This window comes from Dactylosporangium sp. NPDC049742, assembly GCF_040674675.1.
In the GTDB taxonomy this organism is placed as follows: domain Bacteria; phylum Actinomycetota; class Actinomycetes; order Mycobacteriales; family Micromonosporaceae; genus Dactylosporangium; species Dactylosporangium maewongense.
The window spans coordinates 1-57,671 of record NZ_JBFANF010000022.1 but is presented as its reverse complement, the minus strand read 5'-3'; the positions used below and the strand labels follow the sequence as shown (position 1 = coordinate 57,671).

General features: G+C 70.9%; 49 protein-coding genes and 3 pseudogenes (1 of these 52 running past the window's edge). 16 read left to right on the top strand and 36 right to left on the bottom strand.

From position 1 onward, the window contains the following. The 4 genes in view from AB0J72_RS25810 to AB0J72_RS25795 are tightly spaced (at most 12 nt apart) and all read right to left on the bottom strand, a layout consistent with a single transcriptional unit that may run on beyond the window. Positions 1-1,527, bottom strand: the 5' portion of a protein-coding gene (locus AB0J72_RS25810) for a (Fe-S)-binding protein (protein ID WP_363402842.1). The gene continues 555 nt to the left of window position 1, outside the view; only the first 1,527 of its 2,082 coding nucleotides appear in the window; its start codon is at positions 1,525-1,527; the stop codon falls past the left edge of the window. After that, positions 1,524-2,474 (bottom strand): electron transfer flavoprotein subunit alpha/FixB family protein, encoded by a 951-nt coding sequence (locus AB0J72_RS25805; RefSeq protein WP_363402840.1) that lies wholly within the window; start codon positions 2,472-2,474, stop codon positions 1,524-1,526. Before AB0J72_RS25805 ends, AB0J72_RS25810 begins: the two co-directional genes overlap by 4 nt. Beyond that, the gene (locus tag AB0J72_RS25800; protein WP_363402838.1) at positions 2,471-3,235 is read right to left on the bottom strand and encodes a hypothetical protein; all 765 of its coding nucleotides are present in this window, start codon (positions 3,233-3,235) and stop codon (positions 2,471-2,473) included. Before AB0J72_RS25800 ends, AB0J72_RS25805 begins: the two co-directional genes overlap by 4 nt. Positions 3,236-3,247: 12 nt before the next feature. Next, on the bottom strand, positions 3,248-3,931 hold the full coding sequence (locus AB0J72_RS25795) for a hypothetical protein (protein WP_363402836.1): 684 nt from the start codon (positions 3,929-3,931) through the stop codon (positions 3,248-3,250). A gap of 510 nt (positions 3,932-4,441) precedes the next feature. Here AB0J72_RS25795 and AB0J72_RS25790 point away from each other — a divergent pair. Then, a complete protein-coding gene (locus AB0J72_RS25790; RefSeq protein WP_363402834.1) occupies positions 4,442-4,930 on the top strand; it encodes a VOC family protein in 489 nt (162 codons plus the stop codon). 553 nt (positions 4,931-5,483) lie between these two features. Here the strand turns inward: AB0J72_RS25790 and AB0J72_RS25785 are convergent. Further along, positions 5,484-5,795, bottom strand: a pseudogene (locus tag AB0J72_RS25785) (hypothetical protein); the annotation flags it as partial. A 196-nt stretch (positions 5,796-5,991) separates the two neighbouring features. On the opposite strand from AB0J72_RS25785, the gene AB0J72_RS25780 reads away from it, so the two are divergent. The 5 genes from AB0J72_RS25780 (at position 5,992) to AB0J72_RS25760 (ending at position 9,602) form a co-directional block, all read left to right on the top strand. Next, positions 5,992-6,744, top strand: coding sequence for a mechanosensitive ion channel family protein (locus AB0J72_RS25780; protein WP_363402832.1), 753 nt, complete (start codon positions 5,992-5,994; stop codon positions 6,742-6,744). A 201-nt stretch (positions 6,745-6,945) separates the two neighbouring features. Further along, on the top strand, positions 6,946-7,344 hold the full coding sequence (locus tag AB0J72_RS25775; protein WP_363403048.1) for a DDE-type integrase/transposase/recombinase: 399 nt from the start codon (positions 6,946-6,948) through the stop codon (positions 7,342-7,344). 179 nt (positions 7,345-7,523) lie between these two features. Then, on the top strand, positions 7,524-7,739 hold the full coding sequence (locus AB0J72_RS25770) for a hypothetical protein (RefSeq protein ID WP_363402830.1): 216 nt from the start codon (positions 7,524-7,526) through the stop codon (positions 7,737-7,739). A 152-nt stretch (positions 7,740-7,891) separates the two neighbouring features. Continuing rightward, positions 7,892-8,512, top strand: coding sequence for a DUF6518 family protein (locus tag AB0J72_RS25765; RefSeq protein WP_363402828.1), 621 nt, complete (start codon positions 7,892-7,894; stop codon positions 8,510-8,512). Positions 8,513-8,981: 469 nt separating this feature from the next. After that, a complete protein-coding gene (locus tag AB0J72_RS25760; protein ID WP_363402826.1) occupies positions 8,982-9,602 on the top strand; it encodes a cupin domain-containing protein in 621 nt (206 codons plus the stop codon). Positions 9,603-9,618: 16 nt separating this feature from the next. On the opposite strand, the gene AB0J72_RS25755 is transcribed toward AB0J72_RS25760, so the two are convergent. From AB0J72_RS25755 to AB0J72_RS25640, 24 genes and pseudogenes are all read right to left on the bottom strand, one after another. Then, on the bottom strand, positions 9,619-10,677 hold the full coding sequence (locus tag AB0J72_RS25755; RefSeq protein ID WP_363402824.1) for an alpha/beta hydrolase fold domain-containing protein: 1,059 nt from the start codon (positions 10,675-10,677) through the stop codon (positions 9,619-9,621). Then, entirely contained in the window at positions 10,674-11,693 is a 1,020-nt protein-coding gene (locus AB0J72_RS25750; protein ID WP_363402822.1) for an LLM class flavin-dependent oxidoreductase, read from the bottom strand. Before AB0J72_RS25750 ends, AB0J72_RS25755 begins: the two co-directional genes overlap by 4 nt. Next, positions 11,690-12,013: a TIGR04076 family protein gene (locus tag AB0J72_RS25745; protein WP_360563178.1), complete on the bottom strand. Its 324-nt coding sequence runs from the start codon at positions 12,011-12,013 to the stop codon at positions 11,690-11,692. The genes AB0J72_RS25750 and AB0J72_RS25745 overlap by 4 nt, the downstream gene beginning before the upstream one ends. A 3-nt stretch (positions 12,014-12,016) precedes the next feature. Continuing rightward, a complete protein-coding gene (locus AB0J72_RS25740; protein WP_363402819.1) occupies positions 12,017-12,991 on the bottom strand; it encodes a zinc-binding dehydrogenase in 975 nt (324 codons plus the stop codon). Beyond that, a complete protein-coding gene (locus AB0J72_RS25735; RefSeq protein WP_363402817.1) occupies positions 12,988-13,368 on the bottom strand; it encodes a nuclear transport factor 2 family protein in 381 nt (126 codons plus the stop codon). Before AB0J72_RS25735 ends, AB0J72_RS25740 begins: the two co-directional genes overlap by 4 nt. After that, entirely contained in the window at positions 13,365-14,582 is a 1,218-nt protein-coding gene (locus tag AB0J72_RS25730; RefSeq protein ID WP_363402815.1) for an amidohydrolase family protein, read from the bottom strand. The genes AB0J72_RS25735 and AB0J72_RS25730 overlap by 4 nt, the downstream gene beginning before the upstream one ends. Then, complete coding sequence (locus AB0J72_RS25725) at positions 14,579-16,237, bottom strand: hydantoinase B/oxoprolinase family protein (protein ID WP_363402813.1); 1,659 nt, start codon at positions 16,235-16,237, stop codon at positions 14,579-14,581. Before AB0J72_RS25725 ends, AB0J72_RS25730 begins: the two co-directional genes overlap by 4 nt. After that, complete coding sequence (locus tag AB0J72_RS25720) at positions 16,230-17,894, bottom strand: hydantoinase B/oxoprolinase family protein (protein ID WP_363402812.1); 1,665 nt, start codon at positions 17,892-17,894, stop codon at positions 16,230-16,232. Before AB0J72_RS25720 ends, AB0J72_RS25725 begins: the two co-directional genes overlap by 8 nt. Next, the gene (locus AB0J72_RS25715; RefSeq protein ID WP_363402811.1) at positions 17,891-19,924 is read right to left on the bottom strand and encodes a hydantoinase/oxoprolinase family protein; all 2,034 of its coding nucleotides are present in this window, start codon (positions 19,922-19,924) and stop codon (positions 17,891-17,893) included. The genes AB0J72_RS25720 and AB0J72_RS25715 overlap by 4 nt, the downstream gene beginning before the upstream one ends. Then, positions 19,921-21,813: an ABC transporter ATP-binding protein gene (locus AB0J72_RS25710; RefSeq protein WP_363402810.1), complete on the bottom strand. Its 1,893-nt coding sequence runs from the start codon at positions 21,811-21,813 to the stop codon at positions 19,921-19,923. Before AB0J72_RS25710 ends, AB0J72_RS25715 begins: the two co-directional genes overlap by 4 nt. A 10-nt stretch (positions 21,814-21,823) precedes the next feature. Then, positions 21,824-22,681: an ABC transporter permease gene (locus AB0J72_RS25705; protein ID WP_363402808.1), complete on the bottom strand. Its 858-nt coding sequence runs from the start codon at positions 22,679-22,681 to the stop codon at positions 21,824-21,826. Next, entirely contained in the window at positions 22,681-23,691 is a 1,011-nt protein-coding gene (locus AB0J72_RS25700) for an ABC transporter permease (RefSeq protein WP_363402806.1), read from the bottom strand. Before AB0J72_RS25700 ends, AB0J72_RS25705 begins: the two co-directional genes overlap by 1 nt. Then, complete coding sequence (locus AB0J72_RS25695) at positions 23,692-25,326, bottom strand: ABC transporter substrate-binding protein (RefSeq protein WP_363402804.1); 1,635 nt, start codon at positions 25,324-25,326, stop codon at positions 23,692-23,694. 260 nt (positions 25,327-25,586) lie between these two features. Further along, positions 25,587-26,576: pseudogene (locus AB0J72_RS25690) on the bottom strand (amidohydrolase family protein); the annotation flags it as partial. Beyond that, positions 26,573-27,091 carry a 3-hydroxyanthranilate 3,4-dioxygenase gene (locus AB0J72_RS25685; RefSeq protein ID WP_363402802.1) on the bottom strand — a complete coding sequence of 173 codons (519 nt, stop codon included), beginning with the start codon at positions 27,089-27,091 and terminating at the stop codon, positions 26,573-26,575. The gene AB0J72_RS25685 and the pseudogene AB0J72_RS25690, both read right to left, overlap by 4 nt. Beyond that, positions 27,084-27,512 carry a RidA family protein gene (locus tag AB0J72_RS25680; protein ID WP_363403046.1) on the bottom strand — a complete coding sequence of 143 codons (429 nt, stop codon included), beginning with the start codon at positions 27,510-27,512 and terminating at the stop codon, positions 27,084-27,086. The genes AB0J72_RS25685 and AB0J72_RS25680 overlap by 8 nt, the downstream gene beginning before the upstream one ends. Next, entirely contained in the window at positions 27,512-28,234 is a 723-nt protein-coding gene (locus tag AB0J72_RS25675; protein ID WP_363402800.1) for a 4-oxalocrotonate decarboxylase, read from the bottom strand. Before AB0J72_RS25675 ends, AB0J72_RS25680 begins: the two co-directional genes overlap by 1 nt. Beyond that, positions 28,231-29,244: a 4-hydroxy-2-oxovalerate aldolase gene (dmpG, locus tag AB0J72_RS25670; protein ID WP_363402798.1), complete on the bottom strand. Its 1,014-nt coding sequence runs from the start codon at positions 29,242-29,244 to the stop codon at positions 28,231-28,233. Before dmpG ends, AB0J72_RS25675 begins: the two co-directional genes overlap by 4 nt. Continuing rightward, positions 29,241-30,122, bottom strand: a complete 882-nt coding sequence (locus tag AB0J72_RS25665) for an acetaldehyde dehydrogenase (acetylating) (RefSeq protein ID WP_363402797.1) — start codon at positions 30,120-30,122, stop codon at positions 29,241-29,243. Before AB0J72_RS25665 ends, dmpG begins: the two co-directional genes overlap by 4 nt. Beyond that, on the bottom strand, positions 30,119-30,919 hold the full coding sequence (locus tag AB0J72_RS25660) for a fumarylacetoacetate hydrolase family protein (protein WP_363402795.1): 801 nt from the start codon (positions 30,917-30,919) through the stop codon (positions 30,119-30,121). The genes AB0J72_RS25665 and AB0J72_RS25660 overlap by 4 nt, the downstream gene beginning before the upstream one ends. Then, positions 30,916-32,370 (bottom strand): 2-hydroxymuconic semialdehyde dehydrogenase, encoded by a 1,455-nt coding sequence (locus AB0J72_RS25655; RefSeq protein WP_363402793.1) that lies wholly within the window; start codon positions 32,368-32,370, stop codon positions 30,916-30,918. Before AB0J72_RS25655 ends, AB0J72_RS25660 begins: the two co-directional genes overlap by 4 nt. Beyond that, positions 32,367-33,680 carry an NAD(P)/FAD-dependent oxidoreductase gene (locus AB0J72_RS25650; protein WP_363402791.1) on the bottom strand — a complete coding sequence of 438 codons (1,314 nt, stop codon included), beginning with the start codon at positions 33,678-33,680 and terminating at the stop codon, positions 32,367-32,369. Before AB0J72_RS25650 ends, AB0J72_RS25655 begins: the two co-directional genes overlap by 4 nt. Beyond that, entirely contained in the window at positions 33,677-34,894 is a 1,218-nt protein-coding gene (gene kynU / locus AB0J72_RS25645) for a kynureninase (RefSeq protein ID WP_363402789.1), read from the bottom strand. Before kynU ends, AB0J72_RS25650 begins: the two co-directional genes overlap by 4 nt. After that, positions 34,894-35,706 (bottom strand): tryptophan 2,3-dioxygenase family protein, encoded by an 813-nt coding sequence (locus AB0J72_RS25640; RefSeq protein ID WP_363402787.1) that lies wholly within the window; start codon positions 35,704-35,706, stop codon positions 34,894-34,896. The genes kynU and AB0J72_RS25640 overlap by 1 nt, the downstream gene beginning before the upstream one ends. A 119-nt stretch (positions 35,707-35,825) precedes the next feature. Here AB0J72_RS25640 and AB0J72_RS25635 point away from each other — a divergent pair, with 119 nt between their 5' ends. Further along, on the top strand, positions 35,826-36,257 hold the full coding sequence (locus tag AB0J72_RS25635) for an Lrp/AsnC family transcriptional regulator (protein WP_363403044.1): 432 nt from the start codon (positions 35,826-35,828) through the stop codon (positions 36,255-36,257). Positions 36,258-36,276: 19 nt separating this feature from the next. Then, positions 36,277-36,699 carry a hypothetical protein gene (locus tag AB0J72_RS25630; RefSeq protein ID WP_363402785.1) on the top strand — a complete coding sequence of 141 codons (423 nt, stop codon included), beginning with the start codon at positions 36,277-36,279 and terminating at the stop codon, positions 36,697-36,699. Between the two features lie 139 nt (positions 36,700-36,838). On the opposite strand, the gene AB0J72_RS25625 is transcribed toward AB0J72_RS25630, so the two are convergent. Further along, positions 36,839-42,172, bottom strand: coding sequence for a GH92 family glycosyl hydrolase (locus AB0J72_RS25625; RefSeq protein WP_363402783.1), 5,334 nt, complete (start codon positions 42,170-42,172; stop codon positions 36,839-36,841). A gap of 555 nt (positions 42,173-42,727) precedes the next feature. Here AB0J72_RS25625 and AB0J72_RS25620 point away from each other — a divergent pair. After that, positions 42,728-42,946, top strand: a complete 219-nt coding sequence (locus AB0J72_RS25620) for a hypothetical protein (RefSeq protein ID WP_363402781.1) — start codon at positions 42,728-42,730, stop codon at positions 42,944-42,946. Between the two features lie 11 nt (positions 42,947-42,957). Here AB0J72_RS25620 and AB0J72_RS25615 read toward each other — a convergent pair whose 3' ends face one another. Continuing rightward, complete coding sequence (locus AB0J72_RS25615; RefSeq protein WP_363402779.1) at positions 42,958-44,511, bottom strand: protein kinase; 1,554 nt, start codon at positions 44,509-44,511, stop codon at positions 42,958-42,960. A gap of 179 nt (positions 44,512-44,690) precedes the next feature. Next, positions 44,691-45,215, bottom strand: coding sequence for a DUF6221 family protein (locus AB0J72_RS25610; RefSeq protein WP_363402777.1), 525 nt, complete (start codon positions 45,213-45,215; stop codon positions 44,691-44,693). A 576-nt stretch (positions 45,216-45,791) separates the two neighbouring features. Between AB0J72_RS25610 and AB0J72_RS25605 the strand changes: the two genes are divergently transcribed. The 3 genes from AB0J72_RS25605 to AB0J72_RS25595 all read left to right on the top strand — a co-directional run bounded on the left by AB0J72_RS25605 (position 45,792) and on the right by AB0J72_RS25595 (position 47,987). After that, positions 45,792-46,157 carry a hypothetical protein gene (locus AB0J72_RS25605; protein WP_363402775.1) on the top strand — a complete coding sequence of 122 codons (366 nt, stop codon included), beginning with the start codon at positions 45,792-45,794 and terminating at the stop codon, positions 46,155-46,157. Positions 46,158-46,458: 301 nt separating this feature from the next. Next, the gene (locus tag AB0J72_RS25600; protein ID WP_363402773.1) at positions 46,459-46,965 is read left to right on the top strand and encodes a SigE family RNA polymerase sigma factor; all 507 of its coding nucleotides are present in this window, start codon (positions 46,459-46,461) and stop codon (positions 46,963-46,965) included. Then, on the top strand, positions 46,962-47,987 hold the full coding sequence (locus tag AB0J72_RS25595) for a hypothetical protein (protein ID WP_363402771.1): 1,026 nt from the start codon (positions 46,962-46,964) through the stop codon (positions 47,985-47,987). The genes AB0J72_RS25600 and AB0J72_RS25595 overlap by 4 nt, the downstream gene beginning before the upstream one ends. A 106-nt stretch (positions 47,988-48,093) precedes the next feature. Here AB0J72_RS25595 and AB0J72_RS25590 read toward each other — a convergent pair. The 3 genes and pseudogenes from AB0J72_RS25590 to AB0J72_RS25580 all read right to left on the bottom strand — a co-directional run. After that, a pseudogene (locus AB0J72_RS25590) lies at positions 48,094-48,246 on the bottom strand (DDE-type integrase/transposase/recombinase); the annotation flags it as partial. Between the two features lie 223 nt (positions 48,247-48,469). Next, positions 48,470-48,859 (bottom strand): hypothetical protein, encoded by a 390-nt coding sequence (locus AB0J72_RS25585; protein WP_363402769.1) that lies wholly within the window; start codon positions 48,857-48,859, stop codon positions 48,470-48,472. Between the two features lie 348 nt (positions 48,860-49,207). After that, positions 49,208-52,000: a BTAD domain-containing putative transcriptional regulator gene (locus tag AB0J72_RS25580; protein ID WP_363402767.1), complete on the bottom strand. Its 2,793-nt coding sequence runs from the start codon at positions 51,998-52,000 to the stop codon at positions 49,208-49,210. Positions 52,001-52,503: 503 nt separating this feature from the next. On the opposite strand from AB0J72_RS25580, the gene AB0J72_RS25575 reads away from it, so the two are divergent. After that, on the top strand, positions 52,504-52,809 hold the full coding sequence (locus AB0J72_RS25575; RefSeq protein ID WP_363402765.1) for an LPXTG cell wall anchor domain-containing protein: 306 nt from the start codon (positions 52,504-52,506) through the stop codon (positions 52,807-52,809). A gap of 544 nt (positions 52,810-53,353) precedes the next feature. Here AB0J72_RS25575 and AB0J72_RS25570 read toward each other — a convergent pair. Further along, positions 53,354-54,247 (bottom strand): hypothetical protein, encoded by an 894-nt coding sequence (locus AB0J72_RS25570; RefSeq protein WP_363402763.1) that lies wholly within the window; start codon positions 54,245-54,247, stop codon positions 53,354-53,356. A gap of 299 nt (positions 54,248-54,546) precedes the next feature. On the opposite strand from AB0J72_RS25570, the gene AB0J72_RS25565 reads away from it, so the two are divergent. The 3 genes from AB0J72_RS25565 to AB0J72_RS25555 all read left to right on the top strand — a co-directional run bounded on the left by AB0J72_RS25565 (position 54,547) and on the right by AB0J72_RS25555 (position 57,303). After that, positions 54,547-55,245 (top strand): response regulator transcription factor, encoded by a 699-nt coding sequence (locus AB0J72_RS25565; protein ID WP_363403042.1) that lies wholly within the window; start codon positions 54,547-54,549, stop codon positions 55,243-55,245. An 85-nt stretch (positions 55,246-55,330) separates the two neighbouring features. Beyond that, the gene (locus AB0J72_RS25560; protein WP_363402762.1) at positions 55,331-55,672 is read left to right on the top strand and encodes an FtsX-like permease family protein; all 342 of its coding nucleotides are present in this window, start codon (positions 55,331-55,333) and stop codon (positions 55,670-55,672) included. Between the two features lie 56 nt (positions 55,673-55,728). Further along, positions 55,729-57,303, top strand: a complete 1,575-nt coding sequence (locus AB0J72_RS25555; protein WP_363402760.1) for a tannase/feruloyl esterase family alpha/beta hydrolase — start codon at positions 55,729-55,731, stop codon at positions 57,301-57,303. The last annotated feature ends 368 nt before the right edge of the window (positions 57,304-57,671 follow it).

Sequence of the window (57,671 nt, the reverse complement as noted above, 5' to 3'; positions counted from 1 at the left end):
GCGGTTGAAGGTGCAGGACGACAGGGTACGGATGTTGATGCTCGCCAGGCTCTGGAACAGATTTTCCTCGCCCGCGCGCCGCACATCATTGCCCGCGGTGCGCTCCTCCTCGTACAGGATCCCGACGTCGACGCCCGCCTCCAACAGAAGCCGGGCCAGCGCCTGGGTGTTGCGCTGGTTACGGGCGTCCAGGCTGGCGTAGTCACCGACGTACCACAGCACGTCGACCGGCTGCTTGCGCGCGTCGGGCAGTTCGAAGTCGAGCGTCTTCGTCCACCGCGCACGCTTGCGCTTGGACTCGCCGAAGCTGTTGCCGTTCTTCTGGATCGAGGTGAGCGCGCCGGCGAGGGAGGCGTCGACCTCCCCGGCCTCGACCAGGCCGCGGCGCATCTGATTGATGATCGGTACGTGCTCGATGCCGACCGGGCACACGTCGACGCAGGCGTTGCACTGCATGCAGGACCACAGCGTCTGCGGTGCGATCACCTCGGGAACCAGAACGTTCAGGTTCCCGAGGCTCTGCGCCTCGCGGAGGTCGAGGATGAGGTCACGGGGCGACAGCGGCATCGCCGAAGCCCGTGCGGGGCACACCTCGTGGCACTTGCCGCACTTGGTGCACGCGTCGAGATCCAGTCGGTGGGTGGTGGTGAAGTCCTTCAGCGTCGCGTACCCGGTCTCGGGCGCGGCGGGCAGCTCACGGCTGACCGTCTCGCTGCGTGTGGCGACCCCGGCGGCCCCAGTGAACATGTGCATCGCCTTGGTGAACGGAACCGCGGCCACGAACGCGAGTGCGACGAGGCCGTGTGCCCACCAGGTGCCGAGCCGCAACCCGTCGGCGGCGCCGGGACTGAGCCCCGCGTCGTGCAGGCCCACGCCGAGCGCGTAACCGATCGGCGACCAAACCTCGAACGGAGGCGGGTCGATCGCGATGCGGAAGGCCTCGAGCAGGAACCCGGTGCCGCCGAGGAAGATCAGCGACCACAGGAAGACCCAGTCGTCGAGCCGGTAACGAGCCCGCTTGGCCGACACCGGCCGGCCGTCCGCACGGGAATAGTCCAGTCGGACTCCGCGGGCAGCGACGCGCCGGACAGCGAAGCCGACGAGGCCGACGAGCATCGCCGCGCCGAAGACATCGAGGAACAGCGAGTAGCCCTTGTAGAAGGGGCCCACCCAGAAGTCCCAGCCGAGCGGGGCGGTGATGTGGTCGTTGATGGCGAGGATCGTGGTTCCGGCGAACAGGACGATGAAGCCGTAGAAGACCCCCGCGTGGGCCAGGCCGACCAGGCCCGCTCGTCGCCCGATCCACGCGTGGGTCAGGACGACCTTGAGCATGCGGCCGGGGCGCAGCCGGGTGCCACGACCCCGGTTGACCAGGTAGCGGCGGAGGAGCCGGAGGCAGCCCCAGACGAACACCACGATCGAGGCGGTTGACAGCACGTAGAACAGCACCACCTGCCATGTGGCGAACCCCTGGAACGTGTCCCGGGTCGCCTCCCCCGCCGGCGGCGCGGAGAGGATGGCAGTCACCACAGGGCCTCGAGCTCTTCGGCGACCTCGAAGATGTCCGCGACGGATCCCAGGTCGGCCACCTCGAAGATCGGCGCCTGCGGGTCCTTGTTCACCGCCACGATCTTCTCGCTGCCCTTGATCCCGGCGATGTGCTGGACGGCTCCGGAGATGCCGAACGCCAGGTACAGGCGCGGCTTGACGGAGACCCCGGACTGGCCCACCTGGCGGAACTTCGGCATCCACCCGGCGTCGATGAGCGGCCGCGAGGCCGCGAGCGTCACGCCCATCTTGTCGGCCAGGGCTTCGAATCGGGCGACGTTCTCATGCTCCCCGACGCCACGCCCGATGGCCAGCACGATCTCGGCCTTGGTGATGTCGAAGTCCCCGGCGGGTGGGTTGACGAGCTCGACGTTCTCGATCCTGCTCGCGATGCCGGGTGCACTCACTCTGGCCACTGGCGGCGGCGTGTCGGCGGGACCCGACGGCTGCCACACGGTCGGCCGCAACAGCAGGAATGCCGAGCCTGCCGGGAACTCGAGCTCGGCCTCGACCTTGCCGCCGTAGAAGGGCCGCCGGGCCACCAGCTGGTCACCGTCGAACTCGCAGGCGACCACGTCGCTGGCCAGGCCCAGGCCCGCGGTGAGCGCAAGCCGGGGCGCGACGGACATGGCGTTGGCGGTGTGGCCGGCCAGCACCGCCGCCGGTCGGCGCTCGTCGATGACGTATCGCAGCGCCGCCGCGACCTCGTCCGCGTTGAACTCGGCCGAGCCGGCCTGCACCGCCAGCACCTCGTCGACTCCTTCGAGAGCGACGGCGTCCGTGAGGGTGTCGGGCGAGGCGGCGATCACGACGACCACCAGCCGCTGGTCATTCTGCTTCAGCTCACGGCCGGCGGTCACCGCCTGCCGCGTCACGTCGGACACGACGCCGCGGGCGTGCTCCGCCAGCACCAGGATGTCGTTCACTTGGCTGCCCCCCGGACAAGCTCGGTGATCTTCGCGGCGATGGCCGCCGCGCCGCCGTTGACGATCTCTGCCCGCGCGGCCGGCGGGAGGACCATGCGCCGGATCCGGTATCCCGGCTCCCCCAGGTCGTCGGGGTCGGCGTCGACGACTTCGATGTCCTGCTGCTGGGCCTGCTGCAACGCCCGCAGCGTGACGTACCGCGGCTCGGCGATGCCGGTCTGGATGCTCAGCACCGCCGGGCCGCTGATCCGGATCACATCGACGACGCCGCCTTCGAGCTCTCGCCGCACGAGCGTCGTGCCGGCCGGTTCGCGGTCGATGCCCGTGACGACCGTGGCGCACGGCAGGTCCAGGGCTCCGGCCAGGGCCGCCGCGGTCGTGCCCTGCGCGGCGTCCGCTGACTGGGCGCCGCACAGAACGAGGTCGACCCCGAGCGGACGGATCGCCGCAGCGAGGACCCGGCCGACGGTGACCGGGTCCACGAGTCGCTCGGGATCGGCCTCGACCCGAACGGCGTGGTCGGCGCCCATGGCCAACCCTTGCACCAGGACCTCTTCGGACTCGTCGTCACCCGCGGTGACGACGACGACGCGTCCGCCGCCGGCCTGATCGCGCAGTCGCAGCGCTTCGGCGATCGCGGCGGCGTCCCATTCGTTGAGCCCGTAATCCAGGTAGTCAGGGTCGACGCTACGCCCGTCATCGGTGAACTCGATGTCGTCATCCGTGGTGCCGACGCGCTTGATGCAGACTGCGATGTGCATGGCTTTTCTTCTCTAGTAGGCCCTGGGCTGGGCGTCTGGCGTGGGCCGGTAGATCGGACCGCGCGCGATGACCGGGTCGAGGGCGCCGCCGGACAGGTAGTGGTCGGCCTCGTCGGGCAGAGCGGGCTTGGGCTTCGGAGCGTTGCCGGGCATGCCCAGCGCCTTGGTGACCGCGGGGTTCATCAGGTACGAGCCGGCGACGACGAAGCTGAGCGTGTCGAAGAGCTCGGGCTGCGCCTTCTTGAGCCGGTCGACGGCCAGCGCCGGGTCATCGTCGCCGTCGAGGGCCGCGACCAGCCCGTCGAACAGGTCCGGCCGCGCGGACAGGGCCCGGTCGACCCACTTCTCGTGGACCTTGGCCTGGCTGGCGCAGTACACCGCCTGCACCCACAGCATCCAGTCGGGCAGGCGGTCGCCACGGTGCTTGTTCATGAGGTCGGCGAAGTCACGGACGTGGCCGGCGACGGCCCGCAGCTCGGGACAGCTGCCGAGGACATCGGTGAGTTGTGCGTCCTCGTCGGGGGCAAGGTGCTGCGGGTCGGTCATGATCCAGCGGGTGATGTGCCGGGGTTTCGGCACCGCCGGCCGGATGGGTTGCGGCGCGGCGGGGGTGGCTGCGCGCAGGGGGTGCAGCCAGCGGCGTCTGGTCTGGACGCTGCCGGTGAACCCGAGAGCGGCCAGTTCGGTGTGCAGCACGGCGGCGTTGGTGACGCCGGCGGTGAACCGGGTGGTCAGGTGCTGGGTGTAGCCGTCGAGCAGGCTGGCCCGGTTGACGGCTTGACCAGGAGCTCGTCGATGCTGGTGGCACGGGCGAAGCGACGCACGGCGCTGCGATCGAGGTCGAGCTTTCGGCAGATCTCAGCCAGGGACGCGCCGTCTGCAAGGAGGTGCTGCACCGCTGTGAAGCGTTCGCGTGGCCTTGTGCGCGAATGAAGGGCCCGTTTAGCGGGGAGTTTGGGGCCCACGCCTCGTTAGGCGGTTCCTGTGTACGTGACTTCGGGGCCCACCGTTCGTGGGCGTTCTTGGCGCTATCGATGATGATGCTTGAGACCTTGGATCAGGCAGAGTGCGGCGAGTGCAGATGGCGAATGACCGAGAAGGAGCCGGAAGGGCCGCGAGGGCGCCTCCTGCCATATGGGACAGAAACTGGCCTAAACGGCAGCTAGTTTCATCGACACATTCCCGCTTGCAGAGGAGTCACCCGATATGTCTGTCAAGGCGATCCCCGAGGGCTACACGACTGTCACGCCGTGGATCATCTCCCGCGACACGGCCGCGGTCATCGACTACCTCCGAAAGGCGTTCAGCGCCGAGGAACTGGGCCGGGTGATCGACGCCCGTGGGCTGATCGGGCACGCGGAGGTCCGCATCGGCGACGCGATCGTGATGCTCTTCGACGGCGACCCGAGTTGGCCCTCGACGCCCGCGTTCCTGCGGCTGTACGTCGAGGACGCCCACGCTTCGCACCGCCAGGCGGTCGAGGCGGGCGGCGTGTCCATCTCGGAGGTCACCCATCTGGCCTTCGGTGACCTGGTCGGGCGGGTGCGCGACCCGCTCGGCAACGTGTGGTGGATCCAGACCCACATCGAGGACGTGGCGCCTGAGGAGATGGAGCGACGCTTCGGCGACCCGCAGTTCACCGCGGCGATGGAGTACATGCAACGCCCCGAGACTGAGATCTTCCCCCGGAGCTGAACCTCGACCGGCGGACCACCAGCGTCGCGAGAGCGCGTGCAGCAGGCTTGGCGACCGCCTCGGCAGGAACCTTCACGGAGCAAGGGTTCGGTGGTGCGGAGAGACAACCTTCAGTGGCAGCGACATTCGTACGGGGTCCTGACACGCGGTGGCCTGCGTTTTGTTCGCCAGTTCGGGTCCCACCTCAGCCCGACAGCACCGCCGTCCTCACCCACTCGGACGCCGACCCATCCTTCTAGACCTCGCCCGGCGATGCCCCGCCACCGGATATGTGGGCCCCAAGGTCAGCGACATTGATCGAGGGAAACCGGCCGTTCCCGTTCCCGAAATTCGCGCACGTCTGGGCCCCATTTACACGCACGAAGCCATTCGCGGGTGCGCACGACCAGGGAGCGTTCGCGGCCGCACACGTCGAGCGACCCGTCCGGCTCGGCCGTCGTGGCGGCGGGTTGCGGGTCTGCGACCGGCTCGGCGTCGCGGGCGGGCTCTGGCCCGGCATCGGGATCCGCGCTGGTGGCCGGGGTGACAACGGTGGCTTGGGCGGCTTGGACGGTCATCGCGGCCCGTACGCAGGCGTGATGCGCGGTGACGGCCCAGCTTCCGGGCCAGCCGGGCGCCGGGCCTGCCGGCCAGCGCGACCGCGATCGCGGTCAACGCCACCTGCACCGGCGGGCTGTATCGGGAGTGCGGACTGGTCAGGCCAGGAATCTGCTCGACGAACGTCACCCGAGCACAGGGTGACCTCGCGGCTGACCAGCCGGCGTACCAGCAGCCGGATCACGACCGGCCGCCCGCCGAGAGCCGTATCGACCAACCGCCGGTGGTAACACCCGTGCACCCGACCCGATGCAACGCCACAGCCCGGACAGGCAACCTCCTGGCTTGGGGTATCCGAATGGGGCTTGCGGCCCCGGTAGGGCGGTTCCGGACGCTGAGCCGAACCCCCGGGCTCGACCCCTGGCCGTTGCGGTCACGTCGCGCTTCTCACGTCGCCATCGGGTGAGACCGGCCGGGTGAGAAGACCGAGGTAGGGTCGCCCGGAAGGCGGAGGGAGCGGCGACATGGGCTGGCTGACAGGGCGACGCGGCAATGGCCGCGTCATCGGGCTGCACGTGCGCCCGGACTTCCGCCGCACCCTCGTGTTCGGTGCCATTGCGCTCGTCGCCCTCGTCGTCGGCCACGACATCGGCGGTGTGCACGACCCGTCGCTTCGGGTGCGCATCGCGGCGTACTGTTGCGCGGCCCTCACCGCCCTGTCCGGCCTGGTCGCCACCCGCATCGCCGCCCGGGAGGTGCAGCGGGTCGCGGTCGCGCGGGCCGGGGACGTGGCCGGGACGCCGCTGCGGCTGTTCGTGCTGCTCGGCGGGTACCTCATCACCGTCCTCGTGGTCTGCGACCTGCTCGGCGTGCAGCTGCGCCAGCTGCTCGTCGGCGGCGCGATCACCGGCATCGTCGTCGGCCTGGCCGCCCAGCCGGTGCTGGGCAACCTGTTCGCGGGGCTGGTGCTGCTCTTCGCCCGCCCGTACGTGCCCGGCCAGCAGGTCCGGGTCATGTCCGGTGCGATCAACGGGCCGCACGTCGGCGTGATCGTCTCGGCCGGCCTGCTGTACACGATGCTGGAGACGGCCGACGGGCCGCTCAACATCCCCAACTCGGCGCTGCTGGCCGCCGCGGTCGGGCCAGCCCCGCTGGCGGAGGCGGAGAAGCCCGCCGACGCGGCGACGGCCGCCCCGTCCGACCCGAACCAGGACGGCGCGGCGCTGGCCACGGTCATCGCGGGCGCGGAGTCCGGCGGGGAGCGCAAGCACCCCTAGGAGCTGTTTGGGGTTCGGATCATGTGGTTGAGGTAAGGAATTTCAGCCACATGATCGAGCCTCGGAGGTGGAGTCCGGCCTGATAGCTGTCCGGGTCCTTGTCGTAGCGGGTGGCCACGCCACGCCAGGTCTTGAGCCTCTGGAAGCAGCGTTCGCCGGGTTCCGGTGCTCGCCGGACGTGGTCGTGGTCGCTGGCCGCTTGTGTCTGCGGTACGACCTGTCGTGCCGCGGCGTCGAGGAGTTGCTGCTGTGGCAGCGTGCCGGTTCTTCCGCCGGGCGTTGACCGCGTTGAAGGTGCGCCCTACCGAGGTCGTCACTGACGCGGCGCCGGTGTACCCGGCAGTCCTCGATGAACTGATCCCGTCGGCGTGGCACCACGTTGAACGCCACGCGAACAACCGGATCGAGGCGGACCTCAGTCAACTCAAGCACCGGCTCAGACCGATGCGCGGGCTACGAACTGACCGGACAGCACAGACGATGACCACCGGGCACGCGTTCATGCAGCATCTGCGCCGCGGCCACGACGAACTCGGCATCGACGCCCGATGCGGGCTTCGCGTTGCTGCGGCGTTCACCGAGCTCGCCACCGCCATCTGAAGACCGACCGCGCTTGCCCCAACACGCACATCGGCAGGACGGGAAGCCTCGCCTTCGCCGAGCCTGCTGCCCGCAGTGACGAGGGCTGACCGGCCGCCGCGCACCAACGGCGGCAGGTCGGCGCGCCAGGCGGTTCCGGTTACGCTTCCGACGTGATCTCTCCTTGTCCGGAGTGCGGTATGCAGGGTGTGCCGTTGATGTTTGGCTTGCCGGTCCAGGCGGCTTTCGAAGCCGCCGCCGCTGGGCAACTGGCGCTCGGAGGCTGCATCGTCGATGGTGAGCCGCCGAATTGGGAGTGCCCGCGACAGCACCGCTGGCGCGACGCCGACGAGCAGGCGTGGCAGGAACAGCTCCTCGCCGTGCTGGTTACCCACGGCTACAGCGAGCCCCGGTGACCAGTCCTGAGGGCCGCAAGATGAGCGGCTTAGAGCGGTCGCCGACGCGCCCGCCGGGGCATCACGTTACGTAGCGACCGCTTCGCGGCATGTGCGAGAGTGTCGTATGTCCACGCGCGCTGCCGGGTAACGGTATGCCAGCATCCACTCCCATGGCGTTCAGAAGTAGCTTCCTGTTGGCGGCCCTCGGCGGCGTGGCCCTGGGCTCAGTGTCGCTGCTGCTGAACGGTGTCCTGCCCGGCGACTCCAGCCGCCTGGTCAACTCCGGCGCGATCTGGGTCGTCGGTGCGTTCGCCGCCGGTGCCGTGCTGCGCGACGGCGGTTGGCGGACCTGGCTCGCCGGTACGGCGGTCCTCATCGGCGCGGTCGCCGGCTTCTACGGCTCGCTGGTGGTGTTCGAGCACCGCACCGTGAGTCCGGCCGTTGTCACCGGACCGGCCGGGTGGGCGCTGGTCGGCTTGGCCGCGGGACCACTGTTCGCCACCGCGGGGGCATGGTGGCGTGACGAACGGCGCGCCCGGCGGGTGGCCGCACTGTGCCTGTTGGGCGGCGTCTTCGTCGCGGAGGGAGCGTACCTGCTGGCCAGCCACCGGCCGCTGGGCGAAGCCTTGCTGGTCTCGGTGGCCGGCGCGCTCGTCCCGCCCGTCCTGGGCCGCGGCGCCCGCGATCGGCTGTACGGTCTCATTGGTCTGGTACCGGCTGCCGTCGCCGGATTCGGTGGATATCTCGTCCTCGACGCCGTGCTGGACGTCGCGTTCACCCGCGCCGGCTGAGTGTTACCCGGCGCGCTGGATGAGGACGTTCCGTCGCTGACGATGCGGACGAGGAGCGGTCCAGCTGGGATCGTCATCGCCACGTCCCTGAACGGCCAGGACTCAGATCCCTGTGCGGCAAAGCCACGATCTCGTTCACTGTCATCGGCCTTCGAGCGAGCACTGGTCCCGCAGGGCAGCTGCCCGCGCGGCGCTCGGAGCGTGACGCTCGCCCGGCGAAAACGGAGCGCCCGATCAGCGTGCCATGTGCGGGCAGTCGTTCAGGGTCTTGGTTCTCCGTACGACACGTCCATGAGGCCGAGTAGGGGTTCATGATCCCGACGCCGAGCTTGAGGCGTTCGGTCCTGGCGGCGAGCACCCCGAGCAGCACCGGGGCGGAGCGCAGGAACAGGAGGATCTAGTGCTTCCGGGTCTTCACCGGCGGACGTTGTTCGATAGGATCAAACAAGTTTCGGCAGGAGGTTCGAAGGTGCGCACGACGGCTAGGCAGGACCGCGTCGAGAGCAGCGGCCAGGCGCTGGTCGGTGCGCGGATGCGCCAGTTCCGCAAGGAGCGCGGGCTCACGCTGCGCGGCCTGGCCACCCAGTCCGGCCTGTCCATCGGGTTCCTCTCGCAGGTCGAGCGGGGCATCTCGGCGATCGGGCTGACCGCCCTGAACGGCGTGGCCGCCGCACTGGACCGTCCGGTCTCCGAGTTCTTCCACGAGGAGGAGCAGGGGGCGCCGCGGCCGGCGCCGACCGACGACCTGCCGGAGCACTTCACCTTGACCCGGGCCCAGAACGGCGCGACCGAGTACGTCTCCGGCCAGACCACCTATCGCATGCTCTCCGACCGCGGCCCGCACCTGGTGCTCGAGCCCATGGTCGTGCACATCGCCCCCGGCGGGCGCCGCGAGGAGGCCTACGGTCACGCCGGCGAGGAGTTCGCCTACGTGGTGTCGGGCGAACTGCTCTACGAGGTCAACGGCATCGAGCATCGGCTCTACCCGGGCGACAGCCTGCACCTGCGCTCCAGCACCCCGCACCGGCTCTACAACGACACCGACGGGGTCACCACCGTGGTCTCGGTGGTGACCCCGCGCCTGTTCTGAAGATCGTTGTTCACTCTCACATCAAGATTTCGGTGACCGCTTCCATCGTGGCCGCCCAGGCCGGCGTGCGAGGGTCGATGACGTCGAAGTGGTCGGCGGGCAGTTCGAGCCGGACCACCCGGTCGCCGGCGGCCAGCGCGGCCCGGGCGTAGCGACGGGACATGTCGACAAGGTCCAGGCCGTCGGCCCGGCCCTGCACCACGACCACCGGCACGCCCACCGGTAGCCGCAGCAGCGGGTCCGCCGCCGCCAGCGCGCCCTCGTCGCCGCGCAGCGCCGCGGCGACCGCCCCGGTGCCGATCCCGCGCCGCTGCCCCTCGGTCAGGTCGAGCACGCCCGCCTGCGACACGACCACCGAGACCACGCCGGGCGCGTCGGCCGCCGCCCGCACCGCGAGCTGCCCGCCGGCGGAGTGCCCGAACAGCACCAGCCGGGACGGGTCGACCCGGGCGTCGGCGGCACCCGCGAAGGCCAGGCCCGCGGCCACGTCGGCCGTCGTGGCGTCCCAGCCGTGGCGGTCCGGGCGCCGGTACTCGACGTTCCACGCGGCGAACCCGCGCCCGGCCAGGTCGATCGCCATCGCGTCCATGAGGTCGGCGCCCCAGACCGAACGCCAGAAGCCGCCGTGCAGCAGCACCGCGACGGGCACCGGGCCGATGCCGGCGGGCAGCCGCAGCTCGGCCCACTGTTCAGCGTCCGGACCGTAGGCGATGCGCCGGGCCGGGTGCCGCAGCCGGTGCACAGCCCGCCGGACGGCCCAGGTGACGCCCCAGATCTCGCGGCCCTGGTGGTGCTCCGACCCGGCCGCGACGGGCTGCGGCCCGGTCGCCGTCAGGTCGAGCCACACCGTCCGCGGGGCGTGGGCGCCCGGCGCCGTCATCAGCCGCCGGGCTGCTGCCGTGTGCCCGGGCAGCGCAACGACGGCGCCGGTCGCGCCCGACAGCGCCGCCGCGAGGTCCGGCGCCTCGTGGACGGCGCCGTCCACGCCGAGCCCGGCGAACTCGGCCTCGGCCAGCTCGCGCACCAGGTCGAGGTCGGCGACCAGGCCCGGGCCGACGATCACGTCGACGTTCATGCCGCCTCCCGGCGCAGCAGGGGCAGCACAGCGCTGCCCAGCAGGTCCACGCCGCCGTCGTCGGTCAGCCCGTGTGGCGTGCCGAACTCCACCCGCCCGACGCCGGCGTCGATCAGCGTCTGCGCCTGGGCCGCGACCTGCTCCGGCGTGCCGGAGAACGCGAAGAGGTCGAGCACGTCGTCGGGTACGAGCCGGCCGGCGGCCTCGTGCTCGCCCCGGTCGACCAGGTCGGCGACGCGACGCACGAGATCCGCCGGTACACCCGCGGTCGGGTCGTGCTCGGCGACGACCGCGAGGTACATCGCGACCTCGGTGCGGGCCTTGGCCCGGGCGGCGGCGCCGTCGCGGTCGACCACGGTCACCGCGCCGAGCACGATTCGCACGTCGGTCACGGATCGGCCGGCCGGTTCGGCGCCCGCCCGTAGCCGCTCGCGCACGACGCCGACCATCGCCGGGTTGGCGCTGCCGCCCACCTTGATCTCAGCCGCGATCCGGCCGGCGAGCGCCGCACCCTGCGGGCCCCAGGCGCCGATCAGCAGCGGCGGGTCGGGGCGCTGCACCGGATAGCGCAGGGCGACGCCCGGCGCGAGCCGGAACACCCGGCCGTCGAAGCCGTCGGTCCGGCCGCCGAGCAGGCGGTAGACGACCTCGGCCGCCTCGCCGAGCGCGGAGATCGGCCGGGGCTGGTCGATCCCGACCGCGCCGAGCCAGGTGCCCCGGGCCAGCCCGAGGTAGGCGCGGCCGGCGGAGGCGAGGTCGAGCGCGGCGACCTGCCCGGCGATCTCGTAGGGGGCCATGGAGTACGGGTTGAGGCAGGCGGCGCCGAGCCGCACCCGCGTGGTGGCGCCGGCCATTTCCAGCAGCGGGAAGATCGGCGGCTGGAACATGAGGTCGCCGAAGACGGTCAGCACGTCGAACCCGTGCGCCTCGGCCGCCCGGGCGAGGCGGGCGTAGTCGCCGGGCCGCTTGTCGCTCTGTATGCCCAGCCCGATTTCGGCCCGCGCCGGGGCACTCACGTGAGATCCGCCGATCGCATCCCGCGCCGGCGGGTGCGCTCGACCCGCATCACCAGGCGCTCTTCCGGATCGGGGCAGCAGAACAGGGTGTCGCGCTCCAGCCAGTCGCCGGCCGGCAGCGCGCGCTGCTTGGCCGCCAGGAACGGCAGGACGGCCGCCAGGGCGTACACGCAGAAATGCTTGCCGTCGGGCAGCCGCAGGTGGGCGCTGCGCTCCAGCTCGAAGCAGTCACCGACCGCCATCCCGCAGACGGAGCGGCCCTCGATGTGGTCGACGGTGACCCTGAGGTCGTAGATCTCCATGTCGTTGTCTTCGGACATTCCTCACCCTCCGATCCGGACGACGATTTTGCCGGTGGTACGCCCGGCGGCCAGGTCCTGCAGCGCCGCGGGCGCCCCTTCGAGCGGCTCGACCCGGTTGACCGGCGGCCGGACGGCGCCCGATGCGCACAACGCGAACAGCGCCGCGTAGGCGGCGGCGACCTCGTCCGGTCGCCGCCAGGGGTAGGCCGACCCCCACGAGAGGCCGACGAGGGTGGCGTTGCGGGCGGCGAGGCGCATCGGGTCGACGGCCGGCGGCGGCCCGGCCGCGGCGCCGACGGCGACGATGCGCCCCTCGAAGGCGAGACAGTCCAGCGAGCGGGCGAACACGTCACCGCCGACGGGGTCGACCACCACGTCGACGCCCGCGCCACCGGTCGCGGCGTCGACTGCCTTGGGGAAATCCTCGGTGTGGTAGTCGATCGCGACGTCGGCGCCGTTGGCGCGGCACGCCTCGGTCTTCGCCGGGCCGCCGGCGGTGCAGATCACCCGCGCGCCGCGGGCGACGGCGAGCTGGGTGACCGCGACGCCGACCCCGCCGGCCCCGGCGTGCACGAGCACGGTGTCCCCTGTGGACACTCCGGCCCGCTCCAGGGCGAACCACGCGGTCTGGTACGTCACCGGGATCCCCGCGCCGGTCACCGGGTCGAGCCCGGCTGGTTGCGGCACGAGCAGGCCGGCGTCGACGGTGACGGTCTCGCCGAGGGCGCCGTGCGGCAGCGCCGGGCACCCGATCACCGCGCGGCCGGCGTCGGGCCCGGTCAGGACCTGCCCGCTGAACTCGACCCCGGGCGTGACCGGAGGTTCCGGCCGCACCGGGTACGTCCCGCGGCACAGCATCACGTCGAGGAAGTTGAGGCCGACCGCCTCGACGGCGACGGTCACCCGGCCCGGGCCGGGCTCCGGGTCGTCCGGCACGTCGGCGACGGCGAGCACGTCGAGCGGCTCGCCGTCGCGGTAGGCGACGAGGCGCTTCACGGCCGCACCAGCTCCGCGTGGTGGTGAACGATCCGCCAGCCGGCGCCGGTGCGGCGCAGCACGTCGGTGACGCGGGTGACCGACGCCTCGTCCTCGCCGCGGCAGTACAGCTCGTAGCGGGCCACGCCGGTGTCGCCCCACACGTCGATGCGCTTCGCGCGGGCGACCATCTCGGCCAGCACCGGACGCCGGCCGGCGGTGTCGCGGCTGTCGCGGTACTCGTCCAGCTCGGCCCGGGTGCGCAGCGGACCCGGCAGATGCGTCTCCCAGGTGGTGACCTCCGCGTCGAGATGGGCGTCGAAGCGGGCCCGGTCGCCGGCGAGGAACGCCGCGTACATGTCGTCGATCGCGGCGGCGATCTCCGCACCCGCCGTCACGGCCGCACCCCGGCCCGGTCGTCGCGCACCACGGCGCCTCCCTTCATCACCCAGCGCACGCCCCGGAATGCCGAGGTGTCCGCGGACGGGTCCTGGTCCATCGCGATGAGGTCGGCAAGCTTGCCCGGCTCGACCGTCCCCAGGTCCTGCTCCGCCCGCAGCCAGCGCACGGGCCCGAGCGTGCCGGCGTAGAGCGCTTGCCCCGGCCCGATGACGGCCGACATGTGCTCCAGCTCGCGCACGGTGGCGTTGGTGCCCTCGAACGACCAGAACGGCGGCATGTCGCTGCCCAGCAGCACCTCCACCCCGGCGGCGACGGCCATCGCGAAGCTCTCCAGGTGCCGCTCGCCCGCGCCCAGCGATCGCTGCTGCATCCACTCCGGGACGCCCAGTTCGTCGAAGAACGCCTTGCACCGGGTGACGAGCAGGGTCGGCACGAGGGCGGTGCCGCTTTCGGCCATGAGTGCGGCCAGTTCCGCGGTCAGCTCGTAGCCGTGCTCGACACAGTCGAGGCCCAGTTCGACCGCTTCCGTGATGACCGGCGCCGGGCCGGCGTGGGCGGTGACCCGCCGCCCCCAGTCGTGTGCGGTCTTCAGTACCGCCGCCAGCTCGTCGGGGTGCAGCTGGCGGGTGTCGATCGACTCGTGCCGGCCGGCGATGCCGCCGGAGATCATCACCTTGATCAGGTCCGCGCCGGCCTTGATCTGCTCGCGTACCCCGCGCCGGAACCCGTCGACGCCGTCGCACTCGAGGGTGTCGCTGCTCTCGTGGCCGTGCCCGCCAGTGCACACCAGGGCGCGACCGGCGGTGAAGATCCGCGGTCCGGGCGTGCGGCCGGCCTCGATCGAGCGGCGCAGCGCGAAGTCGGCGTGGTCCTTCTCGGCGACGCAGCGGACCGTCGTCACTCCACAGTGGAGCGTACGGCGGGCGCCGTCGGCCATGTAGAGCGCGAGCTCGTGCGGGCCCATCTGCTTGAGCCGGTCACCGGCGGCGCCCGGCAGGGTGAGCGACAGATGGGTGTGCATGTTGGCCAGGCCCGGGGTGAGCCAGGCGCCGTCGAGGTCGATGCGGGTCGCGTCGCCGCCGGCCTCCGCCAGCACCCGCTCGCGGGGGCCGACGGCGGCGATCCGCTCGCCGGCCACCAGGACGGCGGCGTCCTCGATCGGCTCGATACGCCCGTCGACGACCGTGCAGTTCTCCAGCAGCAGGCTCATGGTTCCACTCCGTAGATCGTGCGGGCGGCGTCGGCGGAGACGTAGCCGTCGGCCACGTCCTCGCGGACCGCGTCCGGATCGCGCAGGGCGGGGTCACCGTGTCCCCCGCCGCCGGCGGTCAGCACCGTCACCCGGTCGCCGGCCGCGACGGCCGTGCGCTTGGTGCTGACGGCGCGCTCCCGTGCCGTGCCGGGAAAGACCACGACGCGGTTGGCCTCGGGGGCCACACCGCCGTCGATCGCCCACGGCCGGGACTTCGTCTTCTTGATCACCGACAGGAACTCGCCCGGGGTCACGAACCGGATGTCCCGGCGCAGCCCGGGTCCGCCACGGAACCGGCCGGCCCCGCCCGAGTCGGTGCGGATCTCCATCCGCTCGAAGAACATGCCGGTCTTCGCCTCCAGCACCTCGACCGGCGTGATCCGGGCCTGGGTCTGGCACGGGTGGTTGGCCGGCCCGATGCCGTCGTGCCCGGGCGCCCCGCCCCAGCCGACCGGCTCGTTGTTGGAGACCGCGAACAGCGACCCGGTGTCCGGGTGGACGCCGACCATCATGAACCCGGGCACGTCGCCGCCCGACGAGGCCGGCAACCGGCCGCCCATGCCCTGCGCCAGCGCCTTGTAGATCAGCTCCAGCGCGACGGTGCCGGTCCACTGGGTGAACGTCGCGGCCGGGTAGACGGCGTGGAAGAGCGTGCCCGGCTCGGCCCGCACGACCAGCGGCACGAAGTGGCCGGCGTTCGTCTGCTCGGCCGGCGTTGTGATCGCCTTGAACGCCACCCGGCAGGTGGCGATCGTCGCGCCGAGGGGCAGGTTGACCGGGCCCGGCACGGCCGGCGACGAGCCTTCGAAGTCGACGGTGAACGTGCCGCCGTCGATCGTCACGGTGACCCGCATCGGGATCGGGTCGTCGGTGATCCCGTCGTCGTCGAGCCAGTCCTCGGCCGTCCACGAGCCCTGCGGCAGCGCCTCGACGGCCTCCCGGGCGGACTGACCGGCCGCGGCGATGACGGCGTCGACCACCGCGCCCACCGTCTCCCGGCCGTACGTGACGAACAGCTCGGCGATCCGCCGCTCGCCGGTGCGCAGGCACGCCACCTGGGCGTGCAGGTCGCCGAGCACCGCGTCGGGCATGCGCGAGTTGAACCGGATCAGCTCGTGGATCTCCCGGACCGGCTCGCCGCCCGCGAACACGCGGGTGCCCGGGAACAGCAGGCCCTCCTGGTGTACGTCGGTGGAGTCGAGCACGTAGCCGGGGTCCTTGGCGCCGAGGTCCATCCAGTGGGCCCGGACGCAGAGGAAGGCAACGAGCGCGTCGTCGACGAACACGGGCGCGAACAGCGTCGCGTCGTAGGCGTGCGCGGCGTTCCAGTACGGGTAGTTGAGCAGCACGATGTCGCCCGGCCGCAGCGTGTCCCGGCCGACGTACTCCACGCCCTTGCGGATCGAGTAGTCGTTGGCGCCGAGGAAGCGCGACAGGCCCGTCGACTCGGCGACCAGGCGCAGGTCGGCGTCGTAGATCGAGATACCGAAGTCGTGGACCTCGTAGATGACCGGGTTGAACGCGGTGCGCACGAGCGCGGCGCGCATCTCCTCGGCCGCGGCCACGAGGTAGCTGCGCACCACCTCGGCGGTGGCGCCGTCGACCTCAGGCATCCTCGACCCCGTAGACCTCGCGGGCCTGCTCCGGCGACACGTACCCCTCGGCCACGTCCTCGCGCACCAGGTCCGGGTCGCGCTCGCGGGGGTCGCCGTGCCCGCCGCCACCGGCGGTCAGCAGCCTGATCCGGTCCCCGACGGCGACGGCGGTGCGCTTCGTGCTGACCGCCTGCTCCCGGTCGGTACCCGGGAAGACGATCACCCGGTTCGCCTCGGGTGACAGCCCGCCGGAAAGCGCCCACGGCCGGGCCTTGGTCTTCTTGATGACCGACAGGAACTCCCCCGGCGTGACGAACCGGATGTCGCGGTGCAGGCCCGCCCCGCCGCGGAACCGGCCGGCCCCGCCGGAGTCGGTGCGGATCTCCATCCGCTCGAAGAACATCCCGGTCCGCGCCTCCAGCACCTCGATCGGCGTGATGCGCCCGGTGCTGCCGGAGACGTGGGTGGCGGCGTTCATGCCGTCGTGCTGTGGCGTGCCGCCCCAGCCGACCGGCTCGTTGTTGGAGACGGCGAACAGCGCGCCGGTGTCGGGGTGGATGCCGACCATCATGAACCCGGGCACGTCGCCGCCCGAGGAGGCCGGCAGCCGGTCGGGCATGCCCTGGGCGAGCGCCTTGAGGATGAGCTCGACCGCGACGATGCCGGTCCAGAGCGTGAACGTCGGCTGCGGGTAGACGGCGTGAAACAGCGTGCCGGGCTCCGCCTTCACCACCAGCGGCGCGACGGTGCCGGCGTTGGAGGGCTGGTCGGCCGAGGTCAGCGACTTGAGGATGACCTTGCAGATCGCCTCGGTCGCGCCGTAGGGCATGTTGACCGGCCCGGCCACGGCCGGCGACGACCCGGCGAAGTCGACCGTGAACGTGCCGTCGGCGATCGTGACGGTCACCTTCATGTTGATCGGCTCGTCGGTGATGCCGTCGTCGTCGAGCACGTCCTGCGCGGTCCAGGAGCCTTGCGGCAGCGCGGTCAGGGCCGAGCGGGTGCGGGCGGCGCCGTCGGCGATCATCCGCTCGATCGTGGCCTCGACGGTCGGCCGGCCGAACTTCTCGACGATCTCCAGCAGCCGGCGCTCGCCGGTGCGCAGCGCGGCGATCTGGGCGTGCAGGTCGCCCATCACCTCGTCGGGCATGCGCGAGTTGAACCGGATCAGCTCGTGGATCTCGCGGACCGGCTCGCCGCGCGACACCACCTTGGTGCCTGGGAAGAGGATGCCTTCCTGGTGTACATCGGTGGAGTCGAGCACGTAGCCCGGGTCCTTGGCGCCGAGGTCCATCCAGTGCGCGCGGACGCAGAGGAAGCCCAGCAGCGGCCCGCCGGGCTCGAACACCGGGGCGAACAGCGTCGCGTCGTAGGCGTGCGCGGCGTTCCAGTACGGGTAGTTGAGCAGCACGACGTCGCCCGGGTGCAGGTTCTCCCGCCCGACGTACTCCACGCCCTTGCGCAGCGAGAAGTCGTTGGCGCCGAGGAAGAACGTCAGCCCGGTCGCCTCGGCCACCAGCCGCAGGTCGGCGTCGTACAGCGAGAGCCCGAAGTCGTGGACCTCGTAGATGACCGGGTTGAACGAGGTGCGGATGAGCGTCGCGCGCATCTCCTCGGCCGCGGCGAGCAGGTAGGAGCGCACGACCTCGGCGGTAGCGCCGTCAAGCTGGGTCATGCCGCACGCACCAGCAGGTAGCCGTGCGCGTCGACCGACACCCGCTGACCCGAGGGGACCACCGTCGTGGACGTGCCCTCGTCGACCAGTGCCGGGCCGTCGAACGCGTCGCCCGGCGCGAGCAGCGCCCGGTCGTAGACGTCGAACGGCACGACCGCACGGGCGCCGAAGTCGAACGCGTCCCGGCGCCCGAGCAGGGCCCGGGCCGCATCGCCGTCGCCCGGCGGCGGCTCGACCAGCGTCGGGCTCGCCGTGCGGCCCACCGCACGCAGCCGCAAGTTCAGGATCTGCAGGCGGTTGGCCATCGCGTGGCCGTACCGGGCGGAGTGCAACTCCTGGAAGGCCGCCCGCACGCCGTCGGGGTCGAGCTCGCCCCCGATCGTGACCGTGAGGCTGTGCTCCTGCCCGAGGTAGCGCAGCTCCAGCTGGCGCTGCAGGACCGCCAGCTGCGCGGGCACGCCCTGCGCGCTCAGCGAGGCCAGCGCCTCGGCCTCGATCTCGGCGAAGGTCGCCTCGACCGCGGCCGGCTCGACCTCGTCGAGCGGGGTCATCAGGGTACGGCTGAAGTTGTCCTCGATGTCGGCGCTGAGCATGCCCCACGCCGAGAAGCCCGACGGCGCGAACGGCACGATGACCTCCGCGATGCCCATCTCCCGGGCGAGCAGCGGCGCCAGCAGCGGCCCGGCGCCGCCGAAGGCGAGCAGCGAGAACTGCCGCGGGTCGCGGCCGCGCTCGACGGTGATCTGCCGGACCGCGCCGACGGTGCGCGCGAGCAGCACGTCGAAGATGCCCGCGGCCGCCGCCTCGACCGGCAGCCCGAGCGGCGCGGCCACCTGCTCGTCGAGGGCCTTGCGGGCCGCGTCGGCATGCAGCCCCATCTCGCCGCCGAGGAACCGGTCGGGGTCCACGAAGCCGAGCGCGACGGCCGCGTCGGTGACCGTCGGGCGGGTGCCGCCGCGGCCGTAGCAGACCGGTCCCGGGTCGGCGCCCGCGCTCTGCGGGCCGACCTTGAGCAGCCCCCGGTCGAGCCAGGCGATCGAGCCGCCCCCGGCACCGATGGTGCGGATGTCGTACGTCGGGATCAGCAGCGGGAAGTGCTCCAGCTGCGCCTCGTGGGCGGCGACCGCGCTGCCCTGCTCGATGACGCACGCGTCGAGCGAGGTGCCCCCGATGTCGAAGGTGAGGAGGCTGTCGCGGCCCAGCGCGCCGGCGAGGTACGCGGCGCCGACGATGCCGCCGGCCGGTCCGCTGAGGACGGTGTGGGTCGGCGAGCGCTTGGCCGCCTCGCTGGTCATCGATCCGCCGCCGGAGCGCATGATGAGGAAGCGCCCGGCGAAGCCGCCGTCGGCCAGGCCCCGCTCCAGCTCGTCGACGTAGCGTTCGAAGATCGGGCGGATGTACGCCTCCAGCACGGTGGTGCTGGTGCGCTCGTACTCGCGGTACTCCCGCGCGATGTCGGTCGACAGCGAGAGACTGACGTCGGGGTAGCGCTCCCGGATGAGGCCCGCCGCGGCGCGCTCGTGCGACGGGTCGAGGAACGCGTGCAGGAAGCAGATGGCGATCGACCGCACACCCTGCACCTCGACCAGCTCGCGGGCGGCGGCCAGCACCGAGTCGGCGTCGAGCTCGTCGACCACGCGACCCTTGTAGTCCAGCCGCCCCTTCACGCCCGCCGTGTGCCGGCGCTTCACCAGGCTCGGCGGCCGCTCGTACTGGAAGTCGTACATGTGGTCGGAGGGAACGTTGCCGCGCCCGATCAGGAACACGTCGCGGAAGCCCTCGTTGGTGATGATGCCGGTCGCGGCGCCGCGGCGCTCCAGCACCGCGTTGAGGCCCAGCGTCGTACCGTGGATGAACAGCTCCACATCGGACAGGTCCGTGCCGAGCGCGGCCACCGCGGCGAGCACGCCGTCGGCCGGGCGGGCCGGGGTCGTCGACGCCTTGCGGAACCGCACCTGGTTGGTCCGGGTGTCCAGCTCCATCGCGTCGACGAACGTGCCGCCGATGTCGACGGCCAGCCTGAGACTCACACCAACTCCCCAATCTCCGGCACCCGCCAGCAGGCGGCCCGGCTCTGCCCGTACTGCTGCAACTGCTGGTCCTCGCCGCGGCACCGGTCGGTGACGAACGGGCACCGGGCCGCGAGCGCGCACCCGGTCGCCGCGTCGGCCTCCTCCAGGTCGCGGACCAGGGCCACCCCGCGCGACAGCAGCGCCCGCGTGTAGGGGTGCCGCGGCCGCGCGAAGACCTCCTCGACCGGCCCCTCCTCGACGATCCGGCCGAGGTAGAGCACGACGACCCGGTCGGCGAACCCGCGGACGGTGGCCAGGTCGTGCGAGATGAACACCGAGCCGTGGGAGCGGTCCGCGGCGACCTCGTCGATCACCGCGAGGATCTGCGCCTGCACGGTCACGTCCAGCGCCGACGTCGGCTCGTCGAAGACGATCAGGTCCGGCTCGGCGACGAGCGCGCGGGCGATGCCGACCCGCTGCGCCTGCCCGCCGCTGAGCTCGTGCGGCCGGCGGGCGAGGATGGAGCGGTCGAGCTCCATCCGGTCGAGCACGGCGGCCGCCCGGCCGGCTCGCTCGGCCGCGGGGACGCCGAGCGCGCGCAGCGGTTCGCCGATCGCGTCCTCGACGGTCCGGCGCGGGCTGAGCGAGCCGATCGGGTCCTGGAAGACCAGCGAGCTGCGGGCGGCGGTGACGCGGCCGCTGGTCGGCTTGGCCAGCCCCACGATGAGCCGGGCGAGGGTGGACTTGCCGCACCCGCTCTCGCCGACGACGCCGATCCGCTCGCCCTTGGCGACGGTGAGGCTGACCCCGCGCAGCGCGTGGTGCCCGCCCCGGCCGAACCGGCTCTTGTAGACCACGTGGGCGTCGTCCACGACGAGCACGGGCTCGGCGTCCGCGGCCGGGGCGGCCCGCCGGGCGGCGGTGCCGACGGTGACGTCGGTCGCCTGCCCCGCCTCGACGGCGTCGTGCAGCGGGTGGAAGCAGGCCGCCGTCCAGTGCCGGCCCTGCCGCGCCGGCTGCGGGCGGGAGGTGCGGCAGTCGTCCTCGGCGTGCGCGCAGCGCGGCGCGAAGGGGCACGCGGCCGGGGCCTCGCGCAGCAGCGGCATCGCGCCCGGCGTCACCACCACGGGCCGGCCGTCGAGGTCGGGCACCGAGCGCAGCAGCGCCCGGGTGTACGGGTGCGCCGGCGCGGTCAGCACCTGCCGGGCCGGGCCGTCCTCGGCGACGGTGCCGGCGTAGAGGACCACGATGCGGTCGCACACGGCCGCGATGGCGTTGATGTCGTGGGAGACCAGCAGCACGCCGCGGCCGTCGGTGTCGGCGGCGTGGCGGAACTGGCGCAGGATCTCGGCGGTCAGCGTGACGTCGAGGCCCGTGGTCGGCTCGTCGGCGATGAGCAGGCGCGGCGCGCAGCCGGTGGCGAGGGAGATCATCACCCGCTGGGCCATGCCGCCGGACAGCTCGTGCGGGTAGGCGCCGAGGCGGCGGCGGGCGCTGCGGATGCCGACCGCCTCGAACAGCTCCAGCGCCGACTCGCGGGCCCGCTCGCCGTTCATGTCCTGGTGGGTCCGGAGCCGGTCGACCAGCTGCCGCCCCGCGGTGCGGGTCGGGCTGAGCGCGCCGCGCGGGTTCTGGAAGCACATCGCGGCGCCGTGGCCGCGGTGGTGGGCCAGCTTCTCGGCGGACATGGTCAGCACGTCGATGCCGTCGAAGCCGACCCGGCCGGTCGCCACGGAGCCGGTGGGCAGCATGCCGACGATCGCCCGGCCGACCATGCTCTTGCCGCCGCCGCTCTCTCCGACCAACCCGACGACCTCGCCGGCGTCGACGGTGAACGAGACGTCGCTGAGCGCGGCGACGCGGCCGCCGATGACGACGGAGAGATTGTCGATCGAAAGCAGGCTCACGTGCGGCTCCTCACCGTCGGACCCGGTCGGCGCGCTCCTGCAGGCCCTCGCCGAGGAGGCTGAAGCCCAGGACACAGACGAGCAGTGCGATGCCGGGCGGCACCGAGGTCCACCACCGGCCGGCGACGACGTCGCCGGTGCCGAGGCTGATCATGGCGCCCCACTCTGCGTCGGGCACCGGGATGCCCAGCCCGAGGAACGACAGTCCGGCCAGGGTGAGCATCGCCCAGCCGCAGTTGAGCGGGGCGATGACCCGCACCGGGGTGATGCTGTTGGGCAGCACGTGCCGCCACAGCAGCCCGATCGTCGAGGCGCCGGAGGTGCGCGCGGCGTCGACGTAGGTCAGGTCGCGGATCGTGCGGACCTCGGCGCGCACCAGGCGGGCGTAGGCCGGCGCGTTCACCAGCGCGATCGCGACGGTCAGGTTCACCGGCCCGCTGCCCAGCAGGGCGGCGACGGCGAGCGCGAGGATGAATGTGGGGAACGCCTGGAAGATGTCGGTCAGGCGCATCAGGACGTCGTCGAGCCAGCCGCCGAAGTAGCCGGCGACCACGCCGAGGACGCTGCCCAGCACGACGGCGACGGCGACCGCGGCGACCGCGATGCCGAGGTCGACGCGGCCGGCGTACAGCAGCCGGCTCCACACGTCCATGCCGTTGACGTCGGTGCCGAACAGGTGCGCGCCGCCGGGCTCGGCGAGGGTGGGTGCGGCCGCGTCGATCTCGTTCGGCCCCCACGCGGTGAGCAGCGGGCCGAGCAGCACGGCCAGCGCGACGACGGCCAGGATCCCGGCGCCGGTGGCCACCAGGACGGTGCCGAAGCGGCCGTCGCGGTTCTCCCGGCGCCGGCCGGTGCGCAGCAGCGACATCAGATCCTCACCCTCGGGTCGAGCGTGGCGTGCACGACGTCGGCAATCAGGAACACCACGACGTAGAGGAACGCGATCACCAGCACCGAGGCCTGCACCACCGGGTAGTCGCGGTAGAGCAGCCCGCGCAGCGCCCACTGGCCGAAGCCCTGCCAGGAGTAGACGTACTCGATGAGCACCGTCGAGCCGATGGAGAAGCCGAAGACGAGGGCGGCCAGCGACGGCAGGCGCACCAGCGCCGCCCGCACCAGATAGCCGCGGCGCAGCAGCCGGCCGGGCAGCCCGTGGGCCTCGGCGGCCGCGTAGGGCTCCGAGCGCAGCACCTCCAGGGCCGATGCGCGCACGCTGCGCAGCAGCGGGGCCACGATCACGATGACGAGCGTGAGCACCGGCAGCGCCAGGTGCCACAGCGCCGACGTCAGTGCCGGCATGTTGCCGGTCAGCAGGGCGTCGAGCGCGTCGGCGCCGGTGACCGGGGTGAGGTCGGTGTCCGGGTCGACGCGGCCGCTGGGCGCCGGGAACCAGCCCAGGCCCGCATAGCCGACGAGGATCAGCACCAGGCCCAGCCAGAACTCCGGCATCGAGTTGCCGATCAGCGCGAGCACCCGGATGCCGTGGTCGCCGGCCCGGTTCGCGTGCCGGGCCGACCACAGGCCGACGACGGTGGCGATCACCACGGCGATCGCCACCGCCAGCACGACCAGCTCCATGGTGGGGCCGATCCGCAGCGCCATCTCGCTGCCGACCGCCTGTCCACTCTGGATGGACGTGCCGAAGTCCCCGGTGAACAGCCCGCCGAGGTAGTCGGTGAACTGCCGCCACAGCGGCTGGTCGAGGCCGAACCGGGCCCGCGCCGCCGCCTCGTCGGCGGCGGTCGCGTTGGGCCCGAGGATGGTCCGGATCGGGTCACCGGGCAGCACCCGGACCAGCAGGAATGTCAGCACGACCACCCCGAGCAGGACCGGAATGAGCTGGAGCAGCCGGCGGGCGACGAACCGGAGGACGCGCATCTACGCCGACGCACCCAGGTAGCGCAGGCGGGCCAGGCCGTCCATCGGCTGCACCCAGCCGGCCACCGACTTGCGCACCGGCAGGTTGAAGTTGGGCTGGCAGATCACGACCCACGGCACGTCCTCGGCCATGATGTCCTGCACCTGTGCCCAGAGCTGGTTGCGCGCGCCGGTGTCCACGGCGGTGTGCGACTGCTGGTAGATCTGCTCGATCTTCGGGTTGGTGTAGTTGGAGTAGTTGAGGTTGGCGCCCTGCACGAAGCTCGTCGCCAGCATGTACTCGACGTCGTTGACCCACAGCTGGCCCGAGGTGATCTGCAGCGGGATGTTCTTCTTCCCGCGCCGGTCGGCGAGCGTCGCCGGGTCGAGCGGGGTCAGCTTGAGCTCGATGCCGGCCTTGCGGGCCTCGCTCTGCACCAGCACCGCGATCTGCTGCTGCTCGTCGTTGTCGGTCTGGAAGACCAGCTCCGAGGTGACCGAGGTCTTGCCCGACGCGGCGAGCGCCGCCTTGGCCTTGTCGATGTCGTACGTGTACGGGTACCCCTTCTCGGAGTATCCCGGCATGTCCAGCGGCACGACGCTCTTCGTCGGCCGGGCGTCGCCACCGTACACGTTCTTGATGATCTGCTCGTACGGCGTGGCCCAGGCCAGCGCCTTGCGCACGTTGACGTCGTCGAACGGCGCGGTGGTCGTCGACATCTGGATGGCGACCTGCGAGTTGCTGGCCGCCGAGAGCACTGCGACGCCGGAGGCGTTCTTGAGGTCCTTGATGTCGCGCGGGCTCGCGCCCAGCGCGATGTCGATGTCGCCGGCCTGCAGCTGCAGCCGCTGGTTGGCGGCGGCCGGCACGACCGAGATGCGGATCGTCTTCGTCTTGGCCGGGTCCGGGCCCGGGTAGGCGTCGTTCGCGGTGAGCTCGATCTCCTGGCCCTGGGTGGCCTTGGTGACGTTGAAGTAGCCGCCGGTGGGCGGGTTCTTGGCGAACCACTCCTTGGCCCACGGGTCCGCGTCGGTGGCGTGCTTCTTCGCCTCGACGGAGTCGAAGACGTAGAGCGAGATGGCCTGGATCTGCTTGGTCAGCGCGCTCGGGAAGTCCTGGTGGAACTCGACCGTGTAGTCGTCGACGACGACGACCTGCTCGGCCTTGGTGAGGCCGATCGTGCGGTAGATGCCGGCGACGTTGGCCTTGGCGGCGAACGCCCGGTCCTTCGACCACTTCACGTCGGCGGCCTTGAGCTCGTTGCCGCTGGGGAACTTGACGCCCTTGCGGAGCTTGAGCGTCCACACCTTCTTCTCGGCGTCCGGCTCGAACGACTCGGCGAACGTCGGCATGACGTTCTCGGTGTCGAGGATCCGGCTGCCGCCGACGGTCTTCACGCCGTAGTCGATCATGTATGGGAAGACGTTCTTGTACAGCATCAGGGCGGTCAGGTCGAAGCCGACGAAGTCCTGGTCCCAGCTGCTGATGTAGCTGGACACCGCGATCTTCAGGGTCGACGACTTGGCGCCGCCGGAGGCCGACGACGAGGTGTTGTTCTTGCTGCCGCTCGCGCAGGCGCCGGTGGCGAGCAGGAGCGCGCCCACGCCGCCGAGCTGAAACACGGAGCGGCGGGAGAGAAGGGGAGAGTCTGCCATGTTCACTCCTCTGTGAGCCCGACCTGCTCGATGTTCTATCAGGCATGAGTTCAGTGAACAAGATGCGTCCCGCAGTGAACAGGAAAGATACTGCTCATGGCGGCACTGTCCGGCCGTACGGGGGATGCCTCGGCGCAGGGTTGTTCACAGGATTTCACAAGCATGAAACGGCGGTCCGAGCGGCGAAAAAGCGTCGGGCCGTACGACGACGTCGTCGTACGGCCCGGTGTTCCCGTGGCGGTATCGGGCGCGGCCCGTCAGCGTCCGAGGAACCGCAGTGCGTTGGCGCCCAGCAGCTTCGCGCGCTGGGCCTCGCTCAGGAAGCCGGCCCGCTCGACCACCGCCCCGACCGGGCGCTCGCCCAGGGGGTACGGGTAGTCGCTGCCGACCATGACCCGGTCCTCCCCCAGCGTCTCGACCAGCAGCCGCAGGGCGGCCGGGTCGAACACGACGGAGTCGACCGAGAAGCGGTCGACGTAGTGCGACGGCGGGTGCGCCGAGCGCCCCCGGACCACGTCGCCACGGCGGTGCCAGGCGTTCTCGGCCCGGCCGAGCCAGAAGGCGAAGCTGCCGCCGCCGTGCGCGAAACAGATCCGCAGCGACGGCGCCACCGCGTCGAAGACGCCCCCCAGGATCATCGCCACGATCGACAGGTGCGTCTCCGCGGGCATGCCGGTCAGCCAGCGGGCCATCCACCGGTCCAGCCGCGGACCGTTCGGCATGTCCCACGGGTGCACGAACACCGGCGCGCCGACCGACGCGCAGTGCTGCAGGAACGACACGATGCCCGGATCGTCGAGGTCACGCTCGCCGACGTGGTTGCCGATCTCGACGCCGACGTGCCCGTTGGCCAGGCAGCGGTCGAGTTCGGCGCAGGCCGCGTCCGGGTCCTGCAACGGCACCTGGCAGAACGGCACGAGCCGGCCCGCGCCCTCGGCGGCCAGCTTCAGCGTCAGGTCGTTGAAGATCCGGGCGACCTTGACCGCCTGGCCGGGCGGGCGGTCGTAGGAGAAGAACACCGGCGTCGGGGAGATCACCTGCAGATCGACGCCGTCGGCGTCCATGTCCCCCAGGCGCGTCGGCGCGTCCCACGCCGACGGCCCGATCGGACGGAACTCGGTGTCACCCACCATGATCATCGCCGCGCGCTCGGAGTCGACGCGCAGCCACGGCCACCCGGTGCCGCCGCACTCGGCCGCGAGGTCCGGCCAGCCGAACGGCACCAGGTGGGTGTGGACGTCGACTCTCATCCCTTGCCCGGGTGCACTGTGCCGCACTGGGTGCAGGTCCGCGCCTTCTCGTCCTCGTAGAACGCCTGGAACACCGGCGGCAGGTCGACCACGATATCGCGCACCTGCAGCTCGACCTCGTGCACCTTGTTCCCGCACGACGGGCAGTACCACTGGAACTTCTCCAGGGTCCCCTCCTCGCGCACCCGCTCCACCACGATGCCGATCGAGCCGGCCTCGCGCTGCGGCGAGTGCGGCATGTTGCCCGGCAGCAGCCACATCCCGCCCTCCTTGATGTGCACCGTGTCGGGGCCGTCGGGCGTCATGACGTTGAGGTGCATGTTGCCCTTGATCTGGTAGAAGAACTCCTCGTACGGGTCCACGTGGAAGTCGGTGCGCTGGTTGGGGCCGCCGACGACCATCACGATGAAGTCCGACCCGGTCGGGAACACCTGCTTGTTGCCGACTGGCGGCTTGAGCAGGTGCTGGTTCTCGGCGAGCCAGTCGGGGAAGCTCACCGGGGACATGTCAGTCATTTCCGACCTCCACTGGGTCACTGGAACGGGGCATCAGCGCGACGGCCTGGATCTCGATCAGCAGGTGCGGGTGCGGCAGCTGGTGGACCGCCACGGTGGTGCGGGCCGGCCCGGTCTCGTCGAAGAACTCGCCGTAGACCTCGTTGTAGCCGCCGAAGTCGTTCATGTTCACCAGATACGTGGTCACCTGCACCACGTCGGCGAGCGACGCGCCGACCGCGGCCAGGATGCCGTCGATGTTGCGCAGCACGGCCCGCGTCTGCTCGCGGATGTCGAGGCTCGTCGTGCCCATCGCGTCCACCGACGCCCCGGCGATGCTGTTGTCGGGCCGGCGCGACGACGTGCCGGAGACGAACGCGAACCCACCCGCGACCCTCACGTGCGGGAACCGGCCGCGCGGCCGGGCCGCGCCCTCGACGATCACGCCAGCGCCCGCAGGGACGCGGTGCCCAGGCCCTCGACGACCGCGCGCACGTGCGCACCGGGCGCGAGCGGGACCGCCGCCGTGGCCGCTCCGGCCAGCAGCACCCAGCCATCCTCCAGCAGTACACCCGCGGAGGAGGCCAGGGTGGCCGCGGCCGTGAGGGCCCGGCGGGGGTCGCCCAGGATGGCGGCCGTGGAGCCGATCTGGGCGACCCGCCCGTCGACCTCCAGCAGCACGCCCAGGTTGTCCAGCCCGGCCGGCAGCGGCTGCCACGGCCCGAGGACGAACCCGGCCGCCGAGGTGTTGTCGGCGATCACGTCGGGCAGCGTGAACTTGAAGTCGGCGTAGCGGGAGTCGATCAGTTCCAGGGCCGGCGCGACCGCGGTGGCCGCGCCGTTGGCGTCGAGGCGGAACGCCACCTCGGGCTCGACTCTGGGGTGGATGTACCGGCCGGCGTCGACCGTGCCGCCGTCCTCGATCCGCATCGCGTCGGTGAGCCGGCCCCAGATCACCTGGTCGACGCCGACCTGCGCCATCTTGGCCCGGCTGGTGAGACCCAGCTTGAGGCCGACGAGCCGTTCGCCGCGGCTCACCCGCCGCGCCACGAGCGCCTCCTGGATGCGGTACGCCTCGTCGGCATCGGCGCCGCTCTGCGAGACCACCTGGGGGATCGCCGTGCGGCTGCGCTCGGCCCCGTCGAGCTGCTCTACCAGGCTCATCCGCGTTCCTTCACCAGATCGAGGGCGACGTCGACGATCATGTCCTCCTGGCCGCCGACCATCCGCCGGCGGCCCAGCTCCACCAGGATGTCCCGCACGTCCACGCCGAAGCGCTCCGAGGCCCGCTCGGCGTGGCGCAGGAAGCTCGAGTAGACCCCGGCGTAGCCCAGCGAGAGCGTCTCCCGGTCGACCCGCACGGGACGGTCCTGCAGCGGCCGCACCAGGTCCTCGGCCGCGTCCATGAGCGCGAACGTGTCGCAGCCGTGCTCCCAGCCCATCAGGTCGGCCACCGCCACGAACACCTCCAGCGGCGCGTTGCCGGCGCCGGCGCCCTGCCCGGCGAGGGAGGCATCGACCCGCACGGTGCCATGCTCGACGGCGACGACGCTGTTGGCGACGCCGAACGACAGGTTGTGGTGGGCGTGGATGCCGATCTGGGTGCCCGGGTCGAGCACCTGACGGTAGGCGTCGACCCGCTCGGCGACGTCGCGCATGAGCAGCCGGCCGCCGGAGTCGGTGACGTACACGCAGTGCGCGCCGTACGACTCCATCAGCTTGGCCTGCCCGGCGAGCGCGGCCGGTGGGTTCATGTGCGACATCATCAGGAAGCCGGAGACGTCCATGCCGTTCTCCCGCGCCCAGCCGATGTGCTGGGCGGCGATGTCGGCCTCCGTGCAGTGGGTGGCGATCCGCACGCTGGTGACCCCGAGGTCCCGGGCCTGCCTGAGGTCGGCGATGGTGCCGATCCCGGGCAGCAGCAGCGTGGTCAGCCGCGCGTTGGTCATCGCCTCGGCGGCCGCCGCGATCCAGTCGGTGTCGGTGGCAGCACCGCGGCCGTAGTTGACGCTCGACCCGGCCAGGCCGTCGCCGTGCGCGACCTCGATGGCGTCGACGCCGGCCGCGTCGAGCGCGGCGGCGATCGTGCGCACCTGTTCGACAGTGTACCGGTGCGCGATGGCGTGCATGCCGTCGCGCAGCGTGACGTCCTGGATGTACAGACGCTCGTTCATGCGGCGGCCATCCTCTCGGCGACCTGGAGCGCGGCGGAGGTCATGATGTCGAGGTTGCCGGCGTAAGCGGGCAGGTAGTGCCCGGCGCCGGAGACCTCGAGGAACACGGTCACGAGCAGTCCCTCGGGATCGGCGGAGAACTGGACCTCCTGCTTGCGGCGGTAGCCGGGCACGTACCCGGCGACCGTCTTGATCATCGCCTCGACCGATGCGGCGATCGCGGTGCGGTCGGCGTCGCGGTCGGGGCAGACGCAGTACACGGTGTCGCGCATCAGCAGCGGCGGGTCGGCCGGGTTGAGCACGATGATGGCCTTGCCCCGGGCGGCGCCGCCGACGACCTCCAGCGCACGGGCGGTGGTGACGGTGAACTCGTCGATGTTGGCCCGGGTGCCGGGGCCGGCCGACTTCGAGGCGATCGAGGCGACGATCTCGGCGTAGGCGACCGGGGTCACCGCCCCGATCGCGGCGACGATCGGCACGGTCGCCTGCCCGCCGCACGTCACGAGGTTGACGTTGGGCGCGGCGAGGTGCTCGTCGAGGTTGACCGGCGGCACGACGTACGGCCCGATCGCGGCGGGCGTGAGGTCGACGACCCGGCGGCCATGCGCCTGCAGCACCGCGTTGTTGTGCCGGTGGGCGCCGGCGCTCGTCGCGTCGAAGACGATCCGCACGTCGGCGAACTCGGGCATGGCGACCAGGCCGTCGACGCCGGCCGCGGTCGTGGCGACGCTGAGCCGCCGCGCCCGGGCGAGCCCGTCGGAGTCCGGGTCGATGCCGGCCATCGCGACCATCGAGAGCGACTCCGAGAGCCGCAGTACCTTGATCATCAGGTCGGTGCCGATGTTGCCCGACCCGACGACCGCCACACCCACGGTCATCCCGCGCTCCCTTCGAAGACGGCCCGGACCGACCCGAGCCCGGAGACCCGCGCCTCGTACACCGGTCCCGCGGCCGTCACGGGCACCGGCACCATCGGGCCGAGCGCGCCGGACAGCACGAGGTCGCCGGCGCGCAGCGGGCGGCCGGCGGCGGCCAGCGTGGTGGCCAGCCAGGCGACCGCGTGCAACGGGTTGCCGAGGCAGGCCGCGCCCGCGCCGACCGACACCGGCTCGCCGGCGTGCTCCACCACGGCCCCGCACAGCCGCAGGTCGACGTCGGCCAGCCGGCGCGGCGCGGTGCCGAGCACGAACAGGCCGCTGGAGGCGTTGTCGGCCACGGTGTCCACAATGGAGATGTCCCAGCCGGCGATGCGCGAGTCGACCACCTCGATCGCCGGCAGCAGGTACTCGGTGGCCCGGATGACGTCGACGACGGTGACCTGCTCGTGCGGCAGGTCGCGGCCGAGCACGAACGCAACCTCGACCTCCACGCGCGGCTGGAGCAGCTTCCCGGCGGGGATCGGGGCGCCGTCGGGCACGGCCATGTCGGCGTACAGGACGCCGAAGTCGGGCTGGAAGACCCCGAACATGCTCTGCACGGCCGGCGAGGTCAGGCCGATCTTCGCGCCGACCGGCCGCCGCCCGGCGGCCTCCCAGCGCTCGGCCTGGGCCCGCTGCACGGCGTACGCCGTGGCGACGTCGCCCTCCGGCAGCACCGTCCCACGCAGCGGCGGGATCGGGGTGCCGGTCTCGTAGGCGGCCAGCAGCGCGTCGGCCGCCTTCTGCACATCGGTCATGACAGATCCACGCAGACGTTGGTGAGTTCGGAGTAGAAGTTGAGCGAGTGGACGCCGCCCTCGCGGCCGATGCCGGATGCCTTGACGCCGCCGAAGGGCGAGCGCAGGTCGCGCAGGAACCAGGTGTTGACCCAGACCAGCCCGGCGTCCAGCGCCAGGCCGGCCCGATGCGCGCGGCCGACGTCGCGGGTCCACACGGTCGCGGCGAGGCCGTAGTCGCTGTCGTTGGCCAGCGCGAACGCCTCCTCCTCGGTGTCGAACGACGCGATGTGGCAGACCGGCCCGAAGATCTCCTCGCGGTTGGTGCGCGCGTCCGGCGGGAGGCCGACGAGCACGGTCGGCTGGATGTAGGCGCCGCCGTCGCGGGCGTCGTCGAACGTCGGCACCCCGCCGCCGGTCACCACCGTGGCGCCCTCCTTGCGGGCGAGGTCGTAGTAGCCGAGCACCTTCTCGCGATGCTGGTTGGAGATCAGCGGCATGGTGCCGGTGCCCTCGTCCTGCGGCCATCCCCACGAGAGGTCAGACGCCGCCTTGCCCAGCCGGGTGACGAACTCGTCGAAGACCGGGCGCTGCACGTACAGCCGCTCGGTGCACAGGCACACCTGGCCGCCGTTGGTGAAGCTGGAGCGCACCGAGCCGGCGACGGCCGCGTCGAGGTCGGTGTCGGCGAACACCAGGCCGGCGTTCTTCCCGCCGAGCTCGAACGAGACCGCCTTCACCCCGTCAGCGGCGGCCCGCATGATCGCCGAACCGGTCGCGGACTCGCCGGTGAACGTGATCGCGTCGACGTCCGGGTGGCGGGTGAGGAACTCCCCCGCCGAGCCCGGCCCGAACCCGTGCACGAGGTTGAAGACGCCGTCGGGCACGCCGGCGGCGGCCATCACCTCGGCCAGTACCGTCGCCGAGGAGGGGGTCTCCTCGGAGGGTTTGACCACGACCGCGTTACCGCACGCGAGCGCCGGGGCCACCTTCCAGGTCAGCAGCAGCAGCGGCAGGTTCCACGGCACGACGATCGCGACCACGCCGACCGGTTTACGCACCGCGTAGTTGAGGGCGCGCCCGCCGGACGGGGTGACGGTGCTGAACGCCTCAGCCGGCGCCGCGGCCACGATGTCGGCGAACGCCCGGAAGTTGGCCGCGCCGCGCGGGATGTCGAGCGTCCGGGCCTGGCCGACCGGCTTGCCGGTGTCAGCGACCTCGGCGGCGACCAGGTCGTCGAAGCGCCGCTCCAGCTCGTCGGCGATCCGGCGCAGCACGGCGGCGCGCTCCAGCTCGCTGGTGCGCGCCCACGGGCCGCGCACGGCCGCCCGCGCCGCGGCCACCGCGGCGTCCACGGTGGAGCGGTCCGCCTCGCACACCTGCGTGACGAGGTCGCCGGTGACCGGGCTGAGCTTCGGGAACGTGCGACCGGTCTCGACGAACCGCCCGCCGATCAAGTGCCGCAGTGTCATCGCCGCCACCCCTTCACCAACGCGGCGCCGAGCACGCCGAGCGCGAGCGCGCCGACCGCCCCGAGCACCTGGTGCTGCCGCCGCACCCGGTCCCGCACCTGCGCGTAGGGCGTGGTGCTGAACGAGACCAGCTCGTAGCGGGAGACGTACCGGCCGGGCAGCGCGTGCTCGAGCGCGTGCTCGAGCTTCTTCCCGAGCTGGAACACCGGCGAGGCCACCTTGTCCCTCATCTCCACGAAGTTGTTGAGCGCCATCGTCGCGATCGCCTCGACGTCGTCGCGGCGCCGCGCATCGAACAGCGGCAGCGCGGCGGCGAAGTCGTCGCCGGACTCGTCGAGCACCCGGTCGAGCACGACGCAGTCCTCGAACCCGCAGTTGGCGCCCTGCCCGTAGAACGGCACGATCGCGTGCGCCGCGTCGCCGATCAGGCCGACCGGGCCGCCCGGCGTCGCCGCCTGCCACGGCCCGCAGCGGACCGTGCCGAGCAGACCGACCGGGTTGAGCCGGTAGTCCTCGACCAGGTTCGGCATCAGCGGTACCACATCCGGGTAGACCGCCCGGAAGTGCCGCTCGATCGCGGCCGGGCTGCCCAGCGACGCGAAGCTCGACGTGCCGCCGTTGGGCCAGAAGAGCGTGCAGGTGAACGTCCGGTCGGGATTGGGCAGCGCGATCATCATCGACGTGCCGCGCGGCCAGATGTGCAGCGCGCCCGGGTCCAGGGCGAAGTCGCCGTCCGGGGCCGCCGCGATCGTCAGCTCCTTGTAGCCGTAGTCGAGGAAGTCGACCGACTCGTCCAGCAGCCCCATGCCGAGCAGCTGGCCGCGCACCGCGCTGCCCGCGCCGTCGGCGCCGATGACGACGTCGGCGGTCGCCTTCACCTCGCCGGCCGGCGTGGTGAACACCAGCGGGTCGAGCCCGGTCAGCCGGTGCTCGAAGACGATCTTCACCCCGCGGGTGGCGCCGGCCGCGTCGAGCAGCGCGTTGTTCAGCGCGCCCCGGCTGATCGAGTTGATCGCCCGCCGCCCGTCGAGGCTGTACTGCTGGAAGTCCAGGTCGCCGGCGACCGGGTGGATCATCCGCCCGCGCATCGGCAGCGCGTCGACGAGCACCCGCTCGTGCAGGCCGATCCGGCGCAGGGCGTCGATGCCCCGCTCCGACAGCGCCAGGTTGATCGACCGGCCGCGCTCCGCGCTGGTGGTGCGCGGGTCGGGGCGGCGCTCGTACACGGTCACGGTGTGCCCGCGCCGGGCCAGGAAGCAGGCGAGCAGGCTGCCGGTGAGACCGGCACCGACCACGGCGACGTCCGTCATGCCCCTACCTCGTGCGCGATCGCGGCGGCGGCCCGCCAGCAGTCGTGGTATGTCGAGTACAGCGGCACCGGGGCGAGCCGCACGATGTCGGGCTCGCGGCTGTCGGCGATCACCCCGTGCCGGTGCCGCAGGGTCTTGCTCAGCCCGCCGGCGTCGGCGACGCGCAGCGACAGCTGGCAGCCGCGCCGGGCCGGGTCGCGCGGCGTCACGACCTCGACGCCGATCGAGTCCAGCAGTGACTGCAGGTATGCGGTGAGCCGCTCGCTACGCGCCCGCAGCGCCGGCATGCCCACCGCGTCGAACAGCTCCAGCGAGGTGCGCACCGGGCTCATCGCGAGGATCGGCGGGTTGGACACCTGCCACGCGTCGGCGGTGCGCGGCGGCCGGGACACCGGTGCCATCTCGAACCGGGTCGCCGGCTCGGTGCTCCACCAGCCCTCGAACCGGGGCAGGGCGCTGCCGGTGTGCCGCTCGTGCACGAATGCGCCGGCCACCGCTCCCGGCCCGCTGTTGAGGTATTTGTACGAGCACCAAGCCGCGAAGTCGACGCCCCACTCGTGCAGCCGCAGCTCAACGTTGCCGGCCGCATGCGCCAGATCCCACCCGACGACGGCGCCGGCCGCGTGCCCCGCCGCCGTGATCCCCGGGATGTCCATCAGCTCGCCGGTGAGGTAGTTGACCCCGCCCAGCAGGACCAGCGCGATGCGGTCGCCGTGCTCGCGGATCGCCGCCAGCGGGTCGTTCGTGCGCACCACCGTCCGGTCCGGGTCGAGGCCGTGGAAGGCCGCCTGGCTGCGCACCGCGTAGCTGTCCGACGGAAACGCCGTGTCCTCCACGACGATCAGCGTGCGCGCGCCCTCCGGCCGGTAGAACGAGACCATCAGCAGGTGCAGGTTGACGGTCAGCGAGTTCATCACCACCGTCTCGGCCGGCAGTGCGCCGACCAGGCGGGCGGCCGGCTCGCGCAGCAGCTCGTGGTACGGCAGCCAGGGCCGCTCGGCCTCCAGATGCCCCTCGACGCCGAGCCGGGCCCACGCGTCCAACTCCTGCAGCAGCTCACCACGCACCGCACCGGGCTGCAGGCCCAGCGAGTTGCCGGCCAGGTAGGCCGTCTCGGGGTGGTCGCCGCCCTCGGCCGGCGGCACGAGGAACAGCTCCCGGTGCCCCGGATCCGCGGCGTCGAGCCGCCGGGCCTCGTCTTCTGCGTGCTCCATCAGATCACCGTCCGTGCGGACCACAGCTCGGGGAAGACCACCTTGGCCATGCTGCGGGTCAGCCAGGCCGCGCCGGAGGAGCCGCCGCTGCCGGGCTTGTTGCCCATTGTCCGCTGTACAGCGATCAGGTGCTTGTACCGCCAGTCGCCGAACGCCTCCGCGACGTCGGTCAGCGCCTCGCCGAGCACGTAGAGCGGGTTGTCGCCGCGGTCGTCGTGGTAGATCTCCACCCAGGCCTGCTCGACGGCCGGCGACGGTTCGTACTCCTGCGCGTGGTCGCGGGTGAGCACGTCGGCCGGGATGTCGAAGCCGCGCCGGGCGAGCAAAGCGATGACGTCGTCCCACACGCTCGGCGCCGCCAGCGCGACGCTCAGGTCGTCGTACAGGTCGGCCTGCCGCTTGAACGGGCGGATCAGTGACTCGCTCTTGAGCCCCAGCAGGAACTCCAGGTGGCGGTACATCGCAGACTGGAACCCGGACGCCTCGCCGAGCTGTCCGCGGAAACGGTTGAAGTCGGACGGCGTCATCCAGCGCAGCCCGTTCCAGGCCGCGATGAGCCCGTCGAGGTGGAGTCTGATGCGCCGCAGCGTGGCGATGGCGCCCCACACGTCATCCTCGCGCAGGAGCCGCTGGGTGTCGCGCAGCTCATGCCGCGCCAGCCCGAACCACAGCTCCATCACCTGGCTGACCATGAGGAAGGACATCTCGCCGGGGTCCTTGCTCAGCGGCTGCTGGAGCGAGTGCAGCGTGCCGGCATGGACATACGCGTCGTATGGGACCTGATCGGGAAACTCCAGGATGAGACCACTCACAGCCCTATCGTCGTACCGCGACCCACCTGCGCGAAATAGTGGATCAACGGTCGTTTACGCTGCTCACGTACGGGATGCAAACCGTCCCGTATGATCGACTTTTGGAACGGAAGGTGCCCGTGGACAATATGGACTGGGCGCTGCTGCGCGAGTTGCAGGACGACGCCAGGCTGTCCTACTCGGAGCTGTCCCGCCGGGTCCATCTGTCACCGCCGGCCGTCGCCGAGCGAGTGCGCCGGCTGGAGACCGCCGGGGTGATCACCGGCTACCACGCACACGTCGACCTGACCAAGGCCGGCCGGCACGTGGTCGCCCTGATCAGGATGTCGTGCTACGGCGCGCGCTGCGTGCTGCGCGATCCCAGCGTGCTCGAGTGGCCGGAGGTACTGGAGATCCACCGCGTGACCGGCGACGCCTGCTCGATCCTGAAGGTCGTGACGGCCTCGATGGAGGATTTCGAGTCGACGATCGATCGTTTGGCCCCGTACGGCCAGCCCTCGAGCACGATGGTGCTCTCGACCCTGCTGCACTGGCGCCCGCTGTCGCCCTGACGCTCACGCTTGCCGCTACGTGGCGCGCCGCTTGATTGCGGGCGCACACCTCAACGGTCTGGTCAGGGCAACGCTCAATGCAACTTTCCTGCGCGCTCAGGCGGCTGGGCTGCTGGCGGCCGACGTCTTCCACATCGACACCATCGCGTTCGTCGTGGAGATCACGGCCCGGCGGGTGCACATCCTCGGCGTCACCGCCCACCCGACCGCTGCCTGGACCACCCAGCAGGCCCGCAACCTGGTGATAGACCTCGGCGAGCGTGTGACACGGTTCCGGTTTCTGATCCGCGACCGCGACGCGAAGTACACCGCGGCCTTCGACGCCGTGTTCGCCGCCGAAGGCATCGACGTGGTGAAGACTCCGCCGCGCACACCCCGGCGAACGCGTTGGCGGAACGCTTCGTGCGCAGCGTCCGGGCTGAGTGCACCGATCGGGTATTGATCTACAACGAACAGCATGCCCGTGGTCGTTCACCTTGCTCAGGCCGGGGTTGACCCGCTGCCCCTCACGGAAACAGCAACGCCGCTGGTGAGCGGGCCATGATGACGGCTCGCTCACCAGCGGCGTTGACTACCTCGGCTTAGTTCGGGCTGGTGACCGTGAAGGGCAGCTCAACCCGGGTCGCCGAATCAGCGCCCGCCAGCGTGATGCTGGTCGAACTCGGTACTGCCGCCCCCGGAACGCTGATGACCGCGCCGGAGATGACGCCGTCGCCGTTCGCGTGGACGGTCATGGCGAAGAGGCCGTCACCGAAGGTGACCGTGACTGCCTCGTTCCGGGCGAACCCGGAACCGTTGACCGTGATCGCCGTACCGCGCGGGCCTTCGGTGTCCGACAGGGTTACCTGGGGCTGGTACGCCGGCTGGACCGGCTGCCCGGTCACCTCGACGGTCGCCGTCGCCGGGGCCTGCGAGGATGCGCCCTCGGCGGTGACCGCGTACAGGCCGGGTTCCGCGTCACGCGGTGCTGCGATCGACGTGTGGACCGCGCCCGCCGCGGATGCCTTGACCGTCACGTTGCCCGCGCCGCCGAGCTCGATGCTCACCTGTTCGCCGGCGGCGAACCCGGTGCCGTTGACGGTGACCGTTTCCCCGGCGCCGACGGACGGCGATGCCGAGATCGCCGGCTGCGCGCCGGCGCCCGCCACCGTCACGGTGAACGTCACGGTGCTGCTCGACAACGTGTCCCACACGGTGACGTGCACCGTGTACGTGCCGTTCTGCGCGTACAGGTGCTGTGCGCTGATCGCACCGGACGCGTTGACCGTGGCGTCCTGCGGAACCGTGCCGTCACCCCACTGGACGCTGGCATGGTAGCCGGTCGAGTCGGTGACGCCACCGGTCACCGAACCGAGCGCGGCGTTGAGCGCCTGCCCGGCGGTGGCCGTCTGGTCCTTCGGGGCCGTGGTCGTCAGCGCCGCGGCTGGCGTGCCGTCGTTGGCGATGGCGAACACGTGGATCCGGCCCGCCGAGCCGGGGTCGCCCGTCTGCGCCGGCAGGGTCACCGAGACAAGCGTCTTGCCGGCCGGGATCTGGTACGGCGCGGTGGCGAACAGGAACGGCTGGGCGCCGTCCCGGCTCGTGCCGAGCAGTCGGTACGCGGTCTTGGCGACGACGATGTTGCCGTAGGACGGCGTGCCGTTGGGGTTGCCGCCCAGCGTCCAGTCGCTCATCTGGATCGGGATGCTGGCGGTGGTGCCGTCGCTGAACGTCGCCGTGCCGGTCGTGCTCTGGTTGCCCTGCGTACCGGCGCCGATGAACGAGATGCTCTTGGCGTCGGACGGCAGGTTGAGCACGATCGTGTTGGCGTTGCCGGTCGCGTTGTCCAGCTGCCCGGCAGGGACCGCGGGCAGCGTGAAGTTCAGCGCCGTGCCGGGAACCCCGTTCCGCTGGCCCTGGGTGACGCCCGCCGCCGCGAGTGCGGCCCGGTCGTACGCCCAGTTCTTGGCGTCGCAGTTGGCGGCTCGGACGCCCTCGTCGCCGATGCAGACGGTGTCGAACGCGGCGGTGAGGCTGGACTTCGGCGTGTAGGCCACGTCGACGCCGACCGTTGCCGTGCCCTGGCTGGTGCCGTCGGTCACCGTGACGGAGGCCTGGTAGTAGCCGGGCTTGGCGTAGGTGTGCGAACCGCTGACGTTGTACACGGCCCGCGAGCTCAGCGTCGTGGTGCCGGTGGTGGCCGGCGTGCCGTCACCCCAGTTGATCGTGGCCTGGTACCCGCTCCCGGTGCCCCCGGTGACGGAGGCCAGCGGCACGGACACCGCGGCTTCGGACAGCGCGTGCACGGTGCCCACGGTGGTGACCGTGATGGCGCCGCCACCGAGCTGCACGTCGCCGCCGGCCAGCAGCTCGATCTCGGCGAGGTTCGCCTGCGCGGCGCCGGTGGTCTTCGTCACGACCAGGCGGAACTGCGTGAACTGCCCCGGGTTGCTGATCCGGAACGGCCGGGTCTGGTTGCGCCACGGGAACGTCTGGCCACTGCGGGAGTCCACGGTGGTCCAGGTGATCCCGTCGGTGGAGCCCTGCAGCTGCCAGTCCGCCGGGTCGCCCGCCTTCGCACCCGAGGTGAGGGTGTAGTACGTCGGCGTCTGGCCTCCGCCGCGGTACGCCCAGTTGATCTGCGGCGTGTCCGAGGCGAACGTCATCTGCGTGGTCGACGAGTCGTCGAACAGCTTCGACGCGTCCTGCCCGCCGGTCGCGGTCGCGGTGCCGAGACCGGGGCCGGTGGTGTCCTGCAGCGGCTTGGGCGTCGCGTTGCCGTTGGTCAGCGACGGCGGTGCTTCGTTGTTGCTGGTGCCCCACGACGACGGGTTCGGCCCCATCTGGAAGTCGATGGTGCCGCCGTTGGCGAGCACGGACGAGTCGATGGAGGTGACCTTCTGCTTCTTGCCGTTGACGTTCACGCTCTGCACGTAGACGTTCTTCGTGCTGTTGTTCGCCGCGTTGACGACGATGTCGCCGCTCTTGCGGTGGACGGTCATCTGGCTGAACTGCGGCGAGCCGATGGCCCAGTTGGACGAGCCGGCCTGCAGCGGGTACAAGCCCAGCGAGCTGAGGACGTACCACGACGACATCTCGCCGTTGTCCTCGTCACCCAGGTAGCCCTGGCCGATCTCGCTGCCGACGTAGAGGCGCTGCAGGAGCTCCCGCACGATCGCCTGCGTCTTCTGCGGCGCGCCGACGAAGTCGTACATGTACGGGATGTGGTGCGACGGCTGGTTGCTCATGCCGAGCTGGCCCATGCGTACCGCACGCGCCTCCAGCATCTCGTGGATCGTGCCGCCGTACCCACCGGGGCGGTCGGCCTTCTCCGGCGTGGCGAAGAACTCGTCGAGCTTCTGCTCCAGCGCCTTCCGCCCGCCGTAAAGGTTGGCCAGCCCCTGGCCGTCCTGCTGCGCGGTGAACGCGAAGTTCCAGCCGTTGGTCTCGGTGTAGACGCCACCCCAGTCCAGCGGGTTGCCGTCGAGGAACTTGCCGGAGGCGTCGCGCCCCTGGAAGAACTTCGTGTTCGGGTCGAACAGGTTGACGTAGTTGCGGGCCCGCTGCAGGAAGTACTGCGACTCCTCCTTGAGCCGGTCGCGCTCCTGCTTCGGCGTGGCCGGGTCCTTGGCCAGGGCGGCGGCCATGTTGCCGATGCCGTAGTCGTTGATGAACCCTTCCAGCGCCCACGACACCGACTCGCCGGTGGAGGTCGGCGTGTAGCCGAGGAACAGCGAGGTCTCGATGCCCTTGCGGCCGACGCCGCTGCGCCCGGACGCGACCGTCGCGTCCTTGACCGCCGCGTTGTACGCGCCCATCGGGTCGGGCAGCGCCACGCCGTTGAGGTACGTCTGGGCGAGGGCGACGTCCGCGCTGGTGCCGGTCATCAGGTCGGCGTAGCCGGGCGACGACCAGCGGGCGATCCACCCGCCGTCGCGGTACTGCTGGACGAACCCGTCGGCGATCTTGGCCGCGATGTCCGGGTACAGCAGCGCGTACGCGGGCCAGACGGTGCGGTAGGTGTCCCAGAACCCGTTGTTGACGTAGATCTGCCCGTCGACGATCTTCGCGCCGGTCGTGGTGGCGGTCGACGTGCCGGTCGCCGCCGAGACCGGGCTCGCGTACTGCCAGTGCGGCGCGTCCGCGGTGCCGGTGTTCTCCGACTGCGAGTTCGGGTACAGGTTCAGGCGGTACAGGTTCGAGTAGAGCGAGACCAGCTGCGTCTCGGTCGCGCCGCGGACCTCGATCCGGCCGAGCCGGTCCGTCCAGGCCGCGGTCGCGGCGGCGTGGATCTCGTCGAAGCTTCGGCCGGTGACCTCCATGTCGAGGTTCTTGCGGGCCTGATCGACGGAGATGAACGACGTCGCGATGCGCAGCGTCACCTGCTGGTTCGCCGAGGTGTCGAACGTGGCGGACGTGGCCGCGCGCGCCGTCGGCGCCCGGTCGAACGTCCCGGACACGAACATCCGGCTGCGACCGACCGACAGGCCGCTGCCGTTGTCGACCCAGCCGGTGAAGGTGCCGTCCGTGCCGATGGTGAACGTGCCGTTGTAGAAGACGAGGCTTCCGGTGGTCTGCCCCGAGGGGAAGGTGAACTGCATGATGCCGCCGTGGTCGGTAGGCGACATCTGCGCGATCAGGCCGTTGGTCGTCTTGACCCGGTAGTAGTCCGGCCGCGCGGTCTCGTCGTTGTGGCTGAAGGCGAGTGCCCGGCTGCTCGGCGTCCCGGTGAGGGATCCGCCGGCCGACACCGGCATGACCGACATCTGGTTGCGGTCGCCCATCCATGGGCTGGGCTCGTGCGAGATCGCGAGTCCCTGCAGCGTGGGCAGGTTGGCCGAGTTGTTGGCCGACTGGTACTCGTACTCCCACGAGTTGGAGGTGGCGTTGGTGACCGGCGTGAAGAAGTTGAAGCCGTTCGGCACCGCCGAGATCGGCAGGTTGTTGCCGCGCGAGAACGAGCCCGACGCGTTGGTCCCCCGCCGGGTGTCGACGTAGTTGGTCAGGCTGGAGCCGTCGATCGGCGCTGGCGTGCCCGCCACGGTGACGTCGTCGATCCAGCCCTGGAACCGGGTTGCGGCGGTGGCCTGGGGATCGTCGTAGGCGAGCAGGATGCGGTCGATCGTCCTGCCGCTGGCGACCGCCCCGATGTCGGACTGCACCGCGTTCCACTGGTTGGCGTAGAGCACCTTCGAAGCGCCCTGCCCGGCGGCGGTGAGTGCGTACCCGTGCTGGTCGATCGCCGAGAGCCCGCTGAGGTAGCTGCCGTCGGTGAAGTGCAGGTCGACGGTGGCGTAGGTGGACGGGTACTGGGCGTCCTGCGCGGTGTACTCGGGAAAGATCTTGTAGGACAGCCGGGTCTTCGGTCCGACCGGGATGTTCACGTCGAAGAGCTTGTTGGTCGCGTACGAGCGGCCGTCGGCCTCGGCGCCGCCGGCGTACCGCAGCGACGCCAGCCCGGTGAACCCGGCGCTCGGCTTCATGTTGTAGCCGCTGGCCGGGCCGGTGCCCACGACGCTGACCATCGGGGTGGCCGGCGGCCGGACGTTGGAGCCGTCGCTGATGTCCCAGTCGGCGAGCTGGACCAGCGAGTCACCGGAGTTGGCGGTGATGTTCAGCCGGTAGTAGCCGTAGGGGGTCGTGTTGGTGAAGCTGTAGGTGTTGGTGGCGAACCGCCCGCTGAAGGACTGGCCCGTGCGTCGGTCGAGGTCGAACCACTGGTTGCCGTCGTTCGACCCCTGCACCGTGAAGTCCTTGGGGTCGCGGCCCGCCGCGTCGTTTGCGGAGGTCAGCGAGTACTTCACGACCGTCGCGGGCTGGGAGAGCCGGTAGGCGACCCAGCCGGTCGGGTTGAAGGCCAGCCACTTGGTCGACGGATTGCCGTCGGCGAGCTTCACCGCGGTTTCGTTTGGCGGGTTCTCGGCACTTGCGGTCACCGCGCTGACCTGGCTGAGCAGGCTGCCGGGCAGTCCGGTGGGGCTCGATCCGCTCAGATTTTCCTGGACCGGTTTGCCGCTTGCGTTGAGCTCGACGGAGCTCGCCGCGGGTCGTGGGTCGTTCGACTCGAATGAGGAGCTGAAATTGCCGGGCGGTGCAGCGGCACTTGCCGTGGTTGCGGCGACGAGCAGCCCAACCGGCAGAAGCAGTGCGGCGGCTCCAGCTAGCCGCCGGCGAGACAAGACGAAAGCGACGGGGTCGCCGTCGGGCACCTTCATGCGGGACTCCAGGGGTGATCGCGGGCGCATGGGGCACGCCCGGAATCGCCAGCCTTTCGCCGTATGACAACGTTGTCAAGATACATCCGTGTAACCATCTCGAAATGGCAATGGCTGCCGCAGCCCATCGCCATGACATCGGGGCACAACGGCCGGGCGGAAGCGGCAAATTGGACAGAATGCCCCAACTACCTTGGCAACGTTTGTCAAGGGCTACCGGTGCGCCGGTATCGTCTGTCGCGTCACGAGCGACCTGGGCCGCACGAGGCGGCCCCGATGGCGGACGTGGCCGCCCGGGCCGGAGTGAGCCTGAAGACCCGCGTCGTGGCGGAACTGCTCGACCAACCGGACCCGCCGACGGCCTTCTTCAGCCTGAACAACCGGATCACCCTCGGCGTGATCGAGGAACTCCACCGGATCGACGGAGACCAGTCCTGGCCGCGTACGGTGGCGCTCCCCACCGAGCTGGTGGCCCGCGGCATTTCGGCACGCTGATCATTCACGACTCAGCCCACCTCAGCGGCGACCGCGTCGAGTTGGCTGTTGAGCGCGGTGTAGGCGGAGTCAGTCAGCTTGCCTTCTCTGTACAGGCCGGCCAGCTTGTCCCGTAGCGCCTTGAGTTTCTTGGCCTCGTCGTCAGGTCTGGTGTTGGCTATGGACTTGGCCAGGTCATCGATCATGTGGTTCAGTGCCCCGGCGGCGTCCGCCTTGAGAAATCCGGCGTCGACCTGCTCCTGAATGATCTGGTGCATAGCGACGATCGGATCCATCGGCGGCGGTGGCGCGGATTCCGTCGGTGACGGCTGGGTCTGCGCACGGGCCGTGGTCGGCGCCGCACTCGTGAGGGCCACGCTCGGTGAGGTGTTGACCGCCGCCGGGGAGTCGGTTGCGAGCAGCCGCTGTACCCCGCGATGTGATCCTGACCGGTTCGTGAGCGGCATGGCGGCGATGAGTGCCGTCAGGGTGACCGCTGCCGCGGCCACTGCGGCGGCCACCCACAGCAGCCACCGCCTCGACCTTGGCGCCGGCGGCGGCGTTCGCTCCTCCGCAAACCTTCCGCTGCGCGGCGGTGCGGCCGCCAAGTCCGCCGCCGAAGAGACAGCGGATCGAGGGAGTGCCCCCGATGCGCCGTGCGCCGTCCGATCCGCTGCCGCGACCATGCGTTTCCGGACGGTGGTGGCATCCGGCGGGCGTTCGTCCGGTGTTTTGGCGAGCAGGTCGGCCACCAGAGCTTCCACGCTGGCCGGCACTTCAGGGCGACGAACCCGAAGCGGTTCCGGTGTCCTCGTAACGTGCTGTTGAACGACGCTCAACGCAGAGCCGGTCGAGAACGGTGGATGGCCGATGAGCATCGCGTACATGCTGCAGCCCAGACCGTACAGGTCGGTCCTGGCGTCGACCGGCTCGCCGTTGATCTGTTCGGGCGCCATGTACTTGGGACTGCCCATGGCGATGGCCGACCCGGTCAGGTCGGCGTATTCGGTGGCGTTGAGCATTCGGGCCACACCGAAGTCGCAGATCTTCACCACGCCGGTGGCGGTCACGATGAGATTGGTCGGCTTGATGTCGCGGTGAACGATCTTGGCCGCGTGTGCGGCTGTGAGCCCGTCGCAGATCTGCGAGGAGATCGCGAGGACGTCGGCGATCGACAGCGGGCCCTCGGCCAGCAGGTCCGCCACTGTCGGGCCGTCGACCAGTTCCATGACCAGGTACGGTTCGCCGTCCTGGGCGCCGAAGTCGTACACCGGGACGACGTTGGGGTGCGACAGCCGGGCCACCGCGCGCGCCTCGCGGCCGAAGCGTTCCATAGCCTTGGGTAGGCCCAGCCCCTCACCGGACAGCACCTTGACGGCGATCGGCCGGTCCAGTCGCAGGTCGTGGCCGCGCCAGACGGTGCCCATGCCTCCGCGGCCCAGCACCCATTCGATCCGGTAGCGGCCGCCGAGGAGCCGTTGCGCCACGACGACCGAGTCACCATACGGACTGTCGGCGCTGCTGCGGATCATCGCTGCCCGCGGATGACGAAGCCGCGGCGCATCGGTCGGTCGCCCGTGCGACATCCACCCTCCCGAGCTTCGGCTACTGGGGGTTCTCCAAGTCGTTACAAGGGGTCAGCGTGCCGACCCGAGCGGTTTCCTGTTGCCGCCGAACATAACTTCGAGTTACGGCCGAGCACCATCACCTGCTATGGGCGAGTGGGAGGGTGAATTTGCATTTCACCCCACGCAACGGTCCCGGCTCAAACCGCCCATTCGGGGAAGTCGGGATGGTCGGACCAGACCGATGCGTCGTTGCGGAGCTCCCGGCACGGCGCGGGCTCTTCACAGGTTCGGCACCAGTTCGGCTCGCGCGGCTCGTCGTCCTGAACCGGAACCTCGATCGTCTTGCCGTCATCGCGCCGGTACACCTCTACGTGTCTGCCGTACTCGGTTTGACCGCTGGCATAGCCCGGCTTGTGCCGCTCGAGCCGCCGCCGCTTGGCCTCCACCTCGCGGATCACCCGGGCGGGATCATGCCGGGCGATATGGATGTGCTGGTTACGAAGGCCCGGCACGACCGCGACCAGCTCACCGACCTCGTTGTACGCCTGTGAAAGGTCCGTGAAACCGGTGCGGTCGAACGCTCGGATCTCTCGCCAGCCGCCGGGCTGGTCCGGTTTGACGCGCCACTCCTGCGCTGCATAGCCGCCCGCCGAGATGATGCTGACGATCGACTCGTCCTCGGCGAGCCGTGCCTCGATAAACGCCACCAGGTCGTTGGTCATACCCTCGATTCTCCTCGGGCGGCGCCGTCTGCGATGGCGTTCTGGTCAGGCGGGTCCAGCCGAGCAGTTTTGCTGCCCACTGAACTGGTTTCACACGGCCAACTGCCGGCTCGACGGCCGAGCACGGATGGATCGCGCTGAATGGGTCCGTTGCATTGAGCGTTGCCCTGGTCAAGAAGGCTTGCGCGGTGAAGCACTCAAACCGCTGGCGTCCAGTCCGGCCACTGCGGGCTACAGACCGACCGGACCGCGCAGACGATCATCGCTGGACACGCGTTCATGCAGAACCTGCGCCGCGGACACTACGACCTGCAAGCGATCGAGAAGGCGCCTCCGAATTCCGCGACGAGCGCGACGGGCAGCCGTACGCGCAGCCGCGCGGCGTCACGTTCAGCGCGACGCAGTGGGTCAGTGACCCGCCGGACGTTCCGGTGAAGCCGCTCACGCTGGGGCTTGGCGCGGACTGGATGACCGAGAAGTGAAGCGGGGCATCGTGTTGGCCGTGCCGGCGCTACTGCTGGCCGCGGCCTGCGGCTCGGCGACGCCCTGGCTGACTGCCCTACCGAGCCGGTCGAGGTGGGCACCGCCGACCTGGTGGGCGTGTGGGCTGGCTACGAGAGCTCAGCCCGCTACGAACTGCGCGCCAACGGCACCTTCGCGGCGACCGGCGTGCCGGCCGGCCAGTTGGGCACCATCTACGAGCGCACCGGCCGGGTGGGCCCGTTCCACGGCCACGGCCACTGGAAGCTCGGCACCATGTCGCAGTCCTCGCCGCAGACCTCACGGGAGGCCGTGCTCAACTTCGACGAACTGCTCGACGCCGACAACTCGCCGGTCGAGCAGCGCGGCAACGTCCAGCTCAATGCCTCGCCGCCGACAGACGCCCCCGACCACGTCCTGATCCTGACGACCGGCGGCGACTGGTTTCAGCGGCTGCCCTGAAGGGCGCGCAGGGTCGAGGCACGCCGTCTACCACACCAGCTGGCGGACCCGCGACGAGGCCGACAACGCGATCTTCGAGTACGAACTGTGACGATCTTCAACTGGTCGCTGCGCAGCACTCGCGGCATAGAAGGACGTTCTGCGTGTCGATGCGGACTCCGCAAGATCACTCGCAACTTCAGCGCCTCGGGAACACCAAAGGCTGCGTGGATCAAGGCCGGACTGGTCGGCTTTGAATCTGTAGAGGTACTGGCAACCATTTGTGCGCACCGGCCTGTTGACGGGCTGAAGGAGGTTGCGAGTGGACGATTTTGAGGAGTTTGTCCGCGCCGCGTGGCCGGGGCTGCTGCGCTCAGCGTGGCTGCTCACTGGTGACTGGCACCGGGCCGAGGATCTGGTGCAGACCGTGCTGGCCCGCGTTTACGGCCGGTGGAAGCGGGTCCGCGACGATGCTCCGCAGGCTTACCTGCGCCGCATGATGGTCACCACCTATCTGAACTGGTGGCGCCGTAGGTGGCGGGGCGAGGTGGCCTTCGATGTTCTGCCTGAGCACCCGTCAGGCGACCTGTACAGCGGCTCGGACCTGCGCATCGCGCTGGCAGAGATGCTGGCCAGTCTGCCCCGGCAGCAGCGGGCCGTGCTGATGCTGCGTTTTCACGCCGACCTGACCGAGGCTCAGACGGCGCAGGCGATGGGCATCAGCGTGGGGACGGTGAAGTCCTACACGGCCCGTGCCCTGGACAGGCTAAGGGCGAGTCCCGAACTCGTTTCGCTCGTCACCCCGACATCCGAGGAGGCATCGCCGTGAACGAAACTCACCTGGCAGAGCTGCTGCGCGCGGGCCTGCCGGTGCCGCCGCGCGCTGCGATGGACCCGCCGATGAAAGCCATCCGCCATCGCGCACGCCGGCGGCGCGGCGTGGCGGTCTGCACCGCAGCTGTGGTGACGCTGGCGGTGACCGCCATGACCGCGCAGCTGGTGCGGTCCGCGCCGCAGTCCATACCGCCGGCCCAGCAGCTCACGCCGACCTTCCAGGAGCGCAGCCAGCAGGTGATCGCCGCCTGGCAGGCCTCGGGCGCCGACGCCGCGTGGCGCACCGGGCTGGTGGCGCTGCCGTCGCAGGAACTGACCCGGGTTCCAACGGCCAGCGCATCGATCTATGTGGACGGTGATCAGTCAGATCTGGCCCAGAAAGCGAAAGCCGCGCTCAGCGATGGGCACTACCGTCTAGCTGGGACACTGCCCAGCATCCAGCCGGGGCAATACGAGATCGACTTTCCTGACGGCGGCAAGCTCACCGTGCCTGTCGTGTCAGCGGCGCAGGCCTACGCGGCGGTAGACCGCGGCGATGGCCCCTGCGCCAACCGCGGCTGCACGCTCACCATCACCGACGCGGTCCTGGGCACGGCGGTGCTGCGCACCTCGCGTGGTCAGATCGACGTACCGGCATGGCAATTCACCGTCACTGAGCTGACCGTGCCCGTGATCCGGATCGCGGTGGCGCCGTCTGCCATCACGATGTTGCCCGCCCCCAGCCTGCCACCCGCGGAAGGCATGACCGCAGTGGACTCAGTGACCCTCACCGGCCAGGATCTGACCCTGCACTATCTCGCCGGATGCAACGTCACCGAAACCGGCGCTATCCACGAGACGGGCGCCGAGGTCGTGGTCGCGGTGATCGCCACGCCGAAGCCGCCGGGCGACAACGGTGTGTGCCTGGCCATCGGGCGCCCGGCAACAATCACCGTGCACCTGGACGCGCCGCTGGGGAACCGGGTTCTGCTCGACGCGGCACTCAGCGGGCCGGTGCCCGTCCAAACCGGACCCTGACAGCGCCCACGTGACGCTGCTACGGGTCTGCCCATGAATGACCGCGACAAGGACATCGAAATACTCGCCCTGCGCCACCAACTGCTGCCCCTGCACCGTCAGGTCGGCACGCCGACGGGATCAGTTCATCGAGGACTGCCGGGTACACCGGCGCCGCGTCAGTGACGACCTCGGTGGGGCGCACCTTCAACGCGGTCAACGCCCGGCGGAAGAACCGGCACGCTGCCACAGCGTCGCGACGGGCGGACACGAGCACGTCGTACCGCAGATACAAGCGGACAGCGACGCCTCGGACCGATGAGCGCCCGCGGGAGCCGCACGCCACGGGCGCACCCGCGGTGTGCCCTCCCGGCGGGGCCAGGGAGGCGTGGAGTGCCCTGGCCCCGCCGGTCGAGAAGGCACGCGGATTCCCTGCTCGCCAGGTGCTGTCAGGTGATCCGAACGCCGCTGCTGACTCGGACGTCGTCTGCGTTGTCCTACAGCTAGCCGAGGATGATGTAGCCGCCGGTGCCGAGCTTGTATCCGCCCTTACCCGCGCAGTAAGCGTAAGACCACGTGTAACTACTGCTCGAGATCGAAACGGTGCTGCCGTACGCCCATTGCCCGTTCTTGCACTGCGCCGAGGCTTGCATCTTGTAGCCTGCGGGGTATCCCTTACAGCCCTCACCGTACGTGTTGCTGTCGTGCCACCCCCCGTAGCACGAGCCGGCAGCCAGGTTCACGGTGGGGGTGGCCGCCTGGGCTGGGCTCACGGGTGCCGCGAGCACCGCAACGGCACCCCCAGCAATGGCCAGTGCTGCGATTGTCCTGCGCACGTGACTTCTCCTGTCGTGGTCCATCGGAAAGGAATACTTCTGGACTGCGACAGCCACGTTGTCACGCTGACTTTGTTGGGTTCTGCCATGAACCTTGAATCCCCTGGTCAGAGCTGTGCGGCGCCTTGCTGATATCAGGGCTGGAATCGTCCCCCACACCCGCCTTGCGGTCGCCGAGTCACGCTTGTCTCGCAACCCGTTCGGACCGGCCACCAGGCGGAGCTGGCCTTCCTGTCAGCGTGCAGCACGGCCGAGACCAACCCGACGTTCATCGACGAGCCGCTACACCTGGCTTCGGCGTTCCAACTGGCGGGCTTCGGAGGCGTCATTGGCACGATGTGGCGGGAATGGAAACCGCGGTCGCATCGACGATCGATAAGCGGTGAGCTCTCCGGTAGTGCCCCCTCATGCGGCCGAACGGCATGCGTCGAGGAGCTTGCTGACGACGCTCGCGGCGTGGCGAGGACGGTGTTGGGCTTCGTAGAGCGCCAGCGCCTCCCGCCAGGCGTCCACGGCCTCGGCGTTGCGGCCGAGGGCACAGTACACGTCGCCGAGGTGGGCCAGGGTGTCCGCCTCCTCGTAGGTGTCGCCCAGTTCGCGACGCAGTTTCAGGGCGTCCAGGTAGTGCTGCAGCGCGGCCACGGGCCGGCCGCTGTGGTGTGCGACGTAGCCGAGACTGTCGGAGGTGTAGGCCTCGCCCTCGCGGAAACCAAGCTCGCGGCAGAGGGCGAGGGCTCGGTGACAGTAGCGGGCGGCCTCCTCGTACTCCTGGATGAGGGCGTGATACCAGCCGACCGCGTTGTGCGCCTCGGCCTCCCGGGCGGGGTTGCCGAGGGTGGACCGGATGCGCAGGTTCGCTGCCGCGTGGGCGAGGGCCTGCCGATGGTCGCCGACGTGTTCCCATGCGAGCGCGAGGTTCAGCTGGGTCTGGGCCTGGCCGTCGGCATCGCCGACCTCCTCGTACCCGGTCATTGCCCGCCGGAGGTGGTGCAGGGCACGGTGGTGCTGGCCGAGCGGGACGTAGGCGCGGCCCAGCAGCCGATGGTTGAGGGCGAGAGCTGCCAGGTCCGGGAGCGCCCCGGTGGCGGCGATCGCGGCCTCGAGCATGGCGACGCGCTCGTGAAGGTATCCCCGCCGCCAGTGGAAGGTGTCGAGTGCCCACGCCAGCCGCCACACCTCGGCGTGCTGGCCACGCTCGACGGCCTCCCGGTGCCGGGCCAGCAGGCACTGGTGCTCGGCCTCGAACCAGGCCATCGCCGCGGCGGCATCGGTGGGCGCACCGGACGTCCGTACCCGCGCCGCGCCCGTCGCGATGGGCGTGCGCTGCGGCGACAGCAGCCGGTCGGCGGCGAGGGCGGTGCCGGTGTAGAACGCCGCCAGCCGCTGCCGCGTGAGGTCCACGACGGCGGCGGGCTGATCGTGTGCGCAGCGCTCCGCGGCGTACAGGTGCACGAGGTCATGCATCCGGTAGCGGCCCGGCGCGTGCTCCTGCAGCAGGTACGCGGCCGCCAGCCTGCGCAGCGCGACTCTGGTCCGAGCGGCGGACTGACCGGTCAGCTCGGCAGCGGCGGACAGGCCGATGTCCGGTCCGGCCGCATCCCCGAGCAGCCGGAACATCTGCGCCAGATCGGGCTCCAGCGCCTGGTACGAGGAGGAGAACACCGCCCGCAGGTTCGCGTTGAGGTCGTCGGCGTCCAGGGCGTCGAGCCGCCCCGACCGGTCGCCGAGCTCCTCGGCCAGCGCCGCCAGCGGCAGGCCGGACTGGATGCGCGCCCGGGCCGCCACGATGCTCGTGGCCAGTGGCAGCCCCGCGCAGTGCGCCACGAGCGCTGCGGTGGCCTCGGGTTCGCGCGCCGCCCGGCGCCGGCCGAGGTGATGCACGAGCAGTTCCCGCCCCTCGGAGCTCAGCAACGCGTCCAGGGCCAGCGGCTGGGCGCCGAACGCGGTGACCAGCCCCGCCAGCTGCCGGCGCCCGGTGATCAAGACCATGCAGGACGGACTGCCGGGCAGTAGCGGCTCGACCTGGGCGGTGCTGCGTGCGTTGTCGAGCAGGATCAGCATCCGCCGGGCCGCTACGAGGCTGCGGTACAACGCCGTCCGGCCCGGCAGATCCGCTGGGATCTCGGCCGGCGCGACCCCCAGCGCCTCGAGGAAGCCTTGCAGGGCGACTGACGCGGGCACCGGGTCCCCGGCTGGGTCGAAGCCGCGGAGGTCGACGTAGAGCTGCCCGGCGGGGAAGCGGTCGACGTTGCGGTGTGCCCAGTGCAGCGCGAGCCAGGTCTTGCCGATCCCGCCGGTACCGCCGATGGCCGCGACCCCCATCACGTCACCCGTTCCGGCGACGCGGTCGAGCTCGGCCATCTCCCGGGCCCGGCCGATGAAGACGGCGGGCGGCGCCGGCAGCTGGCGCGGGGTCTCTACCAGGAGCCGGGCCTGCGGCACCGGTGCACTCGCCGCGTCGAGGGCCGGGTCGCCGGCGATCATCCGCTCGTGCAGGTGCTGCAGGGCGACGCCCGGATCGCTGCCCAGCTCCTCGTTCAGCCTCTGCCGGGTCAGCCGGTAGTGAGCCAGCGCGTCGGCGGCGCGGCCGCTGCGGAACAGCGCGAGCATGAACTGGCCGGCCGCACGCTCGTCCAGCGGGTGCGCCTCGGTGCGGGTGAGTAGCTCGGCCAGCAGCTCACCGTGTTGTGCCAGCCGGAGCCGGATGTCGCAGCGGTCCAGTTCGGCGGCGAGCCGCTCCTGGTCGGCCGCGTCGCGCTGCAGGTTGAAGTACGGGGTGTCGAGGTCGGCGAAGGCATTGCCGCGCCACAGGCCAAGCGCCTGGCCGAGCATGCCCGAAGCCATGTTGTCGTCGGGCGTCGAACGGGCCTGTGCGCACAGGTGCCGGAACCGGTGCAGGTCCACCGCCAGCCGGTCAATCGCGAGCAGGTAACCGCCGGACCGCCGGTGGAGCAGCGACTCACCGGACTGAACGGTCAGGGTGCGACGCAGGCGGGACAGATAGCTGTGCAGGGTGGACTGCGCCCGCTGCGGAGAACTGGCGCCCCACACCCGCTCGATGAGCTGGTCAGCCCGCACGACCTCGCCGGCGTCGACGAGCAGCGCTGCCAGCACCCCGCGCTGCCGGGCATGTCCCACGTCGATCGCCGTTCCGCCGGTATGAACCTCGATGCTGCTGCCGAGCAACCGGAACTCCAACGTCGCCTCGACCGTCCTTCGCTTCGTAGCGCGTATCAATGTCTTCGCTCGCGGCGGCGCACCAGATCCGGTCGCATACCCGGACGGACGCGAACATCGATGCGAGCTGGCTTCGTTTCCAGCTGTGCGCGGGACGTCCTCCTCGGCCTGGCGGTCACGTCCACGTTCGTTCGGCTGGGACGTTCAGGCTGTGGCTCGCTCAGATCGACGGCCGGCGGACGAAGCTGGCGCCTGTCGCGCAGGAGTGAGGAACGCCAATGCCGAGTTCTCCTCTGACCGGGAGGTTCAAGGTTTCCACAATGATCTTACAACGCCAGCAGGACAGCGTTGTTATCGCAGCCCACGACGCTGCGGCCAGGATCCAGAGGTCAACCGACGGGGGTGGAAATGTGACCAGGCCACGAGGGTTCATAGTGGCGTCTGACCGCATGTCCGGAACTCTGGGACGAGAAGAGCGCGGTCAATCATTGGCCGTGTGAGGTTCCGAAATCTCGTCGGCTGGGGTGCCATTCTCCGACGAGCTGGGCCGCCGCGCCGGCTGGTGGCTCGGCGCCGGCGTCGGCCTGACCAACCCGCCGCTCCAGGACGCGACGTTCGACCTGGTCCGCGCCTGCGTCGCGGCCACCGATACGTCGCCCCGCCCGTCCGCGCCGGTCTCCCCGTCGCCCAGCGCGTCCGGCGGCCCGTCGCTGCCCGTCACCGGCACCAACATCTGGCTGCTCACCGGTGGCGGCGCTGCCCTGATCGCGGTCGGCGCAGTGCTGTTCATGGCGTACCGCCGCCGGCAGAGCGTCAAGTTCGTCGCGTAACACGATCAGCCTGGGCCGTCGTGCGGGTTCACCCCTGCCCGACGGCCCTTTCGTGTCCCACGCCCGGATCGTGAGCCACTCCCCCGGCCTGGCGCCATGTTCGACACTGCGCCTGCCGAAAGCCTCGTCCGTGCAGCTCAAGCACCGTGACCTGATGCCGCAGAGCCAGAATCTCCACGTCCTTGTCCCAGTCCCGGCCCGGCAGCAGCCGCAGCGCGGCAAACGCGCTCGTGACAGCCAGACAAGCCAGACGCAGCAACACGAGGAATGATGAGGATGCCGGCCTGAGGGCCGTAGCTGGGCGTCAACGCTACTGTTCCGCCCGGTGAGCGCTTCACGGTCGGACGCTGTCAGCGAGGCGGCTGGTCGCGGGGCGACGCCGTTCCCTCAGGATGGCGACCGAGCGTACCGCCGATGTGCGGGCCTGGCTCCGGTTTCGTCCAGCGTCTCTCCCCTGATCGGTAGATCCGCCGCTATTTCCAGTGTCCCTGGGCTGGGCTGCAGCTTCGACTTCCGGGCAGGTCGGCAGAAGACCTGCTGCATGTCATCCTGCTGCTGGTAGTCGATCGCTGATGGCGCGCTTGTGGAGGCGTGGGCCGTGTTTGCGGTCCTTGACATGGGCGTGGGCCATGAGGGCGAACAGGATCGTGAGCAGGACCACGGAGGAGCCGAGCGTGCCCAGGTTCAGGCCTCCTTTGGTGCCGGGTTTGGTGAGGAAGTCGCCGGCGGTGGCGCCCAGTGGCCGGGTCAGTACGAACGCGGCCCAGAACAGGGCGAGATTCGGTACAACGGGAACGTGTTTGAGGGCGAGCAGGGCGACGAGGGCGCCGGTGACGAGCAGGGCGGCGCCGCTGTAGCCGAGGCCGGAGCTGTCGGACAGGAAGTCGCCCATGGAGGTGCCCAGGGTGTTGGACGCCAGGATCGCGGCCCAGAACAGTGTTTCGCCGCGGAAGGTGTCGATGTCACGGATGGCGAACGTCAGCCTGGCGTGTCGCCACGCTACGAAGATGGCGATCAGCAGGGCGACGAGGATCGCCGCGCCGATCGGGTAGCCCAGTCCCAGTCCCTGCGGCCCCCAGCCGAGCGTGTTGGCTCCGGTGGGGAGGTATTTCGTGGTCGCGTTGCGGTTCATGAAGTCCGACATGGTCGTGCCGGCCATGCTGGTGGACAGGATGACAGTCCAGTAGCAGAAGGGGTTGTACCTGCGGGAGCGTAACTGCACCAGCAGCGTGATCACGAAGATGCCGAACAGCGCGATCGTGGTCAGGAAGTAGCCCAGTTTGAGGGTCTGGGCGAACAAGTCCCCGGCGGTCTCACCGAGGGTGGTGGCGGCGATCTTCATGATCCAGAAAGCGAGGGTGACCTCAGGCAGCTTCTTCATGACGTACCGGCCGCCGCGGGCGAGGGTCGCTTCGGTGATGTTCTCGGCTTGCTTCACGAGAGCTCCTTGCGCCGGTCGGGTCGCCGAGCGAGGAGACAGCGGGCAAATTTGGGCAAACCTACGCCAAGCCGGATAAGAATTGGCTGAATGGCGGATGCTGCCAGCCCACTCCGGAGTCGCGGCTCAGGTCTTGCCGGATCAAGCAGATCCCGCAACGCTGGGATGCAGTCACCGTGACCCGCGCATGTATCAGCGGGCGCCCGCCGCATCTTTGGTCCCGAATCCCACGTCTTCCTGTCCACATCACCGTTGGTGTGAGGCTGGCCGGGCCGCATTAGGATCGGGGCGTGGGCGGCCTGTCGGTGCTGCTGGTGGAGGACGACGCCGATATCGGCCAGGAACTGGCGCAGGCGTTGCAGGCGAACGGCTATCAGGTGTCGCCGTCCTCGACGGGCGCGGAGGCTGTGGACGCGGTGCAGGCGCGGCCACCCGATCTGATCTTGCTTGATCTCGGTCTGCCGGATGTCGACGGCGTGCTGGTGTGCCGACGGCTGCGTGCGCACGCCGTGGGTACGGTCATCGTCGTGCTGACCGCCCGGACCGCGGAGTTGGATGTTGTGGTCGCGCTGGACGCGGGCGCCGACGACTACCTGACCAAGCCGTTCCGGCTGACCGAGCTGCTGGCGCGGCTGCGTGCCCATCTGCGTCGTCAGGCCTCAGCGATGGGCACGGCGCCCATTGTGGTTGGTCGGCTGTATCTGGATGTGGCGGCGCGCCGGGCGAGCGTCGGCGGCCGGGATTTGGTGCTGCGGCCGAAGGAGTTCGACCTGCTGGTCGTGCTCGCCGCACGGGCGGGCGAGGTGGTGACACGCGAGGATCTGATGGCGCAGGTGTGGGACGAGAACTGGTTCGGCCCGACCAAGACCCTCGACGTACACGTCAGCGTGCTGCGGCGCAAGCTGGCCGAGCTGGGCGAGGATCCGGCGCGGATCACGACGGTGCGGGGGCGGGGCTATCGGTATGAGACGGGTGCGACAGGGGTAGCAGGAGGCTGAAGACGGGGTGTGGTGCCGCCTGTCGGATGACCAGCCGTCCGCCTTCGGCTTCGGCCAGGCTGCGGGCCAGCGGCAGTCCGATGCCGTGTTCCGTGCTGTCCGCACGGCGGGTGAACGCCGCCGCACCTTCGCCCTCGCCAGCGCCCTCGGCGCCCGAGCACCCCAGCTGGCGAAGCTCGTCTGGGCCGAGGTGACCGTCGTCGGGGTATGCGGCCTCACCCTCGGCGCATTGCTCGCCACAGCGCTGTCCCGGATGCTCGTCGCGATGCTGACCGGGGTCTTCGACCCGCCTCCCGATCGATTCACCGTGCCATGGCCGTACCTGCTTTTCGGGCTGCTGCTGAGCGTCGTCTGCCTTGCCGTGGCCGGCGCGGCGACCATCGCTGCCAGCCGGCGCCCGGCGATCACCGTGCTGCGTGACCTGTGACCGCCAGCACACCCGCCCCAGTCGCGACCAGATGATCGCGGCCGTCAGGAGTAGCGATGGGACGTTGGCCGGCCCGCCTTGCGGCGCTGCTGCTTTCGGCGCTGCTCACCCTGTCCGCCGCCCAGCCGTCGGCATCGACCGGGGTCGGCGGCCCGGGTGGCTGCCCGAGCATGGCCCGGCCGCCGGTTCCGGGCGCGCGCATCCTGTCCATGACCGTGCTCGGCCACCGGGTCGGGGTCCCCGCCCTCGGGCGACGACACATGATCACCGGCCTTCCAGCGTTCTGCGAGGTAACCGTCCTGCTCACCCACGGGCAGGCCGGCGACCGGGTACGGACGCGCCTGTGGCTGCCGCTCACGAGCTGGAACGGGCGCTTCCAGGCGGTCGGCGGCGGCGGGTTCACCGCCTCCGGATCCGAGCGCGCGCTGGCCCGGGCGATCCACCGCGGCTACGCCGCAGGCTCGACCGACGCCGGCGTCCGGACCGCCCGATCCGGGCGACCCAGCTGGGCACTGCACCGCGACCGCACCCTCAACGAGGCGCTGCTGGACAACTTCGCATACCGCTCCGTCCACGAGCTGAGCGTGATCGGCAAACAGCTGATGGCCGGCTTCTACGGCCGCCCTCCCGCATACTCGTACTGGAACGGCTGTTCGACCGGTGGCCGGCAGGGCCTGATGGAGGCCCAGCGCTACCCCACCGACTTCGACGGCATCCTCGCCGCAGCACCCGCCATCAACTGGGACCGGCTCTCCGTCGCCCAGTTCTGGCCACAGGTCGCCATGAACGAGTCGCACGTCTACCCCACCACATGCGAGTTCGACGCCTTCAACCGCGCCGCGGTCACCGCCTGCGGCGACGCTGGCGCCATCAGCCGGCCCGAACAGTGCGGCTTCGACCCGAACACGCTCGTCGGCAGGGTCGTCGTCTGCCACGGCCGGCGGGTGCGCATCAGCCGTGCCGCCGCCGACGTCGTCCGCAAGATCTGGGACGGTCCCCACAGCAGATCCGGCACCCGGCTCTGGTACGGCCTGCCGCGCGGCGCGCCGTTCAACCCGCTGGCCGCCACGGCGAAGCCGCTCTTCGGATCACGGCACGGCGCACCGTTCCCCGTCACGGACAACTGGATCAGGTACTTCGTCCAGCGCCAACCCGGCTTCGACACCTCCTCGATCGACCGCACCGGATTCGAGCGGCTGTTCCAGCGGTCCCGGGCCCGATACAACACCGTCATTGGCACCGACGACCCCGACCTGTCCGCGTTCCGCGCCGCCGGCGGCAAAATGATCACCTGGCACGGCCTGGCCGACCCGATCGTGCTGCCGCAGGGCACCACCGACTACCGCCGCCGCGTCGAGGCGCGCACAGGCACGGAGGCCACCGACGCGTTCTTCCGGGTCTTCCTCGCCCCGGGAGTGGGACATTGCTCGGGTGGCCGCGGGCCCGTTCCGACCGACCCGCTGGCCGCCCTGGTCGGCTGGGTCGAACACGGCCACGCGCCCGACACCCTGCCCGCCGTCACAACCGACAGCCGGGGCCGGAACATCGTCACCAATCTCTGCCGGTACCCGCAGATCACCCAGATCACCCACGCCCGCAACGCCGCCCCCGGCGACACCGGCTGCCACTGAACCGTCCCGGCACCGCGCCACCCTACGACCGGACACATCGGCGCCCTTCCACGATCGCCTGGCTGCCGCCGAAGCGCGGCACGTTCCGCCGGCCCCGGCCACGGCGCGACCGCACGGATCGAGCTGGCCCTCGCCCGGCACCTCGCCGCCCCGGAGGTGCCCGCGTTCCGTGTCGATGCGGTCCTGCGGGACACCGGCCTGGCCGACGCCGCCGACCGGTGGGTCGGCGGATATGCGCGGTGTGAGTTCCGGGCGAGGCACCGCGACGCACTCGACCCGGGCACTCTTTGGGAGGCCCGGGTCAGGGTGGTTCATGTGGATGGGTGTCAGGCGTTGACGAGCTCCCTGTCGGTGGTCTCAGGGACGGC

Coding starts and splice junctions, on each gene's coding strand:
- AB0J72_RS25725 (WP_363402813.1), bottom strand. CDS start 16,237: ATGCCTGAGGTCGACGGCGCCACCGCCGAGGTGGTGCGCAGCTACCTC.
- AB0J72_RS25755 (WP_363402824.1), bottom strand. CDS start 10,677: ATGAACGTCGACGTGATCGTCGGCCCGGGCCTGGTCGCCGACCTCGAC.
- AB0J72_RS25685 (WP_363402802.1), bottom strand. CDS start 27,091: ATGACTGACATGTCCCCGGTGAGCTTCCCCGACTGGCTCGCCGAGAAC.
- AB0J72_RS25650 (WP_363402791.1), bottom strand. CDS start 33,680: ATGACGGACGTCGCCGTGGTCGGTGCCGGTCTCACCGGCAGCCTGCTC.
- AB0J72_RS25780 (WP_363402832.1), top strand. CDS start 5,992: ATGGGCTGGCTGACAGGGCGACGCGGCAATGGCCGCGTCATCGGGCTG.
- dmpG (WP_363402798.1), bottom strand. CDS start 29,244: ATGAACGAGCGTCTGTACATCCAGGACGTCACGCTGCGCGACGGCATG.
- kynU (WP_363402789.1), bottom strand. CDS start 34,894: ATGGAGCACGCAGAAGACGAGGCCCGGCGGCTCGACGCCGCGGATCCG.
- AB0J72_RS25615 (WP_363402779.1), bottom strand. CDS start 44,511: ATGTCGCACGGGCGACCGACCGATGCGCCGCGGCTTCGTCATCCGCGG.
- AB0J72_RS25620 (WP_363402781.1), top strand. CDS start 42,728: ATGGCGGACGTGGCCGCCCGGGCCGGAGTGAGCCTGAAGACCCGCGTC.
- AB0J72_RS25730 (WP_363402815.1), bottom strand. CDS start 14,582: ATGAGCCTGCTGCTGGAGAACTGCACGGTCGTCGACGGGCGTATCGAG.
- AB0J72_RS25675 (WP_363402800.1), bottom strand. CDS start 28,234: ATGAGCCTGGTAGAGCAGCTCGACGGGGCCGAGCGCAGCCGCACGGCG.
- AB0J72_RS25655 (WP_363402793.1), bottom strand. CDS start 32,370: ATGACACTGCGGCACTTGATCGGCGGGCGGTTCGTCGAGACCGGTCGC.
- AB0J72_RS25700 (WP_363402806.1), bottom strand. CDS start 23,691: ATGCGCGTCCTCCGGTTCGTCGCCCGCCGGCTGCTCCAGCTCATTCCG.
- AB0J72_RS25745 (WP_360563178.1), bottom strand. CDS start 12,013: ATGTCCGAAGACAACGACATGGAGATCTACGACCTCAGGGTCACCGTC.
- AB0J72_RS25705 (WP_363402808.1), bottom strand. CDS start 22,681: ATGTCGCTGCTGCGCACCGGCCGGCGCCGGGAGAACCGCGACGGCCGC.
- AB0J72_RS25790 (WP_363402834.1), top strand. CDS start 4,442: ATGTCTGTCAAGGCGATCCCCGAGGGCTACACGACTGTCACGCCGTGG.
- AB0J72_RS25555 (WP_363402760.1), top strand. CDS start 55,729: ATGGGACGTTGGCCGGCCCGCCTTGCGGCGCTGCTGCTTTCGGCGCTG.
- AB0J72_RS25720 (WP_363402812.1), bottom strand. CDS start 17,894: ATGACCCAGCTTGACGGCGCTACCGCCGAGGTCGTGCGCTCCTACCTG.
- AB0J72_RS25770 (WP_363402830.1), top strand. CDS start 7,524: ATGCAGGGTGTGCCGTTGATGTTTGGCTTGCCGGTCCAGGCGGCTTTC.
- AB0J72_RS25665 (WP_363402797.1), bottom strand. CDS start 30,122: ATGACCGTGGGTGTGGCGGTCGTCGGGTCGGGCAACATCGGCACCGAC.
- AB0J72_RS25610 (WP_363402777.1), bottom strand. CDS start 45,215: ATGACCAACGACCTGGTGGCGTTTATCGAGGCACGGCTCGCCGAGGAC.
- AB0J72_RS25765 (WP_363402828.1), top strand. CDS start 7,892: ATGGCGTTCAGAAGTAGCTTCCTGTTGGCGGCCCTCGGCGGCGTGGCC.
- AB0J72_RS25800 (WP_363402838.1), bottom strand. CDS start 3,235: ATGCACATCGCAGTCTGCATCAAGCGCGTCGGCACCACGGATGACGAC.
- AB0J72_RS25660 (WP_363402795.1), bottom strand. CDS start 30,919: ATGACCGATGTGCAGAAGGCGGCCGACGCGCTGCTGGCCGCCTACGAG.
- AB0J72_RS25695 (WP_363402804.1), bottom strand. CDS start 25,326: ATGGCAGACTCTCCCCTTCTCTCCCGCCGCTCCGTGTTTCAGCTCGGC.